The following is a 55,888-nucleotide window of genomic DNA, read 5'->3' on the forward strand; positions in this document are numbered from 1 at the left end:
TTCAGAACAAGTCGGCGTAAATGCGCCTGGTACGGCAAATAAAACCACTTTCTTATCTGCAAATAGTTCGGTTACTTGGTGGTTTACCATGCCCTCAGCCGTCAGTTCGCTTAACGTTGCAGCAGGCAATGTTTGACCTTGTTGAATCATGACTTCTTTCCTTTTAGGTATATATCGTTCACTCAGTCTAGCGCCAAAACTACGGGCTAACCACAGACGAAATGTAAGGGTTTAATCTGATTAAGAAGAAGTGCATTCAGTGAGCGCTTCCCTGCGCTCACAGTGACGATTAAAACTGATAGTTGAATAAGACGCCAAAGAAGTGAATATCGGCATCGTAATCACCGCGCAGTGTACTTTCTGCTGGTGAACCTTCAAACAGAGTATATTCAATGCTCGGGGTTCCACCGTAGTAGTATTCATAGTACATCTGCATGCGCCATTGTTTATTAATGTCATAGCTTGCACCAGTGCCGAACTTCCATATCTCACCAGTAGGCACATCTGGATACTGATAGCGAGGGTCATCTTGTGGTGATGTTTCATAATAAACGCCACCTTCTAGACGCCATTGCTCCGTTAGTTGATAGTGCATACCTACGCTCGCAGAGAAAGTATCCTCCCAGTTTCGAGCGATATCAGCTTCGCGGTTTGTTAATGAGATCGAGGTATCAGAGATCTTACTGAAGTCTGTCCAACCTAAACTCCACATCGCAGCGACTTTCTCATTTAGGCTGTGATAGCCACTTAATAGAGCGGTAGCTGGCATAATGATGTTGACTGAAGAATCCACTTTGTTTGAACGAGTTTTTAGCTCCCCATCCATGTCGTGTTCGATTTGGGAGCGATAAGCAAAGCCAAACTGGTTACGTTCGTCCAATTTGTAAAACGCACTTAAGGTGTAGCCGAACTCAAGGCTAGAGCCTGATGCATCAATTTGTGGAACTAAACCGCCGCCTGAACCTGCAAGCGTTTGGTTGAGCATGCCGTATTCAGTGACTAAACCTACACCAACAGAGAAGTTATCTTGCACTTGATAGGCAATACTAGGATTGAACTGAACCGTAAGAAGTTGAGCATCTTGTAGTAATAAAGCGCCAGAAAATTGGGGGCCATAATCAATCACAGAGCCGCCTGAAGAAGCGATTGCTAAACCCGCTGTCCATTTATCATTAATGGGCTGAACAAGGTAAAACGAGCTCACCGGCATCGCTGTTCCTGCTTGGGTTGAGTTTTCACCTCCACGGAATAAGCCAGTTGAACCTGCATCAGTGTACTCAATATCAGACACCATGCCTTGTAGATTAAAGGCGATGGCAGTGGACTCGAACTCGGACATGGCGGCTGGGTTAGCAAACGCTGTTTCAGCGCCTTCTGCGATAGCTTGTGCTCCTGCGCCCGCAGTGCTGATGTTCATCATGCCTAGTTCAGGGAACATGTAACCTGCGGCAGATGCATTTGCCGCAAATAACGAAAGAGCGATAAGAGAGAGTTGTGTTTTTTTCATTGTAAAACCTGTGAGCCATTCGAGTTAGTGAATGGCTTGTTGGTGTTTGAAGTAAGAAATAGACAGTTTTGATAGGGGGCAAAACCGCCTATTAAAAAGTTAAATTGCGTTTAAGTAGGATTTGTACGAATGCAGGCGAACGGTTGCTGCGCCAATCACATCAATGAAACCAAACAGGCTGTGTGGCTTATTCGCCGCAATCCAAGCAGAGCCTGTCGCGCCAATTGGGATGGTTTTGCCTTCGGGCTCAAAGATTTCTAGAATCACGGTGCGGCCGTGACTACTAGTGTTTGCACCTACATGTTGACGCACGCTTTGCGGCCCCTGTAATGGTGAAACGGATGATTCTCCGGTACCCGCAGTGATACTGTGTACGCGAGCACGGAAAACTTCACCTGGGTACGCATCAACGTAGAATTCAGCAAACTGACCTTTCTCGATGTAACGGTAGCTTTGATCTGGAATACGCATTTCTAGGAATTTACGTGATGTGTCGTAGATGTGCATGTTACCTACGCGGCTGCCGTCTGCTACGTTCACGACAGCTACTTGGCCGTCATAAGGAGCACGAACGGTTTTACGTTCTTGCTCAAATTCGGTCTTTTCTAGATCTGCGTGTAACGACTTTAGTGACGCTTCTGCTACGCGGAGTTGAGACTCGTAGTACTCAATATCTCGACCTTTGAAGATCTCTGGTGACGTTTTCCCACGAACGATGTCGCGTTTTAATTGCGCAACGTTCTCTTCTTGTTGAACGATGCTTGCTTTGATTTTTTCGACGTCCGCCAAGGAAGTGGTATCGACTAGGGTGTAAATCACATCCCCTTTCTTTACGACTTGGTTGTGGTCTACATAGATATGGTCAATCTGCTCGCGAAACAGTGGAGACAGAACTGAGTGGGGCGCTTTCACTGTGGATGAATAAGTCAAATCAACCGGAGCCCAAAGGCGCGAGAGGATCCCTAACACCACAAGAATGAAAGCACCGCCAGAGATGATCCAAAAAGCGCTTTTAAACGTCCACTTAATTGCCCCTGTTGAGACCAAAATCCACATGATCAGAATGTATGGAATCATTACCTCTTTCATGGTTTATTCCTCCGTCACTTTGGTTGGTGTTTGGGGCTTTGAAGCCAGGCGACTATTACGAATGATGTTGCTTAACGAGCTGCCAATGTGCTCCCAGTTAGCGAAGGCGATGATCAGCGCGAGAACCCACCACGCTTTATGGATGAATAAACCACAAAGGGAAAGGGCAAATACCAGTTGGATGTGAGAGCTTTTCTTCTCTTGAGCTCGATGTAGGGCTACTTCATGGATCTGCCATAGCAAATAGATAACAAAAAGGGCAAGCGCTATGGTGACAGAGAAGAGGTAACCGCTGAAGTATTCGGAGTTGAAGATCACCATCATGGTGTCGTTTGGGGTATTGGTAAACATGCTCATATCAATGTCTTTCGAATTGATTGTGCCCATGGGAGCAAGTAAATACGCACCACCAAGCATCAGAGCCATAAAGATTGAGAACTTTAGTAACACCATAAAAATCGCAAAAATAACGCGACCTATGGCTTTTATGACGTTCATAGTTATACCTTTTGTCTATGTTATGAGGGTAAAACGTTGAGCGCGTGATTGTTATTATTCTGAGTGTTATCACGTGCTCATGATTGTACGAAAAAGCGTCATAAGTAGGGTGATAAACGATATAAGTTAAGCTAATATCACTTGGAAATATTTAGATATGGCATAAAATATGAAACACTCTGACTACAGCCTCATCCCCACGTTTGTCGCTATCGTGGAAGAGAAAAGTTATACCAAAGCTGCGCAGCGACTTGGGGTCAGCCAGTCAGCCGTTAGCCAAGCGGTGGTGAGACTTCGTGAGGTGTTTAAGGATGCGTTATTTGTTCGAGGTAGCCATGGGGTATCTCCGACAGCGTTTGCCATTGATATATATCCTACGCTGGCAAATGCGGTTGAGAATATTGCTTATATGCTACCTGAGCACTCCCGGTTTAATCCTGCGGAATGCGATAAGCGTTTTGTGATTTCGTCCCTCAGTGTGTTTGGTTTCACGCTTCTGCCTGAACTCTCTGCGTTAATCAGTGAAAAAGCCCCCAAGGCAACGACACGTATTGAGCCACTTTACACCATGGATTTAACTAACTTGCTTAGAACGCAGCAGTGCGATTTGGTGATTGAGGCACAAACTAATTTACATCCCCATCTTAGATCTCAGGTCTTGATGTCAGATAAGCTTACGGTTATGTGCCGAGCTGATCACCCCCGACTCACCGGGGAGACAATCAGTATTGAAGAGTACCTAGCTGAAAAGCATGTAACTTTGTCTCAATTAGACCAGCAAAGTGGTTACTTGATCGGGAGGGGTATCAAGGATGAAGAGATATTGGGGCAACGAAAGGTCGCGTGGCAAACAAGCAGCATTATGGAAATGTTACCTGTGGTTCAACATTGCGATTATTTGGCGTTGATGCCCCAGATTCTGTTAGATCAATATAAGGGTATGCATAACTTAAAAGCGCTAGAAGCGAGTTTCTTAAAAGAGCCTATTGAAGTTGCAATGTATTGGCACTCTTCACGTACCAATGACCCTAGTCATCAGTGGTTAAGGGAGCAATGTTTCTTAGCTGCTGAGAAGTTTACGGTCAATTATTAGATAAACGAGAAATTATCTCTATATCAAATGGAATCTTGATTACTCGCGAACTAGACTATCTCTATAGCCCTATTATTAGTGAGGGTAAATGGGTGTATATCGATTCTCTTTTAAAAGTGTTAGGTCGAAGTTTGTTGTTACTTATTCATTAATGACAATATTTTTCGTCTTGATACTCTTTATCGTTCTGTATTTTAAAGAGCGAGGGAGGGTCTTTGATGTTGCGCTGGAAAACTCCACCCAAATCTCAAATCTTCATTCTGATGTAATCAGCCAAGAACTTCAGCGCCATGTAGCCTCACTTCAGGCTATTGTTGGGCACGAAAGAGTCCAAAAAGTCGATATTCCCTTTATTATTAAAGAGCTTCAGTGGTTACATAACATTTCAAACCACTCTGTTATCAATACTTTGTTTGCAGATCAAAATTGGAATCTCGTTGACTATAAAGGTCGTATGTCGAGAGAAAACCGAAGTTCGATTGTTGATGATGAGTTATGGCAGCTAGCTAGCTACCACATTACTGCACCACACATAGGGCGAATAATGGGAGAGCCGTTAGTAGCGTTAGGTGTTCCAGTATTCGATGAATATGATGATTGGAAAGGGGTTGTTGCTGTCTCTATTTCAGTTAAATATTTAACTGAACGATTATCTAAAGTTAAGCTTGGTAATAGTAGCTATGCTTGGATATCAGACCGAAACGGCCTTGTTGTCTCTCACCCCGACTCAAGCTTGGTTATGAAAGCAAATATATTTGATGCGGACACGATAGGCTTTAGAGGTTTTAATGCTATTGCTGAACAAACAAAATTGCGTGCGGTTGGGTATGGTTACTATTTTGATCAGCGTGCTAAACAGTCTAAGATCGTTACATTTGCCAAGATTGATAGCCTTCCAGGATGGACTTTATTTGTAACAACAAGAGAGTCCGATATCTTCCTCGATATTAATGAGCTATTAGAAGATGTAGTGATTACTTCTTCAGTGGTCATTGCAGTATTTATGCCAGTTATTTTCTACTTCACCAACTCTATAACTAAGCCGATCATCGAGTTGACTAAAGAAGTAGAGGATTCGGCGAGTTCTCATTATGCTTCTTTTGTCAGCCAAAGCTCTCAAGATGAAATTGGTCAATTGTCGGATGCATTTCAAACTACAATCCATCAGATTCAACAACATAATCGCAATTTAGAAGAGCTTGTTTCAGTAAGGACGGCAGAGCTAAATAGTGTAAACAAAGAGCTCGAAGAGTCCGTTAGTTTACTCAATGAGAAAAACAGAGAACTTACATGGCTAGCAATGTTTGATCCACTGACAAACTTGTTTAATCGCCGTGCTGCTATCAGTCACGCAGAAAGAGAGATTGCTCGTGTGCTAAGACACAAGCTGACGTTGTCACTGATAATCTTAGATATTGACCAGTTTAAAACCGTTAACGATACATATGGCCATGACATTGGCGATCTCGTTTTAGTGCGATTGGCGAGCTTCCTTAAATCAAAATCGAGGAAGGAGAACATCATTGCCCGTTGGGGAGGTGAAGAGTTCGTTATTGTCGTTGTCGAAGCACAGTTGGAAGAAGCTAAATTTGCCGCTTCTAACCTTCTTAAGCAATTGAAGGATGTTGACTTTTCGCCTGTTTCTAAGGTGACAGTGAGTGCTGGCGTAGCCACATACCGCAAAGAAGAGTCATTCAGTGACTTAGTTATGCGAGCTGACAAAGCGTTATATCATGCAAAAAGGTCGGGTAGGAATTGCGTTAAAACCGAGCGAGATACATCATGAGGTGCGTAGCGAATTACGTATACTAAACAACAAAATAAGGGCTAGATCGCTAGCCCTTATTGGTTTGTACTTATAATCAGTGATTCGCTAAGTAATCAGCGACTTGAGCACGGTATTTGGCTTTAAGTGCCTCGCTGATGAAGCTCGCATTAATGGCATTGATCGTAAACTGAGCCAATTCTGGCTTCGTCATCGGGTGTGCATTACTGACCGCCATAAAGTTATCTGTCATGTAACCACCAAAGTACGCCGGATCATCCGAGTTAATGGTTACCGCGACACCTTTACGTAGCAAATCGACAATGTTGTGCTGCTCCATTTCATCAAACACGCAAAGCTTAATGTTCGACAGCGGGCACACCGTGAGTGGCATTTTACTTTCGATAAGCGCTTCGACCAACGATGCATCTTCAACGCAGCGAACACCATGGTCAACGCGGCTAACGCCTAGCATCTCGACAGAATCGATGATGTTTTGTGCTGGACCTTCCTCTCCTGCGTGTGCCACGGTGAGTAAACCTGCTTCTTTTGCTTGTTGGAAAGCACGTTTGAACTTCTCTGGCGGATGTCCAAGCTCTGAAGAATCCAAACCAACACCGACGATTTTGTCTTTGTGTTTAACAATGGATTGCAGTGTTTCAATCGCGCTCTCTTCCGATAGGTGACGCAAGAAGCACGCAATGATTTGAGAGGTGATACCTAACTTCCCGTTACCATCTTGCATTGCTCGGTGAATACCATTGATAACAGTCTCAAACTCAATGCCACGGTCGGTGTGGGTTTGTGGGTCAAAGAAGATTTCAGTATGGATAACGTTGTCGGCTTTGCAGCGCTCTAGGTATGCCCAAGTCAAATCATAGAAGTCTTGTTCCGTGCGAAGTGCGTTAGCACCTTGATAATAGATATCTAGGAAAGACTGCAAATCTTCGAACTCGTACGCCTTACGCAGTGCTTGTGGTGATTCGTATGGGATGTCGATGTTGTTGCGCTGTGCAAGCTCAAACAACAGTTCTGGCTCTAGCGAACCTTCGATATGTAAGTGTAACTCTACCTTTGGAAGACCTTGAATAAATGCGTTCATATTCCACCTCTTCTTATGCTTTTACGTGGATGCAATTACTCTAAGAATAGGTATAGATTGAGAAAAATCGAACGCCATTACAAAGAGTAAGATCCACAGTGATCTCGACTCTTCGTAATCAGCACTTTGCGGGAGCTGGTAGAGACCCCCAAACCATATCATTGGGGTTATACGAAGCAAACGGTTGCGATTATACGCAAAATTTGGGGCTTGGCTAGAGCTAGTGAGTAAATTGTAATTCTTTGGGATAAGGGATAAGGGATAAGGGATAAGGGATAAGGGAGCGATTTCATCGCATGATGGCTTCGTTGTCAGCACACACCTGGCTGAGTCGAATATTCAGTGGCTAATACTGAATCACATCATGCGAGAAACATTGGGAGTCATATCGAGTTTATTGTGCGTTGCTCATTGTGAGCTCTCATTGTGAACTGAGAGAAGGGGTGGCGATACCTTGCACATCGATACTTTAAATTGAGAAGAGTAGAGAAAAGGAAATGAAAGGGAATGTATTTATAGCTCGAACATTTTATCAAATTCTCTTTGCTCCATGATGTCCTCAATTCGGCGGCGAGTTTGTTGTTTTATCGCAGCAGCGTTTTGTTCGGACTCTTTCTTTTCTTGCTCAATTTGCTTCTTACTTTTATTTGCCATGTTTTTCACCTTGGGAATTTCTTCCTAAATTTCCACATTAATTATTAATGCACGAAACTGATTTATTTAATAATAAAACTTCCTAGCTTTGAACCTGAGTCACACAGAATGTCTCCGGAGTAGGTTTTCTCACAGTATTTAAAATCAATGAGATAGCAAGCGGATTGGAGTTTTGGCAATATATGGCGCCTTAAAATATCACTGTTAAGTTGATGAATTTTGGCGTTCCAAGAGATATCGGGTTGTTTTAAACGGAATTCAATCTCTATCATTTATTCTCCTGTTTCTTTGTGATCTTTTCTTTATTCGATAATTGATACCAGTGTCTTTGACGACCTGTTCTTCTAGACATAATTTTTCCTAATTTTAGTAATTTACATACCAACGATGGTAACAGTGATCTGACGACAGATACCTTGTTCCAACGATGGATACAGTGGTGCAGCCCATTTATTTTAGGCAGCAGAAAACCGAGCAATATTTGATTGCTGAGTATTAAGTTTGAGGAATTTTTTGAAGGGGGAGAGAGTTTGGTGCAGCGAGGAAATGCTGCACCAAGAAAAGCTATCTTATAGAGGAGTAACTTCAGTCGCTTGAGGACCTTTTTTACCATCTTCTACGTTGAAGCTTACTTTCTGACCTTCAGCCAAAGTTTTGAAACCGTCAGCAACGATAGCGTTGAAGTGTACGAATACATCTTGGCCGCCGTTGTCTTGAGTTAGGAAACCAAAACCTTTAGTTTCGTTGAACCATTTTACTGAACCAGTTACTTTACCAGACATAAAAACCTCTGAAATTAAACAATAATATACGAATTGTGATGGATCTTTTTTAAGCTATTGAATGTGCAATCAAGAGGAAGTTTTACGCAGGAGTCTGAACCGAAGATTCAGGATGTTACTGAGAGGGAACTTAAACTAAATGTAGCATTAACAGCTCTTTTCTAGAGCCAGCCGCCACTATACAGGGTGTTTAAAAAATAGCTACATTTATTTTTCATTTTTTTTCGTTCGAAAAAGTTGATGAAGTAGAACAATTTTTCCCCCTCATAAACTCAGTACTTGCTCTCTAGAATCAACTCATATCCTAAAGGGAGGCAAGATTATGAGTACAGTGAGAGAGATTCGTCAGATTATCCCATCACATGCAACTGCTGATGGTGACGGCGTGAAAATCCGCCGTGTCGCAGGCTTTAACAATGCGAGCTTTTCACCATTCTTGATGGTAGATGAACTGAAATCAGACCAAAGAGCCGATTACGTAGGCGGGTTCCCTCCGCATCCACACCGAGGCATTGAAACGCTGACTTACATGTTAACGGGACACTTCCAACACCGTGACCACATGGATAATGTTGGTGAACTTCGTTCCGGTGGTGCGCAATGGATGGCAGCTGGTCGAGGCGTCATTCATAGTGAAATGCCAATAATGGAAGACGGTGAGCTGCACGGTTTCCAAATTTGGATTAATCAACCAGCGCGAGACAAGATGGCTCCGGCGCAATATCACGACTTCCAACCGGAAACCATTACCGAACATCGCGCAGAGGCGCATGGCTTAGTTCGCGTTATTTCTGGTGAGCTGAACATTGGTGATGAACTAATTCGAGGGCCATTGAGCAAAACTGGTGTACCCGTGACGATCGCCGATTGGCAAGCGCACCAAGGCGCGTCGTTAAACCTGATGACACCTAACGATCACAATATGATGGTCTATGCTTATAAAGGCAGCACTACTATTGGAGAGCGCGTTGTCATGCAGGGAGAAATGGCACTGCTTTCTAAAGGTGAGTTAGTGACGCTTCAATCCGATGACACTAGTGGCGTACTGCTCTTTATCGGCGAGCCAATTGATGAACCTGTCGTGCATTACGGCCCATTTGTCATGAATAGCATCGAAGAGATTGAACAAGCGATTCAAGATTACAACTCTGGATTGTTTGAAACGTATTAGTTTGACCGACAATCGTGCGCACTGAAGTAGCGCGATTGGTGACCCTAAGTGATTTGGAGTCCGTGCATTGGGCTCATACGCAAGCAAAGACGATATCCACTGTCATCGAATTTGCATCAGCCACACTAACATGGTGTGGCTTTTTTTATTCTGCTGCGTTTTGAAAGTGGTGTTTAGCTCTGTTCCCAACGCGTCATGGCATGCTTGCCAAACTCCAACCCTAATTCATAAGCTTTGCGCAATTGTTCTGGCGAGCGGCTCAAGCGTTTTAATTTAAAGCCTTCTGGCGGACAGATTTGAATGATCTCAACACCAGCGGGTGGATTCTCTATCAATTCCAAGCTCTGGTTATAGCGAATATGACGCGTTAGCATTGGCTCGACCAAAGCTGGGTGATCGTTCAACAGGCGTGCAGTGAGCTTTTCAAGTTTAGGTTTGGATTTGCGATAACTGGCTGGCCGACTTCTAAGCACCATGATTCTGGTCGCGCCACGTTTAATGGCTTCGGCGACGGGAATCGCATCCGCTACGCCTCCATCGACATATCTTACGCCATCTAAAGCGACACCGTTTCGGTACATGATGGGCAGGGCGCTACTGGCTTTCATGGTTTCTGCCAGCATTTGAATGGATGGCGTGAGGTATTCTGGTTGCCCGTTGTCTTGTCGAGTGACCCCCAAAAAGAAAGGGCGGGGATCAGCAGAGAGCACATCTCTATCTATATCAAGCTCTTTAAGCGTGATATCCCACATCCAATCCAAGTCCATTATGTCACCGCCACGCAGCAGTTGAGTGGGAGAAATGAACTCTTTACGCAAGCTGTAATCAAGATAGATTTTGAGGTTCCTTCCCGGCATTTTTGCAAGGTATGCGGCTAAGTTGCTCGCGCCTGCCGAAACGCCCCAAAAACTGTCAAACGGGGAGAAGTCTTGCTTAATAAAATGATCGAGTATGCCGCAGGAAAATACCCCGCGCATGGCACCGCCTTCAACAACCAGTGCCCGAGAGCCAACGTGTTCCATTCTAGCCATCCGTTTTGATTATTCTGATTTGGGATACGAGCTAATTAGAGTAACGGATCTAATGCGCATTCCCAAGTTGCGTTCACTTTGGTCTCACCTTGATGAATCTATTTTTTATGTTATAACATAACAATAATCAAAATTATTAAAAGGTAGCGTGTGCTTGTGTGAGGTGAGAGTGAGCAATATTGACGCCATTATTGAGCATGTTGAGAAGAGTTTTAAGGCTCAGGGAAAGCAATTAACTTCTAAGAGAAAACTGGTGTTGAAAGCCTTAGTCCATGCCGATAAAGCGTTATCAGCTTATGAGCTAGTGGATTATTGCAAAGCCCATTTTGATCAGAATATTCAGGCTATGTCTGTGTATCGAATCTTGGATTTTCTTGAAGGTGAGCATCTGGCTCACAAGCTTAAAGTTTCCAATAAATACATCGTATGCTCCCATATTCTCTGCGAACACGAGCACGGTATCCCTCAATTTCTTATCTGTTCCAAGTGCAACAAGATCAGCGAACAAGCCATCGATCCCAAATTGATTAACGGTCTTAAATTTCATGCAAAACAAGAGGGGTTTACCGTCGTTAGCCCGCAATTAGAAATCAATTGTGTGTGTGATGACTGCGCCGACACCAAATAGCTGTGCTTTTTATTGAGCTTGGCTCACACCATGACGACGTCGTCGCCTTTTCCTCAAATACATCCCAACCATTAGCATCATCAGCAAGGAGATTCTGAACCGCTATGTCTGCAACGCTCATTAAAAACGCCCGTGTAGTAAATGAAGGAACCATCACCGAAACCGATTTGCGAATTGTCGATCAACGAATCGAAACCATCGCAACTGACATAGCAGCAAGGGAAGGTGATGTCGTTATCGATGCGAAAGGTTGCTATTTGATCCCTGGAATGATCGATGACCAAGTACATTTCCGTGAACCAGGACTGAGTCACAAAGGTTCTATTGCAACCGAATCACGTGCAGCCGTCGCTGGTGGCATCACGAGCTTCATGGAAATGCCAAACGTAAGCCCAGCAACCACAACGATTGAAGCGTTGGAGCGCAAATTTGCTATCGCGGAACAAAGCTCTCTGGCTAACTACTCTTTCTACCTTGGCGCAACAGAAGACAACCTTGAGCAAATCAAGTCGCTCGATCCAAAGAAACACTGTGGTGTGAAAGTCTTTATGGGCGCATCTACCGGAGATCTATTGGTCGAAGACGAGCAAGCATTGGATGAGATTTTCCGTGATTCTCCAGTATTGATTGTAACGCACTGTGAAAGTGGCCCTGTCATTGCTCAGAACAAAGAACGATTGCTGAAAGAGAGGTCGGAATTCACCATTGAAGACCACCCTGTACTTCGTGACGATGAAGCTTGCTATGCCTCTTCTTCTTACGCTGTTGAGTTAGCGAAGAAGCACAAGAGCCAACTGCACGTACTGCATATCACAACAGCAAAAGAATTGGCTTTGTTTGAAGCGGGCCCGATTCAAGGTAAGAGCATCACCGCAGAAGCGTGTGTTCACCATCTTTGGTTTAGCAATGAGGACTATGCACAGCGTGGTAACCAAATTAAATGCAACCCAGCCGTGAAATACCCAAGCGATCGTGAAGCGCTACTAAAGGCATTAAGCACAGGCCAGATTGATATTATTGCGACGGACCATGCCCCGCACACTTGGGAAGAAAAGCAAGTGCCTTACGACCAAGCCCCTGCTGGCTTACCTTTGGTGCAGCACGCACTACTGACTTTGTTTGATCAAGTGATTCGCGGGCACATGACGATGGAGCAAGTGGTAGAGAAAACCGCTCACAACCCAGCGATTCGTTATGGTGTTCAGGATCGCGGTTTTATTCGTGAAGGCTACTTTGCGGATTTGGTTCTTGTTGATGCCGCAGCACCAACGCCAGTGACGAACGAGAACAGCTTGTACCATTGTGGTTGGTCGCCATTTGCTGGTCACCAGTTCTCGGCTCAAATTAAGAATACATGGGTCAATGGCGGTTTAGTGTATGCCAACCAGCAAGTGAATGAGCAGGCTGCACACGCCATGCGATTGGTATTTGAGCGTTAGGATTCACTTTTTTCAGAAACTTAGATTATTTGAAAGCTCAGTTTATTTTCGAAAGCTTACATTTATCCGCTTTCTTTGAGCTTTATTTGTAGAAGTATAGTTGTCGTAGCTTGAGTGTCTTTAAGGCACCGAATAAAGAGAAATCAATATGTTAAGAAGAAATCCTACTGGTCACATGCCGGAAGTATCGGAAACGGCGTTCATTGATCCAACGGCGATCATCTGTGGCAAAGTAATCATTGAAGATAACGTTTTTATTGGTCCTTACGCGGTGATTCGTGCCGATGAAGTGAACGAGCAAGGCGACATGGAAGCCATCGTGATCAAGCGCGATACCAACATTCAAGATGGCGTCGTTATCCACTCAAAAGCAGGTGCAGCCGTGACCATTGGAGAGCGTTCTTCGATTGCGCACCGTTCTATCATTCATGGCCCATGTGAAGTCAGTGATGACGTGTTTATCGGTTTTAACTCCGTGGTGTTTAATGCTGTGATTGGTACAGGTTGTGTGATTCGTCATAACTGTGTGGTGGATGGACTAGACTTGCCAGAGAACTTCCATGTTCCGCCGATGACCAATATCGGCGCCGACTTTGATTTGAACAGCATCTCGAAAGTGCCGCCAGAATACTCGGCGTTTTCGGAGTCTGTGGTTTCGGCAAACCACGAACTGGTTCAAGGCTACAGGAGAATTGCCAATGAGCTCTGATAATCAGCCCATACTTGGGGTTCCAACTAACATTATTACTGGGTTTTTAGGCGTCGGTAAAACCTCTGCGATTTTGAACCTGATGGCGAGTAAGCCAGAGAACGAACGCTGGGCTGTTTTGGTGAATGAGTTTGGCGAAATCGGTGTGGATGGCAGCTTGGTTCAAGGGCAGCAAAGCGAAGAGCAGCAAGTCTTTATTCGTGAAGTACCCGGCGGGTGTATGTGCTGTGCGGCGGGATTGCCAATGCAAATCGCACTGAATCAACTGCTGAATGAAGCGAAGCCCGACCGCTTGTTGATTGAGCCGACTGGCCTTGGGCATCCAAAAGAGGTGTTACAGGTTTTATCGACCGATCATTATCGACAAGTGTTGTCACTGCAAAAGAACATCACTTTAGTTGATGCTCGTAAACTGACAGACCTTCGTTACACCGAGCACGACACATTCAATCAGCAAATCGCCATTGCCGATACGGTGGTGGGTAACAAGCTCGATCTCTATCAAGAGGGCGACACCCAGAAGCTAGAAGCTTACGTGGCGGAAGTTGGTCGTCCAAACACAAAAGTGATTTTTGCGGAGCACGGTGTGATTCCTTTTCATGAATTCGAAGGCGAAACCACCATTCATGAGCATCCGCCGCACCATCACCACCATCATGCGAGTGACAAGCCGTTGGCTTCAGACATGCCAATGCCTGAAAGTGGCATTATTAAAGCGATCAATGAAGGCGAAGGCTTCCAAAGTGTTGGTTGGCGCTTCTCACCGGAGAAAGTGTTTGACCGTCGGAAACTGATTCCTTTGTTGGTGGAGCTAGAAGTCGAGCGCATGAAAGCCGTGTTTATTACGAGCGATGGCATTTATGGCTACAACTTAACGCCCGATGGACTAACCGAAGTGGAGTTGGATGATTGTGCCGAAAGCCGCATCGAATTGATTGCAGACAGCATTGACGATCAATTTGAAACCAAACTGCTTTCGTGTGAATCAGCATAAACTTCGAACTTGGGCATCTCATTTCGTGAGGTGCCTTTTCTTTCGTTTGATTATTAGGTATTCGCTAATAGTTCTTAAGTCTTTGTTCCTCTAATCCCCAGTAATTCAAATCGTTATCATACAATTTGATCAGCATATCCTTGGGGGAGGAAAATCCATGCGCGTAAAACAATTTCTTGCTTCACTATTAGTTTTAGTGAGTGCTTTCTCTTTGGCGAGTGAGCCAAACAAACAGGCGCAAAACGAAGCCACCATCAATGCGTTTTTTGCTCAGTATCAGCTACTTGGAGAGCAAGGATTCGATGCATTTGCGAAAGCACGTGAAACCTTGTTTTCTGACGACAGCAAAACGCTTGTCAACGACGTAACAGCAACAGAATACAAAGGGAAAGCAGGGCACCTTGAGTCTATTAAAGACTGGTTTGAGATTTACCAAACTCAAGATGATTTTAGCTACCGTATTGCTCCTGCTTCGGAAGACGGACGAGTGAAGGTTGAGCTGTTCGGCACACTGATTCAAACCCAAGACGGTCAAAGCGATACCATCAACCCAGATGGACATCGCTGGACGGAATATTTCACTTTCAATGACGCGGGTAAGATTGAGCTGCTACAAATTGATATGAATGTTTTGAGTCAGACGTACGATGCAGAGGCTCGTTCACAGTTGAGCCAAAACGACATCGCAAGTTTTGTTTACCAGTGGTTCGCAGGTTTTGACCATCAACGCGAATCAGGCTACTTCCTTGCTCGTATCGCAGAGCCCGTTGATATGGCGTACCCAGATTTTCCTATTCAGTCATACCAAGATTTTCTTCGTTGGTACAAAGGCGTGACGGACAACATCGTCTGGAACTCGCACGATATTCAAGGCTTGACCATCAAGGGCGATCAAAACTCTGGCTGGGCTGTGAGTTACGATGTGGTTTGGAAAGCCAAAGCGAAGAACGGCGATAACTACGATATGCGCGTACATCAGGATCTAAAAATCATTTTGGATTCAGGCAGTTTGAAAATTGCCCAGTTGCGAGCAAAGGTGCTTTAGCCAAGTGTTCGATATAGATGTTTAACCCTCTATTTGGAACAAAGGTTCGAGCGATTTGCTTCCTTCATGAAAGGCAATCCGCTAGTCTTTGGCAAAACAGACAGAGATGAGTGTAAACATGATCGACAAGCTACCCGGCATTCTTACTTTTCTGCGTGAGGCGGAGCAGCTCAAAAGCACCTTACGTACCGCTTGGACATCATCTGGTCGCCATGAGAGTACGGCTGAGCACACATGGCGATTGTGTTTGCTTGCCATGCTGGTGGGAGAACATTACCCGCATTTAGACATGCTAAAAGTGCTCAAGCTTTGCATTGTGCATGACTTAGCAGAAGCCGTGAGTGGCGACATTTCGGCATTGGAGCAACACGATGGGCTGGATAAAAGAGCGCTAGAACTGGCGGATTTGAAACAGCTTATCGCTCCACTAGACGCGTCTATGCAACAGGAGTTGTTGGACCTTTGGTTGGAATATGACAGTGCCACTACCGAAGAAGCTCGCCTCACCAAAGCGTTGGATAAGTTAGAGACCATTCTGCAGCACACGCAAGGTGATAACCCTGCTGATTTCAATTACGCGTTTAATCTGGAATACGGCAAAAAGCACACCGACTTTGATGATCTGACCAAAGCGCTTCGAGCAATCATCGATGAAGATACCCGCCGATTAGCTGAGCGTTAGTCCCGACTCTCAACTCAAGAACATCACTTTCTTCAAAAGCACTTAGGCTTCTTTAGCGAGCTTAAGTGCTTTATTACATTTGCGTTTTCTGCGCTCAGCAAGATCCTTTTTATCTCTCTTCTTTGATCAAATTGCTTTCCTAGGTTGACATTGTTTGATGGTCAAACTAAATTAAAATCAAATAATTTGATAATCAAACTAAAATTGGAAGGTAAGTGTCGCAATGGCTGTATCGCAACATTCACATGATTTCGTTTCTCACAACCAAAAGGGTGAAAAACGCACGCTCTACGTATTGATTCTAACCGTGACCACTATGGTGGTGGAGATTGCTGCCGGAACCATGTTTGGCTCAATGGCATTGCTCGCAGATGGTTGGCACATGGGCACACACGCAGCGGCATTTTGTATTACTCTTTTTGCTTACCGCTACGCGAAACAAAATGCGCACAATGATCGCTTCTCATTTGGTACGGGCAAGGTGAGTGTACTTGGCGGTTTTACCAGTGCGATTGCGTTGGGGATTGTGGCACTGATGATGATGGTTGAGTCGATTCATCGTCTCTTCAATCCAGAGAGTATCCAATTCAACGAGGCGATCATGGTCGCGGTGATTGGTCTCGTGGTTAACCTCGCAAGCATGCTACTTCTGCAAGATCACCATCATCATGGGCATGACCATCACGATCACCACTCCCACGATCATGAGCATGAACATCATCACGACCACAACTTAACCGCTGCGTATTTTCACGTGTTGGCGGATACGTTGACGTCTTTGCTGGCGATCGTGGCGCTGATTGTCGGTAAGTTTTACGGTTGGGTTTGGTTAGATGCCATGATGGGTATTGTTGGTGCTATTGTGATTGGTAAATGGACCTTGGGCTTAATGAAGCAAACAGCGCCTGTGTTGTTGGACGAGAGCATCAACAAGTCTTACCGAGATGAGATTACAGAAACACTCACGCCTTACGCCGAGATCGTTGATTTACACATCTGGAAAGTGAGTGGTCACCATTACTCTGCGGCAATCGCACTGAAAAATCATAGCGACAAAACGCTGGATGAATTTAAGCAATTATTGAGTAAATTTGATAAGATTCACCACCTGACTTTGGAAGTTCAAACGACTGACTGATGCGCGAATTAGAAAAGCTGAATCAAACGCTTACCGAGTTCTATGACAAAATGTCTTCTTGGGAGCAATCTGTAGTAAAAGAAACGGGTTATTCACTGGCTCAAACTCACACCATCGAAGTGTTGGGTGGGCACGGTGCAATGCGTATGAAAGAGTTGGCCGAGAAACTCGGTATCACCACGGGTACGCTGACGGTTCAAATTGAGAAGCTGGTGAAAGCAGAGCTTATTGAGCGTTGCCCGCACCCAGAAGATCGTCGCGCAATTGTTGTGAAGCTCACACCAGCGGGTGAAGAGATTCACCGTCATCACAATCAACTGCATTTAGATTTGGTTCAAGACTTAACGCGCAATATCGACCCTGAGCATCAAGCGATTTTGTTCGCCTGTTTAGAGAAGATGAATCGAGAATTTTGATTGGTTTTTTAAACCCTAAATAGCAAAAAAGTAGAGCACCGAAATGCTCTACTTTTTTATTATAAGCTCGATAGAATTTGCTCTATTGGCAATTGTGTAAACGCGTAAGTGACGCCAACACAGAATGCAGCGCCGGTAATGCCCATGGCGACGGTCGTTGCGAGTAGCAGAAGGGTAATCTTAGGCATTAGAGATTAAACTCCTTCTTAAAGGTTGGGTAAATGACACCATTAGCCTCTTGGTACGCTTTAAAGCCATACCCAAACGTTAGTGCTGCCATCACAATGGCAAATGCCGCAATGTTTCTTCCTTTCATCCTTAAACTCTCAACTGTTTGTATTGAACAAAGGTAATAAACACCCTGCCAATAGTTTATCTATTGCTTATTAAATTCGGTTATTCAATTACTGGGTAAAACACACGAACAGTACCCATGCTGTTGTTAGCACAAGTAGTGGTGTGAACACCTTCTGAATTGAAGCACCATCGGTTAGGTCATAAATCACGATCGATTCTTTATAGAACGCGCGTTTGAATGAACCAAAGCTGATTTCATTTTTAACGTCAGATTGCTCGTAGTGCTTGCGAGCTGAGTCTGTCATTTGAGACTCTAGATCTTGCATCTCGTATTCTTTGTTAAAAAACGCATCCCACGCCGAAATACGTGCAATAGCTTTTGGCGAACGATTGCCTTTCAGTTTTTCTAGACGCTTAGCGTATGCAGCTTGATATTTATCCACGATGAATTCCTACATGAATAGACTGTAATGCAGAACACAGCTTTAAATGCTCTGCGCAGTGGTTGTAAAAATTAGAAAATGGGAATCAAAAGGAAATTTTTACATCAGTAGGAAAGTTGCAGATGAGGAAGTACGGCATTTGATTGTTAAAGAGCGTAAGGAATGTCATCCCTTGTGCTGCGGATAATATGGGCTGCTTTTGGATGCGACAAACAAAAATAATTAGTGAAAACAACAAGCAATCTTTGTTGCGAGATTGTCCATTCTGGGCATGGTAGGCTGCTTAAATTGGAGAAATGCTAAGTACAGCAAGGGCTTAAGCGGTGTTTCTCGGTGAGAGATTTTTAAGCACTTATGATAAATAAACTTCACAACTGCTAATTATAAATACATCAGAAAGCGATATTCTTTTTCTCGTTGGAGTGCTTAATAAAGATTGAGAGTTTGATTTTCTCATGCAATCCGCCGCAGTCTTTACTCCTTCTTTTCACTCAATCCGAATATATTTCCCCCCTCCATGGTGATATTTGGATTGAGTGTCTTTTTTTCTCAATGAGGGATGAAATAAGGGATAAGTGGCATAAAAATATGGAACAGCAGCAATTTAGTGCAATAAAGCAAAAACTGAATTCTTTGACGTTATCGCAATTGAATGAGGTTTATCAGTTGGTTCAGAATGCAGCCAAACAGGAAGTGACAGTGCGTTTGAGTGAAGAAGAACGCCAATTCATCCATCGACTGTTCGCCGAAGAGAGAACCGCGTCCTCCTATTCTTAGGGTATCCATTTACCTGAGTATCTAACCCTTTCGAAGGCTGCATTTTTACTAAACAGCCTTGTCAAAAGCCGTTACTGACTTTTAGCTTTGACGATTAGGTTAGCCAATTGAGCAAACCCAAAACCGCCATTTTCGTGAGTCAAAAAGCTAGGTTGGTGATTAAGCTTCGCCAATAAAGGGCGAATGTTGTTTACGCCAAAGGTCGTTGGCAGCCACTCAAACATGCCTTCATCATTCAATGAATCTCCCACATAAGTGATGCGCTCCAAACTCGGTAGCTCACCATTATTGAACTGCCTAATGTACGCTTCACCGCTAGTACGCTTACTGTGATTACCTACCCAAGCATTGATGTGAATCGAACTCAATGTGGCGTTAACGGGGTGAGACTCCACATTCAAATTCACGATGCGATTAAGAATTTCCATTGTAGTGGAAGGGGAAACTGGCACTCTATCTTGCGCTATGTTCACCGCAACGTCACAGTAGCGAAAACTCTGATCTTGGCTGAACTCGACATCAGGATACTCTGCCAAAATGCCCGCAATGCTTTCTTGTAATGCGCGTTGTTCTTTGCGCATCGCTTCGGCTGGGCGAGCGAAGGTGGTGTTGAATCCTGTCGCGTCTTTTCTCATCCAAAACGCGCCATTTTCACCAATCACACCATGCAGTGACCACATCTTTGCCATTTGGTCACACCAACCAGCACATGCGCCTGTTACTGCGACCACTTTTACGCCCACACGCTCTAACTCTGCTAGCGCAATTAATGTCTCTGGTGGCAGTTTGCCTTGCCAAGTCAACGTGTCGTCCACGTCGGTCAGCAGCCATTCGATCTGTTTCAGGCTCTCTACCTTGAGCTCTGATAACGGGTTAGGCATTCACCACTCCTTGCTTGTTTACTTTAGGATTGATTGCTTGGGCACTGCCACTGACGTCTTGCAGTGACACCGCTGGAGCCAGTGTACACTCGATACGCTTTTCTGTGTTGGCATCAAATAGATGAACATGCTTTGGTTTGATATCCAGACCAAGCTTGTCGCCAATTTGAATCGGCGTATGCCCCTCAACGCGAACAACCAGCTTTTGCGAGTCATCGCCTTCTGTGTGGCAGTAGAGCAACAAGTCAGCACCGAGCGATTCAATCAATTCGACCTCTACCTGCAACCATGGGTTATCTTGGCTGATTTGTAAATGCTCCGGACGAAGGCCCAGTTTAACTTCACCCAAATCCAAGTTTGATGTGGATGCAGGGAGCAGTGCGTTACCGATAGTAATGCCGTCGACACTAACATTGCCATCCAAGATGTTCATGGATGGTGAGCCAATGAAGGTCGCGACGAACAGAGAAGCAGGGTTATCGTATATCTCTAGCGGTGTGCCGACTTGTTCGACATTACCTTTGTTCAGCACGACAAGTTTGTCTGCCAGCGTCATTGCTTCCACTTGGTCGTGGGTAACGTAAACTGACGTGGTACCAAGGCGACGTTGCAGCTTCTTTATTTCCAAACGCATTTGTACACGCAGTTTGGCGTCTAGGTTAGACAGAGGCTCATCAAACAAGAACACCTTTGGTTCACGCACAATTGCACGTCCCATCGCGACACGCTGACGTTGTCCGCCAGAAAGCTGTCCCGGTTTACGATCAAGAAGGTGATCCAACTCCAGCATCTTTGCTGCTTCGTGAACCAATCGCTCGATTTCCGCTTTCGGTGTTTTACGGTTGCGCAGACCATAAGCCATGTTGTTGTACACCGTCATGTGTGGGTACAAGGCGTAGTTCTGAAAAACCATGGCAATGTCGCGCTCGCCCGGTTCGAGATCGTTGACGATTGTGGTGTCGATCTTGAGCTCACCCGAGCTGATTTCTTCTAGGCCCGCAATCATGCGAAGTAGGGTGGATTTACCACAGCCACTTGGGCCAACCAATACGACCATTTCACCGTCGCAGATATCAAGATTGAGTTTTTGGATCGCCTGATAGCCGTTCGGATAACATTTAGCGATATTAGAAAGAGTTAACGTGGACATTTATTTCTCCGAATCTACCAGACCTTTTACAAAGGCTTTTTGCATTGCAATAACCACAATCACGGGTGGCAACATAGCGATAATGGTGGTGGCCATAATTTTGTTCCATTCCACAACACCATCAACCACTCCAAGCATCTGTTTAATGCCCATTACGATGGTGTAGTACTGCACGTCAGTGGTGATCAGCAGTGGCCATAGATATTGGTTCCAGCCGTAAATGAAAGTGATGACGAACAGTGCAGCGATATTGGTACGCGACAGAGGCAACAAGATATCGAAGAAGAACTTGATTGGTCCTGCACCATCAATTCGTGCGGCTTCCACCAACTCATTCGGTACCGTTAAGAAAAACTGACGGAACAAGAAAGTAGCGGTCGCACTGGCAATCAGCGGAATGGTTAAGCCGTAAAATGAGTTGAGCATGTTGAGGTTCGTAATCACCTCAAAGGTCGGCATGATGCGCACTTCAACGGGTAACATCAGCGTGAAGAAGATCATCCAGAACGCCAGCATTCGTCCCGGAAAACGGAAGAACACCACTGCATACGCTGACATGATGGAAATGCTCAACTTACCGATGGTAATGCACATCGCCATAATGAAAGAGTTCAGCAGCATGCTGCCAATCGGCAAAGTATTGTTGTTGTACTGAGTGTCGTTACTCAACAAGTCAGTAAACACGCTAAAACCCAAGTCCCCAAACCAAAGTGGAGTGCCAGTAGCGAATGCGCTGTTCTCATGGGTAGTTGCTACGATTGCAATCCAAACCGGAAGCGCAATCGAAATGATGCCAAGAATCAAAATGACATGGCAAAACAGATTGAAAAACGGTCTTCTTTCTACCATCAGTACGCCACCTTCTTCTCAACATACTTAAATTGAATCACAGTCAGGGAAGCAACCAAGATCATCAGGATCACGGACTGCGCGGCCGATGAACCTAAATCCAGCCCGATAAAGCCATCGTTGTAGACTTTGTAAACCAAGGTCGAGGTGCTGTTACTCGGACCGCCTTGTGTCATCGCGTGGATGATGGCGAACGTATCAAAGAACGCATAAACAAAGTTCACGACCAACAAGAAAAAGCTGGTTGGTGAAATCAGCGGGAAGCTAATGGTGATAAAGCGTTTGATCGGACCGCTACCATCAATGGCTGCGGCTTCGTGCAAAGACTTCGGCACGGACTGCAGCGCCGCTAAGAAGAACAGGAAGTTGTAGCTGATTTGCTTCCACGTCGAGGTGATGATCACCATCCACATTGCATGAGTGCCATTGAGTGTTGGGTTCCAGTCTACGCCATACAAGTTCAACAATTCGGTCATCACACCGATGGTTGGATCAAATAGAAACAGCCACAACGAGCCTGCGACAACCGGAGCGACCGCATAAGGCCAAATCAAGAAGGTACGATACATGGTCGCGCCACGGATGATTTGTTCGGCGAAAGCGGAAAGAACAAGTGCGCTGACCAACGCGAGCACCGCAACGCTGATGCTAAATTGCAGCGTGGTCATTAAGGAATCTAGGTAGAGGGGATCATGGATGAGCTTTTCAAAGTTCTCCAAACCCACAAACTCACGGCTCATGCCGAAAGCATCTTCAAGTTGAGAAGATTGGAAAATGGCTTGTCCTGCCGGCCAGATGAAGAACACCAAGGTGATCACCAATTGAGGTGCGATCAGCGCAACCGGAAGCCATTTGTGCTTAAAAACAACAGGTGAGGACATACAAATACCAAAGTAAAACAGGCAAGGTGTGTGAACGAATTCCCCACCCAAGATAGGTGGGGAGAGTGCGTATCTGAGCGGCTATTTGAATAAGACTCAGCGCATCATTGTTCGTTATAAATGTTCGTTACTTCTGTGTGCGTTCAAAGCGACGTAGCTGCTCGTCACCGCGACGAACCGCATTGTTTAGCGCAGCTTGTGCCGTTGCTTTGCCTGCCCACACTGCTTCTAGTTCTTCATTAATGATGTCGCGTGTTTGCAGGAAGTTACCAAAGCGAATGCCTTTCGAGTTTTCTGTAGGCTCGGTCGACGTCATTTGTAGAACCGCTGTATCTGTACCTGGGTTCTTAGCGTAGAAGCCTTGCTCTTTCGTTAGCTCATAAGCCGCTTTAGTGATTGGTAGGTAACCCGTGAACTGGTGCCAATCTGCTTGGACTTCTGCACTAGAAAGGTAAGAGAAAAACTTCGCCACGCCTTTGTATTCCTCGCTTGAATGACCACGAAGTACCCAAAGTGATGCACCGCCGATGATGGTGTTTTGTGGCTTCGCGACGATCTCTGAATCATAAGGCAGTTGCGCTACGCCGATATCAACGTCTTTCATGTTCTCTTTAATGCCAGCCAGACCTGCCGAGGAACCCATAGTCATTGCACACTCTTGGGTGTAGAACAGTGGCATACCATCAGATTGGCGACCGCCGTACTTAAAGATGCCTTCTTTCGACCATTTGCCCATTTGGTCAATGTGACGAACAAATGCTGAATCATTGAACTTAAATTCAGTGTCTAAGCCAGCAAAGCCGTTGTTGTTATTGGCAACAGGAACATTGTTACGTGCGCCGAAGTTTTCGATTTGCGTCCATGATTGCCACGTAGTGCTGAAACCACACTTCGCACCGGATGCCAGCAGCTTACGGGAAACTTCTTCCATCTCTTTCCATGTCTTTGGTGGGTTTGCTACGCCAGCTTTTGCGAACATGTCTTTGTTGTAGTAAAGCACCGGCGTAGAGCTATTAAATGGCAGGGAAAGCATGTTGCCTTCATTGGTGGTGTAGTAACCCGTTACGGCTGCAAGGTAATCATCAGGGTTGAACGACTCTTTGGTGTCTTCCATCAATTGGTAAACAGGATAAATCGCTTTGTCTGCGCCCATCATGGTCGCCGTACCCACTTCGAATACTTGTACAATCGCTGGCTGCTCTTTTGCTCGGAATGCCGCGATAGCACTAGTCATCGTTTCTGCGTAGCTGCCTTTGTAAACCGGTTTGATCTCGTATTCTGATTGGCTTGCGTTAAAGTCTGCCGCAATTTCATTAACCTTGTTACCTAGTGCGCCGCCCATCGCGTGCCACCACTCAACCTCTGTTTTTGCTTGTGCTTGCGTGCTGATGAATGCCGCTGCAATTGCAAGTCCGGCGAGGTGTTTAATAGCCATAATGATTCCTTTTCATTGGATGATTTGAACAGGTGTTTCCTTGCGAATGTTCATTTTGATTATGAATCCGCTCCAAAAAATTCAAATGAACATTAAATGAGCCAAATGACGTTCTAGTTACAAAAAAATGAACTTATTTGAACATTGTTTTCGTCACCATTTTGTAATCAAAGCGTCATTGAGGGTTGAGATAGTTCATTTGAAAACAAATGAAAAAGACGGAATAAAAAATGAGAATAACAGCACACCGCGGCTTATCCAGTTTGGCTCCAGAAAACACTTTATTGGCAATACAACGCGCCATTGAATTTGGTTGTGAATGGATTGAAATCGACGTTCAGCTTAGTGCGGACAACATTCCTGTCGTCATCCATGACAAAACGGTCAACCGCTGCACGAATGGTCGAGGTAAAGTCAAAGCTCTGACTTGGCAGGAGCTGAGAGCACTCGACGCAGGCTTGTGGTTCGGTGATGACTTCGCAGGCGAACCTATCCCAAGTTTAGAAGAGACGCTTGAGCTGACTTCAAGAGCGGGTGTGAAGCTCAATATTGAGTTGAAGGTTTACACTGGTGACGAAATCGATCTGTTGTGCGAAAAGGTTGCGCAGGTGATTGAACATTTAGGTGTAGAAGCGGACGCGATTCTGTTTTCTAGCTTTAACACAGAAGCCTTAATGATGATGAAAAACTACCTGCCAGAAGTGAGAAGAGGGCAGCTATGGCAGGAGATTCCAGATGATTCCGCTGTCGTGCTACAACATATCGATGCATACAGTGTGCATTGTGATTACCGCTTCCTGACTGAATTGCAAGCTCAGAAAATCAAGCAATATGGTTATCAACTCTTCTGCTATACACCAAACTTTCCTCAATTAGTTGAAGCACATTGGCATTGGGGCGTGGATATGATGATTACAGATACGCCTCAACGTTATAAAGTTAAAGTGCCTTCAGCCATACGAGAACCCGCACTGAATGAATAATTTAAACGTCCGTCAACAAAACATCATTGAACTGGTTCATCAGCAAGAATATTGCTCGATAGAAGAACTTGCCCAACGTTTCGAAGTCACGACGCAAACCATTCGTCGCGATATCAATGAACTTTGTCGACTCGGACTTACCCGACGCCATCATGGTGGTGTCGGGCTGCCTGCGACTCTGAGCAATCGCAGCTATGCCTCTCGCCAAGTCACCAATCAGCAGGAAAAGCAAATCATCGCCGATGAAGTAGTCAAAGCTATCCCAAACGGCACGACTTTGTTTCTAGGTATTGGTACTACGATTGCTTTGGTTGCTGAGCGTCTAGCTAATCACAGTGAGTTACGTGTGGTGACCAATAACTTCGAAGCGGCGCATATTCTTTCTCACTTTGAGAACATCGAAACTTGGATTCCGGGTGGTCGTATTCGTACTAACGATCGCGACGTGGTGGATGGTTCGGCAGAGCACTTTTACGGCCAGTTTTCTGCAGACATCGGAATTATTGGCTGTGCAGGTATCACCGAAATCGCGCAGCCTCATTCAGAGATGGTCAATTTTGGTCGCACTGAAGTTGATACTCAGTTGTTTGCGATGGAACATGAATTGAGAGAAGCCAAGGTGAGCCAAGCAATTTTAGCCAACTCCGAACAAAAGTGGTTGGTGGCGAACAAGAGTAAATGGCAGCGAAGAGCCAACACTAAGGTGGCGCCACTCAATTATTTCGACCGTGTTTTCAGTAACTGATCTTTTGCTATCCATACTTGTCTAACTCGTAGGAAAATCCGTTATTGATTCGACCTGCGTGATGCTTTTTCATCGCGATTCGCTATGCTTAGATGATTGAAAATAAAGAGGTCATGCCATGTTTGAATCGGATAAAACCAAAGTAAGAAACTTGCTTATTGCAACACGTTTTGGTGTCTCTGCCTCTGAAATGCCAACCATTATTGGGGTGAAGCAAGATAAAGCGCTCAAGCTGATTAATGAGCTGAAGCAAGAAGGGGAAGACATTCACTCGTTAGGGGAAGGGAACAACCCAGAAGAGTTGGTGCTGTATTCGATTGGTGAAATAGAGCCTTAATTGAGCCAACAAGAACAACAAAAAAGCCGCCCATCGTTGGCGGCTTTTTAGATCCTTCATTCAAACTAGTCGTGAATCGGCACAACCAGAATATCGACCGGAGACTTGTTGATCAGATGTCTTGAGTAAGAAATGATCTTGCTCCAGAAGTCTTGATGGTGGCCACAAATAAGCAGATCAACTTCTTGCTCTTTGATGGTCACTTCCAGTTTGTCCGCCAAGTCACCCGTGCCAACGAAGAAGTGCTTCAATGGCTGCTCCATGTAATCGCTAAAGGACTTCAAGCACTCCATTGAATGTTCATTCAACGGTCTTTGGTCTGGGTTTGCTTTGATATCGACAAGCTCACGATAAATTTCGCCATGAGTACCATCGATATGAATAAAAGAAATCTCGGCACCGAGATAACTCGCCATAGATACCGCTCGGTCAATCAACACAGTACTCTCATCAGACAGTTCCAGTGCGACTAGGATATGTTTGTATTTCATAACCACGCCCTCTTGTGGAATACACTACCAATAGCATAGTACGCCTTTAACAAAAAATGTGTTGATAAGATCCCGAAATCGCTCAAAGTTTTGGCAAATTATCACCAGCCTAAGAGCGAGAGGATATAGGGGGAGGGCGAAAAAAGAGCCGGTACTAATACCAGCTCAATTCAATCTCTAATGGCACGTCACAGCGTATTCTTTCTCCACACATCTCATCGGATGCGTTGAGGTGAACCAGTTTTGCAGAGGAGTATCCTTCTCCTCGAAAGTGGTCTCTTGCCTCGCAGAGGCTGGCAAATTTGAGCGGGCTTTTGTGCTCGTTCAATATCAGTGACTTCGTATGGTTTTCCACATTGTAAGCGAGGTAGATACCACCCTCGACCGATTCAATCAAAAGATTCATAGCCGTTTCCCATTGGTGTTTTCACTCTTTGGCTATTACGGCGAGCGATGGATTTTAGTTCACTTCTGATGCTCGATTGCTGCCAACAAAAACTCAGTCACCTCTTGCACGTGTTCCGTTATCTCAGCTTGCGTTGGCTTCTCCATTCCCATTAAAACGCCAGAGCGAATCGACAGCAGCATGCCTGTCCAGAGGCGAATCTGTGTTTCCGGTTCCTTAATATTGAAACGATCTTGGAAGAACTGAGTGAGCTTAGTATCGGTATCGTCCGGACCGACTTCGCGGAAGATCGTCGTGATCTCAGGCGCTTTGGCGCTTTCTGCAATCAATAAGCGGAAGGTCGCCAAGTGTTCATCAGAAAGGTGGAAAGAAACAAAGTGTTCACCAAATGAGTTCAACGCTTCTCGCAGATCATCCTTTTGTAGGTGAGTAATGAAACCACCATCCATGTTTTCACCTATCTGGCGCAATGTTGCTTCAAATAGCACTGCTTTAGATGGGAAGTAGCGATACACGGTTTGCTTTGTCATGCCTGCTTGGGCGGAAATTTTATCCATGTTTGCTAACACATATCCCTCGGACAAAAAGTTCTCTTTCGCGGCTTCCAAAATAGCTCGGCGTTTCTTCTCTCGGTTTTGCTCGATCTTGCTCATGCTCAGATTCTCTTGATTTGATAATCATACTATACGGTATGATTTTTGTTGACACAACTCCGAAATTATAAAATCATACTTACGAGTATGATTTATTTTTTGAGGACAAAGACGATGACGACGGCATTAATGAATAATCTAAACGCCAAAAGCGCACGCTTTGCCGGGGTGATGATCACCTTGGTTGGTGCACTGCTGATGAGCCTAGACCCAATTTTTATTCGCTTTTCGGGCGTGAGTGGTGTGGATACCGCATTTCTGTTTGGCTTATTTACCGCCATTTCGATGCCAATATTTATCCAGCTTCGCGATGAGCGCGGTCTGGTTCGAGCGGTGAGAGAGAGCGGCTGGCATGTCTTGTTGTCCGGCTTATTGATGCTCGGCAGTGCTGCTGGTTTAGTGATGAGCATTAAGCTAACCACGGTTGCGAATACCTTTGTGATTCTGAGCGCAGCACCAGCTTTGGCTGCATTGTTTAGCTGGTGGTTTTTGGGTGAAGTGACCCAGCGTTCGACGTGGATTGCGATTGTTGCTGTGATGGTAGGTATTGCGATTGTGGTCTCTGGTTCTTTTAAATCGGGTAACTGGATTGGCGATGGTTTAGCAGTGTTTGCCGTGGTGTGTTTGTCGCTCAATCAGGTGCAACTGCGTAAGCATCAGCACGTAAGCCGCATGGCAAGTGTTGGTTTTGGTGGACTGTTTTTAGCGATAGCAATGCTGTTTTGGGCTACGCCTTCAACTTACAGCGCGAATACTTGGCTGATTATGGGCTTGATGGGGCTATTTACTGCGCCGTTTGGGCGTGTGCTTTCACAAGTCGCGACCCGTTACATCACGGCACCAGAAGTTGGCATGATTCTGATGATTGAAACCGTGCTAGCACCACTTTGGGCATTACTCTTCTTTGACGAAATTCCTGCAATGGCAAGCATTCTTGGCGGTTCAATCATCTTGGTCACCATTTCCATTTACGCTTTTTCAGCGATGAAGTCAGAACAAAAATAGAGGTTGATATGAACACAATTCAAACCCCACAACTTGAGTTCATTGGGCAAGTTCGCACGCCATATATAGAGGTTTCTCAGTGCCCAAATAACATTCAGCCACAAGATGGACCTGTGTGTGAAATTCAACTTAAATCTCAGTATCACCAAGGGCTTGTAGGACTTGAAGTTGGGCAGAAAATACTGGTTCTGTATTGGCTTTCTGGTGCGAACCGCCAACCTGAAATGATGCAAGGGAAGAACGGCACATTTGCTTTACGTTCGCCGCACAGACCAAACCCTCTTGGAGCGGCGGTATTACCGATTGAGTCTATCGACGAGGGAGTAATTAAAGTGCGTGGTTTGGACTGCTTAGATGGCACGCCTTTGGTTGATATCAAACCTGCAATTTACTTTGAAGCATAGTTCTAGGTTTGTGCCCTTGTAAACGAGGGTACCCAAACGAGCTCTCGGTCTGAAAGCGGCTTGTGACAGAAGTCGCTTGCTTTTTATACAAGAAAACCTTTAGACTTTGCGCATCACTTCTTTAGGAGATTACGCCAACATGAACAACTAAACCTGTCATCCAACTCTCATTTTATTTTTTGGATTTACAGGGTTAGTAGGCGTAGCTCACTTTCCGATATTTCTTTGCAGTTACCATTTTTCTATTTGAAGCGCTTCTATGGGCGCGTGTATTTGCATCGATCTCATCTCTAGATTTATCTCAAGCTACGGCTGTTGTCTCTGTCATACAGGAGGCAAATTATGCCAGTCTTACAGGCTTACAATATCAGTCATCAATTTGGTAATGGCGAAACGCTGTTTCAGCAAATCTCATGTTCTATGACCAAACGCCGTGTTGGGTTAGTCGGACGTAACGGTGTCGGAAAATCGGTGTTTGCATCGATACTCAGCGGTGAGCAAACCCCAACCAGCGGTACAGTAACCTTACCGAGGTCCTTTGCGGTATATCGCCAGCAACCATCGCACTTGTTAGGTGGCGATCTTTCGATTGCTCAGTTTTTAGCAAAGGACAAAGTGCTAAGCGCACTCAAGCAGATCGAGATGGGCGATTGCTCTGAGCAATTGTTTGAGGTGGTGGGTGAGCAATGGGATTTGCCCTTCCAACTTGCCAAGCAGTTAGAAACCGTGGGTTTACCGCCACAGCCAGACTTTCCTTGTTCGCAATTGAGTGGCGGGCAGTTAGCGCGTTTGCAACTGTGGCAGCTGTTCGAAAGTGAAGTGGAATTGCTGATCCTTGATGAACCGTCGAACCATCTTGATACACATGCCAAGCAGTGGTTGATTGATTCGATGCGCAGTTTCTCAGGCGCGATTCTGCTCATCAGTCATGACAGAGAGTTACTGCGCGAAATGGAGGAAATCTGGGAGCTATCCGGTTTAGGCTTGCAAGTGTTTGGCGGTAATTACGACGTGTATGCCGAGCAAAAGCGCACTGAACTACAAGCGGTGGAACGCCAATTAGCTGCTGTCGATAAACAAAAAAAGCAATTGGAAGAGCAAGCGCAGCGCAATCGAGAGAAAGCAGAACAAAGAGCGGCTCAAGGTAACAAGCTGAGAAAGGATGGCAGCCAGCCGAAGATCTTATTGGATGGTATGAAAGACAAAGCCACAGCCCGAGCCGCCAGTCGTAATAAGAACGAGCAACTTCGCCAAGCGCACCTGCAGGAGAAAGAGCAAAGCTTGCGAGTGCGCAAAGAGCAAATCAAAGGGCAAAAACTGTATTTGGCAGACAGTCAAAGTCGCTCGCGAAAAGTCGTGTCGCTCTTAGAAGGCGTGTTGCCATTTGGATCGGCTCAGCCCATCACTGCACAAGTTCATGCGGATGATAAATTGCATTTGTTGGGCAAAAACGGATGCGGTAAATCGACCTTACTGAAAACCCTCTTGGGGGAGTTCTCACTGCAAAGTGGTGAGCTGCAAATCAATGCGCCGCTTTATTATCTCGACCAGCACTTTGGTGCGATACAGCCTGAACTCTCCATGTTGGAAAACCTAATGCAACATTGTGAGGGGATGAAAGAAAGCGATGCCAGAACATTACTAGCAGGCATTGGCTTTCGCCGAGACAGTGTGTTTCGTTTGGGCTGTGTATTGAGTGGCGGCGAGAAAATGAAGCTCGCTATGCTGATTGTCAGTCATCAACCAACGCAGCCTTTGTTGCTCTTGGATGAGCCAGATAATCACCTCGACTTGGATTCGAAAATCATGCTTGCTCAGGCACTAAGCGCGTATCGAGGCGGCTTTATTCTTATCAGCCATGACCAAGATTTTGCCGCGGAGTCGGGTGTGTCTCGAAGCATTGAACTGAGCTAGCAAGCTCTTGTTTATAACTCCACATTGCGGGGGATCACCGAAGCCAAGCAGCTAGTTTGGCTTTGGTGACTTTAAAACCTTTACCAAGCAATTTTTTCAAAGCAATTAGAATCCTTACTTCGATATAGGTAAGATGCTTGATGCATTACACAAAACAAAAACAGAAAAGGAAGTCTATGAAAAAGAAAACCTTAGCACTGGTGACCGCGTTTGCGATGACGGGCATATTGCCGAGTGCTTATGCCGAGGACTCAACAAAGGAATTGGTTGAACACGTACACAAAATGGCTGTGAAGTACCCAACGACAAAGAAAGTCGATGTGGTGGATGAGTACTTTGGTACCAAAGTTAGTGACCCATACCGCTGGTTAGAAGACGACCGCAGTAAAGAAACCGCTGACTGGGTCAAAGCGCAGAACCAAGTGACGTTCGATTACTTGGCGCAAATTCCTTATCGTCACCAGATTGAAGAACGCTTAACTCAGTTGATGGATTACGAGAAGTTAGGGCGTCCATTCAAAGAAGGTAAATACACCTATTTCTACAAGAACGACGGTTTGCAAAATCAAGATGTACTTTATCGCCAACTTGATGATGGCAAGCCAGAAGTCTTCCTCGACCCAAATACCTTTAGCGAAGATGGCACGACCTCGCTGGCGAATGTGAGCTTCACTAAAGATGGTTCTTTAGTCGCTTACAGCATTTCAGAGGGCGGTAGCGACTGGCGCAAAGTGATTGTGCTTGATGCTGAAACCAAAAAGCCTGTCGGTGAGACGCTAATGGATATTAAGTTCAGCGGCGTAAACTGGCTGGGGAACAAAGGTTTCTACTACTCAAGTTACGACAAGCCAGAAGGCAGCGAGCTTTCGGCAAAAACCGACCAACACAAGCTTTACTATCACGAGCTAGGCACTAAGCAGAGTGAAGACAAGCTTATCTTCGGCGGTACAGAGGAAGAGAAGCACCGATACGTTCGTGGTTACACTTCCGACGACCAACGTTACCTATTTATTTCGGCAAGCACTTCAACGTCTGGCAATAAGCTGTTCTTCAAAGATTTGACCAAGCCAGACAGTCCGCTGCAAACTATTTTGGATGACACTAATTCTGATACTTGGGTGATTGATAGCAAAGGCACCAAGCTGTATTTGGTCACCAACTTAGATGCACCAAACAAACGCGTGGTGACGGTGGATGCGAGCAACCCTGAGCCGAAGAATTGGAAAGATTTAATTCCTGAAACTGACAACGTGCTTAGTCCATCAACCGCGGGCGGTTACCTGTTCGCAAGCTACATTGTTGATGCCCTTTCTATGGTCAAACAATACGACATGGACGGTAAGTTCATTCGTGAAATCAAGCTGCCAGACATCGGCAGTGCTTACGGCTTTTGGGGTAAGAAAGAAGACGCTGAAGTCTACTATTCTTTCACCAACTACAAGACGCCAAGCACGACCTATCGCCTAGACATCAAAGACGGTGACAGCGAGGTTTACCACAAATCGAACGCACCATTCGATCCGGCACAATTTGAATCTCGTCAGGTGTTCTACAAGTCGAAAGACGGTACTAAGATTCCAATGATCATCACCTACAAAAAAGGCACGCCGATGGACGGCAGTGCGCCAACGATCTTGTATGGTTATGGTGGTTTCAATATCAGCCTAACACCTTACTTCAGCCCAAGCCGAGCGGCATGGTTGGAAATGGGTGGTATCTACGCTGTCGCGAACATTCGTGGCGGTGGCGAGTACGGCAAAGAGTGGCACAACGCCGGCACCAAATTAGAGAAGCAAAACTCGTTTGATGACTTTATTGCCGGAGCTGAGTTCCTTATCGAAAAAGACTACACTTCGTCAGACAAGCTCGCGATTAACGGTGGCTCGAACGGCGGCTTGCTTGTTGGTGCAGTGATGACGCAGCGCCCAGAGCTGTTCAAAGTGGCACTGCCAGCAGTGGGTGTATTGGATATGCTTCGCTACCATACCTTTACGGCAGGTGCGGGCTGGGCTTATGACTACGGTACAGCAGAACAAAGTAAAGAGATGTTCAATTACCTCAAAGGATACTCGCCAGTACACAACGTCAAAGCCGGCGTTAAGTACCCTGCAACTATGGTGACAACGGGTGACCACGATGACCGTGTGGTGCCAGCGCACTCTTACAAATTTGCAGCTGAGCTACAGTCTAAACAAGCGGGTACAAACCCAACTTTGATTCGAATCGAAACCAACGCAGGTCACGGTGCAGGCACACCGACCAGTAAGGTTATCGAGAAAACCGCTGATGTTTACAGCTTTACTTTGTTCAATATGGGCGTTGAAAAGCTGTAAGTTAGGCTTAAACTGAAATAAAAACGCAGCCTGTAGGCTGCGTTTTTTCATTCGTTGCTTACCAGTTTGGCTCGATACTGTTCTTGCAGGATATACATGCGTTTTACATCGCGGTAGCTTCCGTTGATAAAGAACTCTTGTACCAAATGCCCTTCCTCAATAAAGCCACATTTCTGGTATAGGTGAATCGCTTTCTCATTGTCCAACGCGACCAGCAAATAGATTTTATGAAGATTGAGAATGGAGAATGAATAGTCTAAAGCACGATGGATTACTTCTTCGGCATATCCTCGCCCCTGATGATCTGGTGCGATTATAATTTGGAATTCCGCACTGCGGTGAATGTAGTTAATCTCGATTAACTCTACTAAACCAATTAATACGCCGTGTTCATCTTCCACGACAAAGCGACGCTCAGCGTCATCATGAATATGCTTTTGGTACAACTCTTCCAATTCATCATGCGATTCGTATGGCTCTTCAAACCAATACGTCATGATATTACGGTTGTTATTAAGATCGTGAATAAAGCGCAGATCTGAACGTTCTAATGCACGAATAGTAAGACCATTTTTCATCGTTTATCTCCAGAGAGCAAAAGCATAATCAAAGGCAATTATGACTCCTCCATCTTAGCTCATTAGGGGGAAATCTCCCCTTTACTTATGTAAGTCGAAATGCGTAAAAGCGATCTCCATCAAGCTCTGATAAAACCAATAAAAACAAGGTTTAGAGCGATAATAAAAGTTAATCATAACGACAAAAAACCTGATTAGGTTAAGGGGGTAATTTCAGATTAAATACCGCCAACGACTTAAGGTCATAATCTACATAAACAAGGTATTAAATATGTTTTCAATCGGTGACGTAGTAGTAGCTACTAAAGGTATCGATCTAGGTGAAATGGTTGTTACAGGTCTGAGCAGCGGCGGTTTCTACGTACGCGTTCAAGCTGGTGAAGCAACTCTGACTTACCCAGCTAAAGATGTTAAGAAAGCATAATTTAATTTGCTGACTTTCAAAAAAGGTGGCTCATGAGCTGCCTTTTTTTGTGTCTATAATTCCTTATCTAATCCGCTCTGATTTATTTTTGATCAATTTCAATTAATCCCAGTTATATATTTTCTCTCGCACCATTTTTGACTCATATCAACAAAAGAGCCACTTTTAACTTGTTGTTTTTATGTTGTATTTTTTACTTTTATCTACAAGTAACTGATTTAGAAAATGTTAGATGTTAAATTCGTTGCTCATCTAAATATTCGATTAATATCTATTCCTTTTTCCCATTTTTAAAAATATTGGCATTTCAATAACTTTCGCCCCAACTGATTTAGGGGAACAGTGATGAATAAAAAGAAAATAACACTAGGGATCGTGGGAGCAGGCTTGGTGGCTTACTTGGGTGCCATTTACATGGTGAACCAAGACGATAAAAAAGTGGCTCAACAAAATCTGACGCAATTTAGTTCGTTAGATCAATCGACACTGGATTATCAAGCGATGAAGGTATTGGCGGATAAAGGTTGTGGCTACTGCCATACGCCGAACAGTGAAATGCCTTTCTATTCTGAAATGCCAGTGGCGAAACAAATTATGGAAGCAGATGTGAAGGTGGCGATGCGTCACTTTGACATGACCAACTTGCTGGATGACGTGAAGCAGAATGATCCTGTTTCTGAAGTGGCTTTGGCTCGTCTTGAGAAGGTGCTTTACGACGACTCAATGCCGCCAGCGATCTACCTGACTATGCACTGGTCAGCGAGCATGTCGAAAGACGAAAAACACACCTTATTGAAGTGGATTCGTGAGAAGCGTGCAGAGCGTCATGCACAGTCTCCGGTATCTGAAGAACGTAAAACCAAAGTTCTACAACCAATTTACACCACGTTCGAAACCGATGCAGACAAGGCTGAACTGGGTAAGGTGCTTTATCACGACACGCGACTATCAGGAGACAATAGTGTCTCATGTGCGTCATGCCATAGCCTTGATACAGGCGGCGTGGACCGACTCGTAACATCTGTTGGTATTCATGGCCAAGTGGGTGGCATCAATGCGCCAACCGTGTTTAATGCTGTGTACAACAAGCTGCAATTCTGGGATGGTCGTGCCGCGGATCTGCAAGACCAAGCAGGTGGTCCTCCGTTTAACCCGATTGAAATGGGCTCTATGGATTGGGATGAAATCGTCGACAAGTTAAGCCAAGATCCAGAAATGGTTGCGATGTTCAAAAAGGTTTACTCAGGTGAGATTAATGGCAACAACATTACGGATGCGATTGCCGAGTTTGAGAAAACCCTAACCACACCAAACAGCCGCTTCGACCAATACATGATGGGTGACACTCAAGCGCTGGACTCGCACGAGAAATACGGTTTGATGTTGTTTAAGAAGTACGATTGTCAAACCTGTCACGCAGGTGAAGCGATGGGTGGTGAAACGTTTGAAACCATGGGCATGAAAGCGGACTACTTTGCTGAGCGTGGTACTGATATGACGGACGCAGACCTTGGTCGTTACAACTTCACTGGTAACAAAGAAGACAAGCACAAGTTCAAAGTGCCAACCTTGCGTAACATTGAACTGACACCGCCATACTTCCACGATGGACATGCTGATACGCTAGAAAAAGCCATCTACGACATGGGTAAATACCAAGTCGGAGTGGAAATGTCGGATGAAGAAGTGGAAGCCATCAAAGCGTTCTTGAAAACACTGACGGGTGATTATGAAGGCCGTCCTTTAAGTTAAGCTGAGGCATTACCGACAAGTTTGTCACCGATAAAATGATAGACTTCGCAATCGAGACCACCTTTGATTAAGGTGGTCTTTTTTATGGAACAAATTCAATCAAGTAGGGATAGATATGATTGATCATTTTGAAATTAAAGTTGTGGATTTTGATGCCTGTGTCGCTTTTTATTCCAAGGTTCTTATCACTTTGGGCATCGAACTAAAATGGTCGGACGAAGCAGCGGCAGGCTTTGGATTAGTTGGTGAACCCAATACGCGCTTCCTGATAGAAAAGGGTGGTCAAAGTGCCCCTTGCCACATTGCGTTTAAAGCGAATGACAAAGCATCCGTCGAGGCCTTTCATAAAGCAGGTATTGAAGCTGGTGTTACTTGTCATGGTGAGCCAGGCTTGCGTGAACACTATGCTCCGAATTACTACGCAGCATTTTTTTATGATCCCGATGGGAACAACATTGAAGCGGTAGCTTATTTGTAGGGCGTTAACGATACGATTATCCAGTGGATACTTACTGATCGAACGATCGTTAGGTCATTGGTTTTACGATCAAGATAGAAGATAATCGAGCTCCTATTTCATCCCTATAAAAAGAACGAAAAATACTATGAAAGTTGTCGTCACAAAGGCAAAAAAACAGCACGCTCAAGGCATTACCGAAGTTCTCAATCCCATCATAGAAGAGGGCTTATATACCATCCTTGATACCACCTTCACCCCAGAAGAGGAAGAAGGCTTCATTGAAAGCTTTCCTGAAACGGGTGTGTTCAATGTGGCATTGAATGTAAAAGAAGAGGACGAGGAAGACAGTGCTGTGCTGGGTTTCCAAAACGTAGAGCCTTTCGCCAGTTATACCAAGGCATTCGCACATGTGGGTATTATCGGTACGTTCGTCGATGCCAAGTGCCGTCGACAAGGTGTCGCTTCAGCGTTGTTTACTGCCACCTTTGCCGATGCTAAATCCAAAGGCTATGAAAAGCTGTTTGCTTATGTACGAGAGGACAATCCCACCGCGCTTGCAACGTATCTAAAACATGGCTTTGAAGTGGTCGGCACCGCAAAGAAGCATGCCAAAGTTAACGGCCAATACATCAATGAAGTCATGATCGAGAAGTTTCTCTAACGCCTAGAAGGAAAGCAAGATGCACAAGTCAGCAGGTATCATCATTAAAGACGGCTCACTGTTGGTGCTGCGCTCAAAAGGCAAAGACACCTTCTATGCGCCGGGTGGAAAACTGGATAGTGGCGAAACGTCAGAGCAAGCGTTATGTCGCGAACTGCAAGAAGAAGTAAGCATTGTCGTGGCGGATGATGCTTTGACGCTGTTTGGTCGCTTTGAAGCGCCTGCACACGATAAAGACGACATTACTTTGGTCATGGATGTGTTCTTCGTTAATGATTATTCGGGCGAGGTGGTTGCCAGTAACGAAATCGAAGAGTGCCAATGGGTAGATTCTTCAAACGTGGATGACATCGCGATAAGCACGATTTTCCTCAATGAGGTCTTCCCGAGCTTGGTTGAACAAGGATTAGTGAAATAGCGCCTAATCACGAGCAGAATACAAAAACGCCCACAATGCGAACGTATTGTGGGCGTTTTCTTATGACTTGTTACTTAGCCAGTTTTTCTGCGTATTCGGTCAGGATTTGCTTGTAGACTTCAACTGGTTGAGCGCCTGTCACTGCACTTTCCATATTGAACACCACTGTTGGTACTGAGCTCACGCCAAGTTGATGCCATTGGCTTTCTTGATACTCGATAGAGTCAGAATTACTTGCATCGTCTAGGGTGGCGATGCCCATATTTGCATCTAAACCAATGTCAGTCAGAATCGCTGCCAGTGTGCTTCGGTCAGAGACATCTTTGCGTTGACCAAAGAACGCGGCAAACAGGGCTAACTTCAGTTCAGTTTGCTTACCAAATTGCTCTGCCCACTGCAGCAGTACGTGTGCATCTCGCGTGTTAACCATCTTCATGTCATCAAAGTAATCAAAGTCGAATCCCACTTCTTTACCCAGATTAGTCAGGTTATCGCGTGCACGAACGCTGTCTTCCGGCGTTGTCCCGTATTTATTCGCTAGGTGTTGGCGTAGGTTTTCACCTTCTGCTGGCATGTTTGGGTTCAATTCGAACGGTTGCCATTCCAACTCAATTTTATCTTCCAATCCTAGCTCTTGAATTGCTTGTTCTAAGCGTTTGTAGCCGATGATGCACCAAGGGCAAACCACATCCGACACTACGTCGATTTTGATTACTGATTCCATAAAACAGACCTTACTTTTTCGAGTTATAAAATGGATATGGAGACCAAGAGTGTGAATTCAACCAGTTACCTTTTAGTAACCTGATGCTTTCTCACCGCGTTTTATCTTTCAGCGTATCTTTTTCTACAATTCATGTTGACCTGTCTATAACTCTACAGTTTAAGATGCTTTCATCAGCGCTGAGGAAAATTACATGTATCGGATATCGGAACTGGCAGAAATGCTGGGTTTGTCTCGCACCACATTGCTCTATTACGAGAAGATTGAGCTCATCAAAGGGCAACGGTTAAGCAACGGCTACCGCGCGTATAGCGATGCGGATCTACAACGCTTGCGTTTGATCCAGCAATTGCAGAGTGGCGGACTGACGCTCAAGGAGTGTAAAGCCTGTTTGGAAGCCAAAGTAGATCGACAGTTGATGTTGGAAAGACTCAAACAGCTCGATGAAGAGATTGAGCAAAAGCAGAAATCGCGACAGCTGTTGGCAGCGCTGCTGGGTGAAACACCGTTAACCGATTGGCATGAATCGTTGGATGAAGTCGCGCCGGATGCGCACTTTAAATGGCTGATGACGCAAGGTTTTAGCGAGAAAGAAGCCCTTCACTTACGTTGGTTATCAAAAGATATGAATACTCACGACGACTACATGGCGGACTTCTTTCGCGTATATGAAGCCTTGGAGTTTTGGGGGCCTGGTTCAGAGCAAGATACGTTGAAAGCATTGAGCCTATTACCAACTCAACCTGATGAAATATTGGAAATCGGGTGCGGGCAGGGCATTGCGACTCGTACTTTGGCAAAACATGCACACATCACTGCGGTCGATAACGACGAGCCGTCTTTGCAACGCCTACAAGACAAAGCGGAGGCTCTTGGCTTAAATGACAATATCACCACGGTGTGTGCGAGCATGACAGAACTGCCATTTGCAGAGGGCTCGGCTGATGTCATTTGGGCAGAAGGCAGTGCTTACATCATGGGTGTGGAGAACGCATTCAAAGCATGGCGCCCATTGCTTAAAGACGGCGGTATCTTAGTGGTGAGCGATTTGGTTTGGAACACGGATACACCAAGCGAAGATACGGTGGCGTTCTGGCAAAAAGAATACCCAGATGTGGGCAGTGTCGAGAAGCGTATTGCGCAGGCGAAAGCAGCAGGCTACCGAGTGTTAGATACATTCCCAATTAGCCAACAGGCATGGGATAACTACTACGCTCCTTTAGATGAGCGTGTGCAAAGTTTGAAAGCTGAGATGCCAGCATCACAAGCATTAAAAGACATACAAGTTGAATTAGATATCGTTAAACGCCGTGGTAATGAAGTGGCGTATCAGATGTATATCTTACAAAAAGATTGATAGAAAAATGAACGAAACAACAAATCAGAATACTCAAAAATCTAACTACACACTTTCTCAATATGAGAGAGCTATGAGCAGCGAGATGATCGCTTTGTTTACTCAAACCTTTTCTGATTCTGAAGGTGAAGCAGAAGGCAAAACCATTGGCTTACTCGTCGGCGATTTGTTAACTACAACGCCAGAGCAAGAATTGAAAGGCTTTGTTGCGAAACAAGATGAGCGCTTGATTGCAGGCGTGTTGTTTACACCGCTACGTTTTGAGAATGGTGAAGTGGGTTACTTATTGTCGCCAATGGCAACACTAACAGAGTGCCAAGGGAAAGGCGTAGGACAAGCCCTGATCAACTTTGGCCTTGAACACTTGAAACAGCAAGGTTTCGAGTTGGTGTTTACCTACGGCGACCCTAACTTCTACTCGCGCGTTGGTTTCCAACAAGTGACGGAAGCGCAATTCAAAGCGCCTCATACTTTGAGCTTCCCACATGGTTGGTTGGCACAATCACTTGTAGGTGAATTGACGCCAATCCAAGGCACATCCTCTTGTGTGCAAGGTTTGGATACTCCTGCTTACTGGTAACCCATTAAGCTCCGGCAATTGTTGATCTAACCTGAACGAAAAAGCCCCTCTGCGAAGAACTTGCAGAGGGGCTTATTAATATGCTCTATCAGTGTAGAGGTAGCTAATTACTTCACGGTAAGAACCATCTTGCCTACGTGGCCCTTCTCTTGGAATGCCGCTTGCGCTTGGTTGATGTCTTCCAGTGGGAATGTCTGTGCGACTAATGGTTTGATGTTGCCTTGTTCAATATGATGAACCAAGTTTCCAAACACTTCTGGCTCAAGGACAGTACAACCAAAGAAGCTGAGATCTTTGAGATACAAAGTGCGAACGTCTAGCTCAACCATCGCACCGCCAATGGCACCTGATACCGCGTAACGACCTTTCGGGCGCAACACTTCAAGGAACTGTGGCCACTGGTCGCCAGCAACCAAATCAATCACCACATCGACGCTGTTACTGCCAAGCGCTTCAACAAGATTTGCATTACGTGGCACGACTTCATCTGCGCCCAACTCCAGAACTTGTTCATTTTTGCTTGGACTTGTAATGGCAATAACGCTGGCACCGCGCGCTTTGGCGAGTTGAATCGCTGCAGAGCCCACACCACCGGAAGCACCAGAAATCAGGACACGATCTCCTTTGGCAACACGAGATCGCGTGAGCATGTTTTCTGCCGTTGAGTACGAACATGGGAAAGAAGCAAGTTCAACGTCAGTTAAATCCGTCTTTAGTTGGTAGGCGTGCTTAGCTGAGACCACGGTGTATTCTGCAAAACCACCGTCGCATTCTGAGCCAAAGTACCAAGGTGGATTAATGGTTTCGCCATTTACATCGCTCAAGCAAGGTTCAATCAGCACGCGTTCACCTATGCGGCTTTCACGCACCATACTACCCACGGCAACGATCTCGCCACAGACGTCAGCGCCTTGAATGCGTGGAAGAACCAGTGCATTGCCACTCCAACTTGCGTCCTCGCTATCGTTGTCGCCTTTTGAATACCAGCCGATACGCGTGTTGATATCGGTATTGTTCACGCCTGCTGCGGATACACGAATCAGCACTTCGTTCTCTTTTGGCGTTGGGACAGGAATATCTTGGCGGTATTCCAACATTTCTGGTCCGCCGTGACCGGTCAATAGAACACCTTTCATTGTGGTTGGTAGTGTTGTCATGATTAATCTTCCTTTAGCAATCTTAAAACAGCTTGTTGCGCAGAGTTCAGAGCCTCGTTACCCAGTACTGGCCAAGCGCTGGAGACACCTTCGTGCAATAAGAAAAGCTGCGTGGCGAGGTCTTGGCGAAGGCTCTGTTTACCCAAAAATTGTCGAACGTCTTCTTTGTGCGCTTTCACGGTTTGGTTGATGATGTCGTGCTCGGGAAATGCCGCAATCGCGTTCATCGACATGCAACCATGCGGTGCGTAGTCTTCCATCCATTGTTTGAGCTTGTTGAATACGTGCTGAGTCGCTTCTAGCCCGGCTTGTGGCGAGTTATCCAGCAGGAAGTTTAAGTAGCGCTGGTGGCGGTGTTCTAACGCAGCCACGATCATGTCTTCCTTAGAAGGGTAGTGCTTGTACAAGGTACGTAGGCTAACGCCACAGGCCGTCTTGAGCTGTGCCACACTCGGCTCGGCAAATCCAAGCTCGCTAAAAGCTTGCTCTAAACTGGCGGCGATCTGTTCTTTCAACATAGCGTCTTCTCATGGGTAGAATGAATGTTCTACCTTTAGGGTAAAGCGATCGTTCTACCTGTGTCAACCAAGATCGCAGACATAAAAAAACGGAGCCCGAAAGCTCCGTTTTAAATCATCAAGTTAGCGCTAAATATTTTTGTATTCGTCCAACACCAACTGGCTAATTTGAGCGATGACTTGGTCGCGCGCCTGCAACGATAAATCGGTCTCAGTAATGTAAATGCTGATGTAAACCGGTTTATGGTTTTCTTTCCAGATCATCGCCGTGATACCACGCGAGCCAAACCCGCCAGCACCTGAACGATCGGCAATCGACCAGCCTTTTGGCAACACAGATCGCATCAAAGAATCGGAGACTTTGTTGTCTTGCATCCAAATCTTTAACTGAATACGTGATTCGTAAGAGAGTGCATCACCTTCTAGCAGGGTGTGTAGAGTGTTTACCATGGCGTTAGGCGTTGTTGTATCTTGCTTGTCGCCAGGTTTTGCTTCATTCAATCTTGGTTCAAAACGGTCAAGGCGAGTGGCCTTGTCACCAATAGAACGCAAGAATCTGGTTACACTATGCGGGCCACCAATGCTGCGTAAAACAATGTTGGCGGCGGTGTTATCGCTCATCAGCATTGCGGCTTCACAGGCATGTTCAATACGGGTAGTTTGGCCTGCCATTCGATCCATGACAGGTGACCACACCACCATGTTGCGCTCTTCGACTTTCGCGGTGGCGTTTTTATCAAGCTTTTCGCTGTCCATGTCTTTCAGCATGGTCGCGCACGCCAGCGTTTTAAAGGTACTCATCATTGGGAAGCGCTCGTCGCCACGGTAATCCCACTTTTCGTCTGTTTGTGTATCCCAAACAGAAACGCCAATGCGACCCGTTATGTGGTCTTCAATTGCGGAGAGGTCTTCATTCAGTTTGGCGGCGTACGTTGCACTCGAACAGACTAACAATCCGAGTAGCAGAAATAGCTTTTTCATTATTGATTTTCTTAGTGTTATTTATTCCAGTTCGCACCTTGGCGAATTTAGCCGGAACTATAACGAGTGAATACTCTAATGACTGTTAGATTCTTGTCTTTTTTCTGTAGGAATCCTTGCATATGTCGAGCTTTACCCGCTTTTACTCTTATTGACGTTGCTTTACATGTGAAGCGCTAAAGTAAAATTGTCGATTAACCGAGTAACCAATCATGAAAACATTCCGCAATATCATCTGGGCAATGATCGCCGCGATGTCCGTATTATGGTTTGCGATGGAACCGCAGCTTTTGTCTTCTACCAATGTCTTTGAATGGCGATCTGCCATGATCCAATATTCAGGCATTCTGTCTTTGATGCTGATGTCGATAACCATGGTGTTGGCAATGCGCCTTCCTGTGGTTGAAAACTGGCTACATGGCATGGACAAAGCGTATCGAGTGCACAAATGGCTCGGCATTGGTGGCGTTGCATTAGGTTTGGCGCACTGGCTTTGGTATCAAGTGCCGAAATGGCTAGTCATGTCTGGTGTATTAGCAAGACCAGAGAAACACACAGGTGCAGGGCCTGAGGGTAACCTCTTTGGAATCGAGGCTTGGATTCATGGTCTGCGCGATCTTGCTCAAGGCATGGGTGAGTGGGGCTTCTACATGCTGTTGGTTTTGCTGGTGGTTTCTCTATGGGGCGCAGTGAAGTACAAACCCTTTAAACTATCGCACCGCTTTATGTCGGTGGCGTATTTGCTGATCGCGATTCACTCCGTACTGCTGCTCAAACGCGCGTATTGGGGCGAGCCTGTTTACTATCTTACTGTTGGGTTTGCCGTCGTCGGTTCGATTGCCGCGCTCTACAGCTTGTTTGGCTTCGTTGGTCGTCGTAATAAACATTCTGCGGTTGTGGCGTCGACACGTTACTTCCCTCAAGCTGAAGTGATGGAATTGGTCGTTAAACCAAATGCGTCTTGGCAAGGGCACAAGGCGGGGCAATTTGCTTACTTACGTTTTGGTGATGAAGATGCCCATCCGTTCACTATCGTCTCTGGCAGTGAAAGCAATGAATTACGTTTCCTAATCAAAGAGCTAGGCGATTTTACTACCGGCTTGTATGAGCGCGTAAAAGCGGGCGATGCGGTAATGGTAGAGGGGCCTTACGGACGTTTGGAATTTGATTTAGAGAAACCTCAAATCTGGATTGCTGGTGGGGTAGGGATTGCTTCTTTCTTTGCCGCTTTGGAAGCATTGAAAGTGCAAGCGCAAACTAGCGATGTTCATCTGTTTTACTGCAGTCGTGGTATCGACGGCCAGTTGGTCGATGAACTTTGGCACTTAGCGCACCAAGCAAGCGTCAAACTGCATGTGATAGATACCATGAAATCGCCACGTTTGAATGCTGAACGTATTGCGGCTCAGTGTGGTGATTTGAACCAGTATGAAATGTACTTCTGTGGACCAGAAGCTTTCTCAAAAACACTGAAAAAAGAGCTAGATGCGTATCAATTTAATATTGAGCAGAGTTATCACGAAGAGCTGTTTATTATGCGCTAAGTGTCAAGATTGTTAGTCATAAGTTAGCTCAGAGGTGAGCTTTTTAAGCCTCAATTTCGATATTCAGAAATGGGTAGGGTAATAAGCAAATCCAAACCGAGAGAGTAAAGATGACTATCACATCAAAACGCATTCTAGCGCTAACAACATTGGCAACAGTGACCGCTTCTGGCCACGCATTGGCAGAAGGCCGTAACAACTCAATTGAAGCGGGTGCGACCTTCGTTGGCGACCACGAAATGTACACCTTGGGTTACAGCCGCGATGTGGGCAACAACATTGTCACCGGTGGTGGTATTTTTGTTGGCTCTGACGCAATTGATATGCCCGTAAAGAACGATCAAGACGCTTGGGGTATGTACGCGAACATTGGTTACCGCTTTGAAATTGCTGAGTTCGATATCATTCCTAAGCTTGGTATCAACTACTTTAATGCGGACGTTGATATCAATGGTGGCACTCACTCTGGCCAGAGCATGAACATTGATAGCGTTTACGCTTCTGTTGGCGGTACGGTTAACTGGCGTATGGTCGGCCTAACGGTTGATTACGGTAAGATCAACGACTCAGCGGTTAACCCGCTCAATGGTAAAGAATTTGAAGAAGATGTGGTTCGCGCTACGTTGAGCTTCAACTTCTAACGTTTTTCATCGACCTTTATATTTTTATCGTTTTATTGCACATACTGCTTGTTTGCCGCCTGTACCGGGCGGCTTTTTTGTATGTCCAGTATCTCGATGGCCATTGACGTTATAAATCGTTGAGAATATCGGACAGGTGCTTTTCTAATTTCACTATCGTTGGGTGTTGATAATAGCCACGGTGAAACTGCAAGCCGATATCAAAGAACATCTGAGCGTTATCCTGAATCAGCGGAATCTTCTTGATGCCTTGCGGCAAAGCCGAATTGGGCAGGGCAAAGCAAATCAGAACATAATCGGTTTTGATTAACCAATCCAAAGCGGCATGAACTGATGGCACGGTTAAGCGTCTTTCCAAAGCAAACCCAAGTTGTCGCTTCACCCTCTCATAGTAAATGGCATCATCCAGTGCGCCCATCGACACTCGCACCAATTTTTCATTTTGCAGGCGTTGAATATCAATATGATCTCGTTGCCAAAGCGGGTTGTTCTGCGAGGTATAGAGATACAAACCAAGCTCACCGATTTTCCGCTCAACCACGCGTTCATTCATAACAGAAGGGTAGCCAGAAATACCGACGGCAAGTGAGCCTGCTTTTGGAAATTCGATGCCTTCAAGATTCCAATCGACCATCGAGAAATCAGCGATATTGTCGTGTTGGCTGAGCAATTCGAGTAGCGGTGTGGTGAGAATGGCGCTCAGAGGGTTTGGTACAAAAAAGCGAAATTGGGTCGGTTGCGTAGCGGCTTCAAGGACGTTGACTTGAGTTTGAGCAGACTCCAGTTGTTCTAACGGTTCCTCGATAATGTTCATGAGTTGGCTGCAAAACAGGGTCGGGAAATACAGCCCTTTATTGGCAATGAACAGCTCGTTACCAAATAGCTCGCGGCAGTCAGCCAGCTGGCGATTAAACGTTGCTCGGCTGATATCGAGCGTATGGCACACCTTGGGCAACGACTTCTGTTCAAAAATCAGGTTTAAAAAGCGATACAGGTTGAGGTCTATGGAGTGTTTCACAAAGCGCCTTAAGCATAAATTTACGTCGTTGGTTACGACATTGTGTGGTGTTCAAAGGTTCAAATTTGAGCTTCTTAACCGTCAAAAATGCGCACGTAATCCACGTATTCTGAAAGTGGTAAATCGACGTATTCATTGCTCGGAGGTGTCATGCTTAAAGATCTGGTTGGCTTATTCATTTTGGTGCTTTTGCTTAGCGCTCCAGTGCTTGCAGAAGAGAGAGAACCCTTTATAGCCGGTGGCGTGACTTTTTTGGATAAGCATGAGGTCTTGAGTGTAGAGATGGGCGCAGAAGTGTTGCCCAATATCAATTGGTCACTCGGCTTCAATGCACCGATAGACAGCGGTGAGCAAGAGCATTTCGGCACGCATTGGGCAGAGAAGCAAGTTTGGGGATTACATACGGCGTTGGGTTACGAAATTCGCGTAAACGATGTGTTGGCGATAACGCCGCGTATCGGTTTGAATTACAACAATGTCGAGATTGAGTATTTTGAAGAAGAGACGGGTGAGTATGTCGACACAGACAGCCAAAACAACTTCGAACCAACCTTAGGTGTCAAAGTCGATATTGCCAGCGTTGGACTTATTGTTGAAGGCTACAAAATTGACGAGGACATCAGCTTGTCGGAGGAAGATGAGATGGCGGTTCGAGTTATGGCAGCCTATAACTTCTGAGCCGATATCAGTTCGAAAGCATGGATTCAGAGAGAAAAAAGGAGCTGAAATGTCAGCTCCTTTTTGTTGTGTTCAAGTACGATTTACAGCGTAATGTTCTTTGTCATGCCTGCTTCTGCATGGCCCGGAATGTTGCACGCGAACTCAACGTTGTTGTCACCGTGGAAATGCCACAACAACTGCTTCGCTTTACCCGGTTCTACCGTCACAGAGTTGCCCGAGTCGTGCATGTGATCACCACTCATTGTCTTCATCATTTCGCGATGTTCTAGCTGCTCTTTAGCCGAACCAATCGTAAACTCGTGGTTGATCTTACCTGTGTTCATGACTACAAACTGCACCACATCGTTTGGCTCAATCTTAACGTCTTTTTTGAACTTGATGGTCATGTCATCACCCAAGATAACGTGTACCACCTTGTCTGGCTTTGCCCCTTTTGCTGGCATACCTACTGCCGACATGCCCGGCATATCCATCATGTTTGAATGGTCCATTTTACTGTGGTCCATCTTCATGCTGCCGTGGTCCATATTTTCATGCTTCATGTTGCTATGATCCATGTTCGCGTGGTCCATGTTTGAATGATCCATTTGGGCAAACGCAGTCGTTGTTGTTAGGGCTAGAGCAAGAGTGATTAGTGTCTTTTTCATTTTTATATCCTTGTTTTAATTCATTAATAACTTGGTTGCTTCCCCCCAAACGAATTGATTGAGGGGAAGGTAGGGATTAAGCCTTGTTGCCAGTGCGATCTGTGCTGTCGGCGTTTTCGATTTGGTTGCCAGTTTGCGTGCTTGTTTGGCTCGGAGTTGAGTTGTTTGGGCGCAACTCACGTTGTTTCCACAGCTTGAAGATGGCTGGAAGTACCAACAGCGTCAGCAGCAGTGCCGATGCCATACCGCCAATCATTGGTGCGGCGATGCGTTGCATTACTTCTGATCCTGTACCTTCGCCGTACATGATCGGAATCAGACCAATAATGACCGTCAGTACCGTCATCATTACTGGGCGGACACGCAGGCCTGCACCTTCACGAATGGCATCGGTTAGGTCTTTCGCCTCAAGCTTCTGTTGGCTCTCTTCCGTATCCAGCTTTTTGTAGTGCCATGCTTGGTTGAGGTAGACGAGCATGATGACCCCAATTTCAACCGCGACGCCTGCGAGGGCAATAAAGCCGACCCCAACAGCAATCGAGAAGTTGTAGTTGAGGATATGCATGAGCCACAAACCACCGACCATAGCGAGCGGTAGCGTAAGCATGATGATCATCACTTCGCCGACACGACGGAAGCTGAAGTAAAGCAGCAGCATAATGATGGCAATGGTGATTGGTACCACGACGCTCAAGCGGTCTTTCGCACGCTCCATGTATTCGTATTGACCAGACCAAGCCAGCGAGTAACCCGCAGGAAGCTCCAGTTGATCGGCCACGACTTGCTGTGCTTCCACGACGTAAGATCCGAGGTCACGGCCATCGATGTCGACAAATACCCAGCCGTTCGGGCGTGCGTTCTCTGTCTTGATCATTGGAGGGCCGTCTTCGTAACGAATGTCCGCTACATCAGCCAGCGCAATACGAGCACCATTTGGTGTCACTAACGGTAGGTTTTGCAGTTTAACCACTGAGTCGCGGTAGTCTTGTGGGTAACGAACGTTGATTGGGTAACGCTCCAAGCCTTCGATGGTTTCACCCAAATTCATACCGCCCACCGCGGTCGAGATCACCTGCTGAACGTCTTTGATGCTTAAGCCGTAACGCGCTGCAGCACGACGTTTAATGTCGATCGTGACATAACGACCACCTGCTACACGTTCTGCATAAACCGATGCCGTGCCTTGTACGCCGTTAAGAATTGGCTCAAGCTGGGAACCGATCTTCTCAATCACTTTCAGATCAGGTCCGGCGATCTTAATGCCGATAGGGGTTTTGATGCCCGTTGCCAGCATGTCGATACGCGTTTTGATCGGCATTACCCAAGCGTTAGTAAGACCAGGGAACTGAACCAGCTTATCGAACTCTTTGCGCAGTGACTCGGTTGTTACGCCTTCACGCCATTGATCGCGTGGCTTCAACTGAATCACGGTTTCGATCATGGTGAGTGGCGCTGGATCGGTTGCGGTCTCAGCTCGGCCAATTTTGCCCCATACGGTTTTCACTTCTGGAACGGTTTTGATCAGCTTGTTGGTTTGTTGTAGAAGCTCACGCGCCTTACCAATCGAGATACCCGGATAGGTCGTTGGCATGTACATCAAGTCGCCTTCATCCAGCGGCGGGATGAACTCGCTACCCAGTTTACTGGTTGGGTAGTAAGCCGATGCCATTAGACCTAATGCGATAACAATCATGGTCTTAGGGTATTTTAAGCTGGTGTTCAACAGCGGACGGTACAACGCGACCAAGCCACGGTTAACCGGGTTTTTGTGTTCCGGTAACACCTTACCGCGAATGAAGTAGCCCATAAGAACAGGGACGAGTGTGATCGCCAAACCTGCAGCCGCTGCCATGGCGTAAGTCTTAGTGAATGCAAGCGGCGAGAACATCTTGCCTTCTTGGCCTTCTAAGGCGAACACTGGTACGAAGCTAAGAGTAATGATCAACAACGAGAAGAACAGCGGTGCGCCAACCTCTTCTGCGGCTTTGCCAATTACTTGCCAGCGGTTTTTATCGGTCAGTGGCGTTCGTTCAATGTGCTTATGAACGTTTTCAATCATCACGATTGCACCATCCACCATGGCACCGATGGCAATCGCGATACCACCAAGGGACATGATGTTGGCATTGATGCCTTGCCAATGCATTACGATAAACGCAGTGAGAATGCCAACCGGTAGACTCAGAGCGATAACCAATGAAGAACGAATGTGGAATAAGAACAACGCACACACAATCGCAACGACGATGAACTCTTCTGCAAGCTTCTTCCATAGGTTTTCTACCGCTGAATCGATAAGGGTAGAGCGGTCGTAGGTTGCAACAATTTCCACGCCTTCTGGCAGGCTGCGTTGTAGGTCGGCGAGTTTGTCTTTGACTTTTGCAATCACTTCACTGGCGTTTTCACCAAAGCGCATCACGATAACGCCGCCGACCGCTTCACCTTCGCCATTCAGCTCTGAGATACCACGGCGCATTTGTGGACCAAGGTTAATGTCTGCGATGTCTCCTAAGAGCAACGGCGTGCCTGTCTCGGTGACTTTTAGCGGCAGTGATTTAATGTCTTCAATGCTGGTTAAGTAACCCGTGGTACGAACCATGTGTTCGGCTTCAGCCACTTCGATAACGGACGCGCCGGTTTCTTGGTTACCGTTTTGGATTGCCATGTTCACTTGTTGCAAAGTGAGGTTGTACGCACGCAGCTTGGCAGGATCAATCTGCACTTGATACTGCTTCACCATGCCGCCCACGGTCGCGACTTCAGAAACGCCATCCACGGTTTGCAATTCGTACTTCAAGAACCAGTCTTGTAGGCTGCGAAGATCCGCCAAATCATGCTTGCCGGTTTTGTCTTGTAATACGTAGCTGTAAACCCAGCCCACGCCCGTTGCATCAGGACCTAGGGTTGGTTTTGCGTTCGGTGGCAGCTTTGGTGCTACTTGGCTTAAGTACTCCAACACGCGTGAACGTGCCCAGTACATGTCGGTATCATCGTTGAAAATGATATAAACGTAAGAGTCACCAAAGAATGAGTAGCCACGAACCGTCTCAGCACCCGGCACGGCAAGCATGGCGGTGGTGAGTGGGTAAGTAACTTGATCCTCGACGACTTGAGGAGCTTGACCCGGATAGCTTGTCTTGATGATCACTTGCACATCAGAAAGATCCGGAATCGCATCAACAGGCGTATTCTTTACACTGTAAAGTCCGCCTAATACAAGGGCTAAGGTCGCGACCAACACTAGGAATCGGTTGCTCAGTGACCAACGAATAATAGCATTGATCATAATTAACCCTCGACGGCTGTTGTTGCAGGAACTAGCTGTTTAAGAACGTAGTCAGATCCTTGTTTTTCAACTAGAAACCGAACTTTCTGTCCTTCTTCAAAATCCGATAAATCAACGTCTTCGCCCACTGAAAAGTTCATCTCGCCCGCATCCCAGTTCCATTCTGCAACCGGTAGGTGGTTTAAGGTAATCATGCCAAAATCAGCCATCAGCATTGTGATGTCACCAGTCAGCCAAACTTCAGCTGCACTGACGCTGTTGTCTGCCTTATAGTCGATGATTTGGTACTGACCGGACTCTGTCTTTTGCATTTCAAATTTGATAGCCTGACCTTTTTTCAAGTCACCCATTTCAACGCCATCTGCGAAAGTGAAGTTCATTACCATGCCCGGCCAATCCCATTCTGGTACAGGCTGGTGGTTGATGGTCAGCATACGGTGATCTTTCATCACATCCGTGATCTCACCTTTGGCCCATGCCGTTTCTGCTGCCGCTTCTACACCATTGATGCGAGATAGATCCGCCGACTGGCTTGATTCAGAGTCGAGCATAAAGTGAGATGAAGTAACGATCTTGTCGCCCTGTTTAAGTCCTTGTAATACTTCGATTTGTTCGCCAGCTTCGCGGCCAACTTCAATTCGAGCAGAACGGTATTTGCCATCACCTTCCGCCAGGACAACGCGAGTCATACCGCCAGAGCGGATAACAGATGATTTAGGAATCGTTAATACTGCGTCGTCAGTGACAGGCTGCAGGGCAATATTGGCGAACATATTTGGCTTCAATGCGCCATCTGGATTAGGGAATTTAAGACGCACACGTAACGTACGTGTTTTCGGATCGAGGATTGGGTACACGTAATCTACGACACCTTGCCATTCATTGCCCGGAATCGCGTCAAGGGTCATCGTGGCTTGAGAACCCGCTTTCATCCAGTGTGCTTGACGCTCAAAGACTTCTGCATCAACCCAAACATTGTCCAAAGGACCTGCACTGATCACCGCTTGAGCAGGGGACAAATAGCCACCTTCACGCACGTTTAAGCTCGCGATAACGCCATCAGCAGGCGCTTTGATTTCAATGGTTTGCGATGCTTTACCACTACGAGTAATGGATTTGATTTGAGCACGGTCAACCCCAAGCGTTACCAAGCGTTCGGTCGCGCCTTTTACAAGACCTTTGCGGCCAGTGCGGTACGCATTCAGCAATTCTTCTTGTGCTTTAACCAGCTCAGGAGAGTAGAGCGTGAAAAGCACATCGCCTTTCTTCACTTTCTCACCCACGGCATTGATGTAGAGTTTTTCTACCCAACCCGCCACACGAACGTTGGTTTGCCATAACAGACTTTCATCAAAGGCAATATAACCAACGGTTTCGATGCGTGGTGACAACTGCTGTAGTGTCGCGTTTGCGGTTTTAACCCCGAGGTTATTTTCTACTGAAGGGTCAATAGTCACTGTACCTGGTGCATCTTGTTCACCGGATAGGTCTTCTGCGTAAACCGGAATCAAATCCATGCCCATTGGGGACTTACCCGGTTTGTCGCGTTTGTAATTCGGATCCATTGGGGCAACCCAGTAAAGCGGATCATTAGAGCTTGCAGCAGATTCGCCACCCATCGCACTCATGTTGTGAGCCGAGCCCGTAAGAAAATGATTAGCACCAAACCCTAAAGCACCACCAACAATCAGCGCGATGGTTGCAATCTTAAATGTTTTCATTGTTTTACCTTATTTTCCCCTTCACATTTGACGCTACAGCGTTGTTGCCAGCTCTCGTTCACCCAAATCACATAGCAGATCTATGCTCATGGGATTCTCTCGTTTGCCGCCTAGCTGTAGCCCCAACTGTCTTGGGGAATCACAAATTAATATGTCGAAATAGAGCGAGCTTCCGGTGAAGCCACTTGGTAGTCGAAACCACCGAGTAGGGTGGCTAAATTGCTGTTTGCGATGTTGAGATCGGTCAGCAGACGTTGTTGCTCTAATTGCAGAGCCAACTCGTCAGTCGTGGCAGAAATCACATCGTTAAACTGCGCTGTGTTGTTTTGATAACCCCGCTCAACGGCTTGAATGCGCGCTTTCGCTTGAGGCAATAAGGTGGATTGATAACGTTCTAAACGTTGGGTTAAGTTGCCGCGATCAACCAGCAAAGTGTTCACCTTGGCATTCATCTGCGTTAGTAAGGTGTCTTTTTGCGATTGTGCCGCACCAACTTGGTATTGAGCGGCAGCAAGATTGCGATCTTGGCGGTCACCAGTGAACAGTGGAATGTCCATGGTTAAGTAAGCGCTGACCAAGTCAGAAGCGGGTTCGCCCATCATGTTGTCGGCTTGGCGGTAGGCGTACATTACTTCGACGCCAAATTGTGGGTTGTAGGCTTGCTCAGCAATCTCCACCTGAGTTTTATTGGCAGAAATGCTAACGTCTGCCATCTTAACCATCGGGTGTTGGCTGAGTTGCTGATAATGCTTGGTGGAATTCTGACTGGCAGCAAGTTTGCTGTTCAGTGTGTCCCAGTTCAATTGATTGCTCGCGTGCAGAGCCTCTTCGTTTGCCAACCAGTCTGACCCCAACCATTCGGAGAGTTGAGAGATAAGACGACGTTGCATTTGTGCGTTGGCTTGCAGTTTCTCATCCAACTTGCTGACTTGTAATTGAGCGTTGAGTAGGTCTTGCGCTTCACTCTTACCAATCGAATAGTTGGTTTGAATAAAGCTTTCCATCTCCTTCATCAACTTGAGGTTCTCAAGCATGATTTGCTCCGCGTGTTGCTGGTAACCAAGCTCTAACCAAAGTTGAGTCATGCTGTTGGCTACCTCAAGCTCACGAGCATGAACTTGAAGCCCAAGGCCGTCGGCTTGTTGATTGGCTTTCTTCTGTTGTAAATCAAGCGTAGAGCCACGCTCAAACTGTTGCATTAAACCAACGGAGATATTGGTCATTGGGTCTTCATCGAATTTGAAGCTGTCGACAGGCAAGCCACCAAAACCCACTTTTAGTTTTGGGTCCATCAAGGTCGCACTCGCGACGCCCGTTTCACGCATGGCAGCAGATTGCGCTGAGTATTGCTTACGATTGCCATCGTTACTCAAAGCGACGTTGATCAGTTGGGCAAGCTTGGTCGTTGAAGCTCGCTCACTTGATGTGGAATTTTGCGCTGCGTGCGTCTCTTTACCTGCGGCGTTAACCAAGGTTGGCGCAGCGACCAGAGCCACCATAAAAATAGGTGCAGCTAAGCGGTATGGTTTGATATCCATAATCTAAATCCAGTGTTCGCCGGATCGATGGAGGTGCAGATTTTATTGCGGGAACAGTAAAGCCTTGTTACCTCATCGTTCAGGCGCATTAAAACAACCTGCGATACACGCGCAGGGTCGAATGCTAGGATGGATTTAGGCTATTGGAGGTCGGTACAGGTCGCGGCTGACGTGTACGACTGGGGAAGCAACTTCAGGAGTAATAGTTGCGCGATAGACGACGGGCATCGGGCTATTGACAGGATTCGGTAGGGGGACGAAAACTATCGTACACGCAGCAGTACAGCAGGTATGAACCATGCCAGAGCCTCCACCACAGTTCATGCTGGTTTCTCTTGCATCGCCATCTTCGGACATAGAAGCGTCAGTCATGGAGACGTCCATCATGCCAGGCATACCGCAGTGTTCGCTGTCACTCATCATAGAAGGATGGTGAGCCATGCCAGTAGACATCATTTGAATATTCATCAACGGCTCACTGTTCGCCACACTAGATACCAATAGCACTAGCGTCGTGAAGAGAGTTAACCAAATTGTATGCAGCGATTTTAAGTGCATACCCTTTCCCATGTGTTTGATGAAAATGATGAAAACCCTTCGATTCTAAAGGTTAACCTAAGGGTAAGGTCAATCATTTATTACTCTTATTATCAAAATAGTCCAACCCTTCAGTTTTCGCACTTTCGAGGGAGTAAAACGTTTGTTAAACACCGAGTGTTGAAAGTTAGCGAAAGAAGCCCTCGCTTTTTATGACACGTGAAAAATGTGGTTTATAAGTTTTACATCACACTAACTTGTCTTACAAATGATTATCCTTATAGAATGCATGGTTTTACTTGTGCAGATTTGGATTTGCTTTGCTGCGGGGGTTGCATGATAGAAATTGTCATCGATGGAAAATATAGAATTGTAGAAGAGGGTCTAACCCTTTTAGAAGCAGCAAAAGTGTGTGGGGTCGAGATCCCATCGCTGTGCGGAATGAACAAAAGTAATGAAAAAGTACCGTGTGACTTGTGTGTAGTTGAAGTCGAAAGTGGCGGTACTAAGCGTGCGTGTGAGCTCGAAGTTTACCGCGGCCTTAATGTGGTCACGCAATCAGAACAATTAAGCGAGCACCGCAGAAAAGCACTCAACCGCATCATGACGGACCATTACGCCGATTGTGAAGCGCCATGTAAAACCGCGTGTCCTGCGGGCGTGGATATCCAGTCGTACCTTTATCACATCGCACAGAACGATCATCAAAAAGCGATTGAAGTGATTAAGCGTACGCTTCCTATGCCGTTATCGATTGGCCGCGTATGCCCTGCATTTTGTGAGAGCGAATGTCGCCGCTCGTTAGTCGATGAACCAATCGCAATTCGTCAGCTAAAACGTCATGCCGCGGATGCGGATTTGTCTGCGCATGAAGCCTACGTACCAGAAAAGAAACCAAGCAAAGGTTTGAACATTGCCGTCGTCGGAAGTGGCCCTGG

Annotated in this window: 61 protein-coding genes and 1 riboswitch (2 of these 62 only partly in view); of the genes, 30 read left to right on the plus strand and 31 right to left on the minus strand. The window is 46.0% G+C overall.

Annotation, left to right across the window (positions count from 1 at the left end; all coding sequences use genetic code 11):
* The 4 genes from J4N37_RS22710 to J4N37_RS22725 form a co-directional block, all read right to left on the minus strand.
* Positions 1-150 carry the 5' end (the start) of a peroxiredoxin gene (locus tag J4N37_RS22710; RefSeq protein WP_252042453.1) on the minus strand. 324 nt of this gene lie to the left of the window's left edge, so 150 of the gene's 474 nt are visible here — the first part of the coding sequence; the start codon lies at positions 148-150; its stop codon lies beyond the left edge, outside the window.
* A gap of 139 nt (positions 151-289) precedes the next feature.
* Positions 290-1,507, minus strand: coding sequence for an OmpP1/FadL family transporter (locus J4N37_RS22715; RefSeq protein WP_045393743.1), 1,218 nt, complete (start codon positions 1,505-1,507; stop codon positions 290-292).
* 99 nt (positions 1,508-1,606) lie between these two features.
* Positions 1,607-2,596, minus strand: coding sequence for an efflux RND transporter periplasmic adaptor subunit (locus tag J4N37_RS22720; RefSeq protein ID WP_071235093.1), 990 nt, complete (start codon positions 2,594-2,596; stop codon positions 1,607-1,609).
* 3 nt (positions 2,597-2,599) lie between these two features.
* Positions 2,600-3,094: a hypothetical protein gene (locus J4N37_RS22725; RefSeq protein WP_010452866.1), complete on the minus strand. Its 495-nt coding sequence runs from the start codon at positions 3,092-3,094 to the stop codon at positions 2,600-2,602.
* A 169-nt stretch (positions 3,095-3,263) separates the two neighbouring features.
* On the opposite strand from J4N37_RS22725, the gene J4N37_RS22730 reads away from it, so the two are divergent.
* The gene (locus J4N37_RS22730) at positions 3,264-4,187 is read left to right on the plus strand and encodes a LysR family transcriptional regulator (RefSeq protein WP_010452864.1); all 924 of its coding nucleotides are present in this window, start codon (positions 3,264-3,266) and stop codon (positions 4,185-4,187) included.
* An 88-nt stretch (positions 4,188-4,275) separates the two neighbouring features.
* Positions 4,276-5,973, plus strand: coding sequence for a diguanylate cyclase (locus J4N37_RS22735; protein ID WP_306309782.1), 1,698 nt, complete (start codon positions 4,276-4,278; stop codon positions 5,971-5,973).
* 76 nt (positions 5,974-6,049) lie between these two features.
* Here the strand turns inward: J4N37_RS22735 and J4N37_RS22740 are convergent, their stop codons facing one another.
* The 4 genes from J4N37_RS22740 to cspE form a co-directional block, all read right to left on the minus strand.
* Positions 6,050-7,054: an adenosine deaminase gene (locus J4N37_RS22740; RefSeq protein WP_252042454.1), complete on the minus strand. Its 1,005-nt coding sequence runs from the start codon at positions 7,052-7,054 to the stop codon at positions 6,050-6,052.
* Between the two features lie 95 nt (positions 7,055-7,149).
* A riboswitch (purine riboswitch) is annotated at positions 7,150-7,249 on the minus strand.
* A 318-nt stretch (positions 7,250-7,567) separates the two neighbouring features.
* Positions 7,568-7,708, minus strand: coding sequence for a hypothetical protein (locus J4N37_RS22745; RefSeq protein WP_009706263.1), 141 nt, complete (start codon positions 7,706-7,708; stop codon positions 7,568-7,570).
* 62 nt (positions 7,709-7,770) lie between these two features.
* Positions 7,771-7,980 (minus strand): hypothetical protein, encoded by a 210-nt coding sequence (locus J4N37_RS22750; RefSeq protein ID WP_005452681.1) that lies wholly within the window; start codon positions 7,978-7,980, stop codon positions 7,771-7,773.
* Positions 7,981-8,277: 297 nt separating this feature from the next.
* Positions 8,278-8,490, minus strand: coding sequence for a transcription antiterminator/RNA stability regulator CspE (cspE, locus tag J4N37_RS22755; RefSeq protein ID WP_005439099.1), 213 nt, complete (start codon positions 8,488-8,490; stop codon positions 8,278-8,280).
* A gap of 322 nt (positions 8,491-8,812) precedes the next feature.
* On the opposite strand from cspE, the gene J4N37_RS22760 reads away from it, so the two are divergent.
* Positions 8,813-9,661 (plus strand): pirin family protein, encoded by an 849-nt coding sequence (locus tag J4N37_RS22760; protein ID WP_252042455.1) that lies wholly within the window; start codon positions 8,813-8,815, stop codon positions 9,659-9,661.
* A gap of 173 nt (positions 9,662-9,834) precedes the next feature.
* On the opposite strand, the gene J4N37_RS22765 is transcribed toward J4N37_RS22760, so the two are convergent.
* A complete protein-coding gene (locus J4N37_RS22765) occupies positions 9,835-10,683 on the minus strand; it encodes a patatin-like phospholipase family protein (RefSeq protein ID WP_252042456.1) in 849 nt (282 codons plus the stop codon).
* 178 nt (positions 10,684-10,861) lie between these two features.
* Between J4N37_RS22765 and J4N37_RS22770 the strand changes: the two genes are divergently transcribed.
* From J4N37_RS22770 to J4N37_RS22805, 8 genes are all read left to right on the plus strand, one after another.
* Positions 10,862-11,320 (plus strand): Fur family transcriptional regulator, encoded by a 459-nt coding sequence (locus tag J4N37_RS22770; protein ID WP_252042457.1) that lies wholly within the window; start codon positions 10,862-10,864, stop codon positions 11,318-11,320.
* 104 nt (positions 11,321-11,424) lie between these two features.
* Positions 11,425-12,759, plus strand: a complete 1,335-nt coding sequence (locus J4N37_RS22775; protein WP_252042458.1) for a dihydroorotase — start codon at positions 11,425-11,427, stop codon at positions 12,757-12,759.
* Between the two features lie 148 nt (positions 12,760-12,907).
* Positions 12,908-13,468 carry an LbetaH domain-containing protein gene (locus tag J4N37_RS22780; protein WP_005531901.1) on the plus strand — a complete coding sequence of 187 codons (561 nt, stop codon included), beginning with the start codon at positions 12,908-12,910 and terminating at the stop codon, positions 13,466-13,468.
* On the plus strand, positions 13,458-14,462 hold the full coding sequence (locus J4N37_RS22785) for a CobW family GTP-binding protein (RefSeq protein WP_045393730.1): 1,005 nt from the start codon (positions 13,458-13,460) through the stop codon (positions 14,460-14,462). Before J4N37_RS22780 ends, J4N37_RS22785 begins: the two co-directional genes overlap by 11 nt.
* Positions 14,463-14,619: 157 nt before the next feature.
* On the plus strand, positions 14,620-15,507 hold the full coding sequence (locus J4N37_RS22790) for a hypothetical protein (RefSeq protein ID WP_045393726.1): 888 nt from the start codon (positions 14,620-14,622) through the stop codon (positions 15,505-15,507).
* Between the two features lie 118 nt (positions 15,508-15,625).
* On the plus strand, positions 15,626-16,189 hold the full coding sequence (locus J4N37_RS22795; protein ID WP_252042459.1) for an HD domain-containing protein: 564 nt from the start codon (positions 15,626-15,628) through the stop codon (positions 16,187-16,189).
* A gap of 223 nt (positions 16,190-16,412) precedes the next feature.
* Positions 16,413-17,327 (plus strand): CDF family Co(II)/Ni(II) efflux transporter DmeF, encoded by a 915-nt coding sequence (gene dmeF / locus J4N37_RS22800; RefSeq protein ID WP_122071098.1) that lies wholly within the window; start codon positions 16,413-16,415, stop codon positions 17,325-17,327.
* Entirely contained in the window at positions 17,327-17,743 is a 417-nt protein-coding gene (locus J4N37_RS22805; RefSeq protein WP_005439069.1) for a MarR family winged helix-turn-helix transcriptional regulator, read from the plus strand. Before dmeF ends, J4N37_RS22805 begins: the two co-directional genes overlap by 1 nt.
* Positions 17,744-17,802: 59 nt before the next feature.
* On the opposite strand, the gene J4N37_RS25160 is transcribed toward J4N37_RS22805, so the two are convergent.
* From J4N37_RS25160 to J4N37_RS22810, 3 genes are all read right to left on the minus strand, one after another.
* Positions 17,803-17,931, minus strand: coding sequence for a hypothetical protein (locus J4N37_RS25160; protein WP_009706253.1), 129 nt, complete (start codon positions 17,929-17,931; stop codon positions 17,803-17,805).
* Positions 17,931-18,059: a hypothetical protein gene (locus J4N37_RS25165; protein WP_009706252.1), complete on the minus strand. Its 129-nt coding sequence runs from the start codon at positions 18,057-18,059 to the stop codon at positions 17,931-17,933. Before J4N37_RS25165 ends, J4N37_RS25160 begins: the two co-directional genes overlap by 1 nt.
* Before the next feature lie 88 nt (positions 18,060-18,147).
* Positions 18,148-18,483: a hypothetical protein gene (locus tag J4N37_RS22810; RefSeq protein WP_005439068.1), complete on the minus strand. Its 336-nt coding sequence runs from the start codon at positions 18,481-18,483 to the stop codon at positions 18,148-18,150.
* Between the two features lie 588 nt (positions 18,484-19,071).
* Here J4N37_RS22810 and J4N37_RS22815 point away from each other — a divergent pair.
* A complete protein-coding gene (locus tag J4N37_RS22815; RefSeq protein WP_252042460.1) occupies positions 19,072-19,260 on the plus strand; it encodes a hypothetical protein in 189 nt (62 codons plus the stop codon).
* A 71-nt stretch (positions 19,261-19,331) separates the two neighbouring features.
* On the opposite strand, the gene J4N37_RS22820 is transcribed toward J4N37_RS22815, so the two are convergent.
* The 5 genes from J4N37_RS22820 to ugpB all read right to left on the minus strand — a co-directional run bounded on the left by J4N37_RS22820 (position 19,332) and on the right by ugpB (position 24,456).
* On the minus strand, positions 19,332-20,141 hold the full coding sequence (locus J4N37_RS22820; RefSeq protein WP_252042461.1) for an HAD-IIB family hydrolase: 810 nt from the start codon (positions 20,139-20,141) through the stop codon (positions 19,332-19,334).
* A complete protein-coding gene (locus tag J4N37_RS22825; protein WP_252042462.1) occupies positions 20,134-21,291 on the minus strand; it encodes a sn-glycerol-3-phosphate import ATP-binding protein UgpC in 1,158 nt (385 codons plus the stop codon). The genes J4N37_RS22820 and J4N37_RS22825 overlap by 8 nt, the downstream gene beginning before the upstream one ends.
* Positions 21,292-22,140 carry a sn-glycerol-3-phosphate ABC transporter permease UgpE gene (gene ugpE / locus J4N37_RS22830; RefSeq protein WP_005439065.1) on the minus strand — a complete coding sequence of 283 codons (849 nt, stop codon included), beginning with the start codon at positions 22,138-22,140 and terminating at the stop codon, positions 21,292-21,294.
* Entirely contained in the window at positions 22,140-23,021 is an 882-nt protein-coding gene (gene ugpA, locus J4N37_RS22835) for a sn-glycerol-3-phosphate ABC transporter permease UgpA (RefSeq protein WP_252042463.1), read from the minus strand. Before ugpA ends, ugpE begins: the two co-directional genes overlap by 1 nt.
* Before the next feature lie 127 nt (positions 23,022-23,148).
* Complete coding sequence (ugpB, locus tag J4N37_RS22840) at positions 23,149-24,456, minus strand: sn-glycerol-3-phosphate ABC transporter substrate-binding protein UgpB (protein WP_252042464.1); 1,308 nt, start codon at positions 24,454-24,456, stop codon at positions 23,149-23,151.
* A gap of 230 nt (positions 24,457-24,686) precedes the next feature.
* Between ugpB and J4N37_RS22845 the strand changes: the two genes are divergently transcribed.
* The 3 genes from J4N37_RS22845 (at position 24,687) to J4N37_RS22855 (ending at position 26,521) form a co-directional block, all read left to right on the plus strand.
* Positions 24,687-25,439, plus strand: a complete 753-nt coding sequence (locus J4N37_RS22845) for a glycerophosphoryl diester phosphodiesterase (RefSeq protein ID WP_252042465.1) — start codon at positions 24,687-24,689, stop codon at positions 25,437-25,439.
* Positions 25,432-26,184, plus strand: a complete 753-nt coding sequence (locus J4N37_RS22850; RefSeq protein WP_252042466.1) for a DeoR/GlpR family DNA-binding transcription regulator — start codon at positions 25,432-25,434, stop codon at positions 26,182-26,184. The genes J4N37_RS22845 and J4N37_RS22850 overlap by 8 nt, the downstream gene beginning before the upstream one ends.
* 118 nt (positions 26,185-26,302) lie before the next feature.
* Entirely contained in the window at positions 26,303-26,521 is a 219-nt protein-coding gene (locus J4N37_RS22855) for a hypothetical protein (protein WP_045421989.1), read from the plus strand.
* A 65-nt stretch (positions 26,522-26,586) separates the two neighbouring features.
* Here the strand turns inward: J4N37_RS22855 and J4N37_RS22860 are convergent, their stop codons facing one another.
* The 3 genes from J4N37_RS22860 to J4N37_RS22870 all read right to left on the minus strand — a co-directional run bounded on the left by J4N37_RS22860 (position 26,587) and on the right by J4N37_RS22870 (position 28,071).
* Positions 26,587-27,012: a universal stress protein gene (locus J4N37_RS22860; protein ID WP_009706243.1), complete on the minus strand. Its 426-nt coding sequence runs from the start codon at positions 27,010-27,012 to the stop codon at positions 26,587-26,589.
* A gap of 154 nt (positions 27,013-27,166) precedes the next feature.
* A complete protein-coding gene (locus J4N37_RS22865) occupies positions 27,167-27,418 on the minus strand; it encodes a DUF6482 family protein (protein ID WP_032802781.1) in 252 nt (83 codons plus the stop codon).
* A 59-nt stretch (positions 27,419-27,477) separates the two neighbouring features.
* A complete protein-coding gene (locus J4N37_RS22870) occupies positions 27,478-28,071 on the minus strand; it encodes a TetR/AcrR family transcriptional regulator (protein WP_252042468.1) in 594 nt (197 codons plus the stop codon).
* Positions 28,072-28,185: 114 nt separating this feature from the next.
* Between J4N37_RS22870 and J4N37_RS22875 the strand changes: the two genes are divergently transcribed.
* From J4N37_RS22875 to J4N37_RS22890, 4 genes are all read left to right on the plus strand, one after another.
* A complete protein-coding gene (locus J4N37_RS22875) occupies positions 28,186-29,076 on the plus strand; it encodes a DMT family transporter (protein ID WP_252042469.1) in 891 nt (296 codons plus the stop codon).
* An 8-nt stretch (positions 29,077-29,084) separates the two neighbouring features.
* On the plus strand, positions 29,085-29,480 hold the full coding sequence (locus J4N37_RS22880; RefSeq protein ID WP_252042470.1) for an SAM-dependent methyltransferase: 396 nt from the start codon (positions 29,085-29,087) through the stop codon (positions 29,478-29,480).
* A 342-nt stretch (positions 29,481-29,822) separates the two neighbouring features.
* Entirely contained in the window at positions 29,823-31,394 is a 1,572-nt protein-coding gene (locus J4N37_RS22885; protein ID WP_252042471.1) for an ABC-F family ATP-binding cassette domain-containing protein, read from the plus strand.
* 176 nt (positions 31,395-31,570) lie between these two features.
* The gene (locus J4N37_RS22890; RefSeq protein ID WP_252042472.1) at positions 31,571-33,727 is read left to right on the plus strand and encodes a prolyl oligopeptidase family serine peptidase; all 2,157 of its coding nucleotides are present in this window, start codon (positions 31,571-31,573) and stop codon (positions 33,725-33,727) included.
* A gap of 47 nt (positions 33,728-33,774) precedes the next feature.
* Here J4N37_RS22890 and speG read toward each other — a convergent pair whose 3' ends face one another.
* Complete coding sequence (speG, locus tag J4N37_RS22895) at positions 33,775-34,305, minus strand: spermidine N1-acetyltransferase (protein WP_010452814.1); 531 nt, start codon at positions 34,303-34,305, stop codon at positions 33,775-33,777.
* A 271-nt stretch (positions 34,306-34,576) separates the two neighbouring features.
* Between speG and J4N37_RS22900 the strand changes: the two genes are divergently transcribed.
* From J4N37_RS22900 to J4N37_RS22920, 5 genes are all read left to right on the plus strand, one after another.
* Positions 34,577-34,729: a hypothetical protein gene (locus J4N37_RS22900; protein WP_005426336.1), complete on the plus strand. Its 153-nt coding sequence runs from the start codon at positions 34,577-34,579 to the stop codon at positions 34,727-34,729.
* Between the two features lie 345 nt (positions 34,730-35,074).
* Positions 35,075-36,481: a cytochrome-c peroxidase gene (locus tag J4N37_RS22905; RefSeq protein WP_252042474.1), complete on the plus strand. Its 1,407-nt coding sequence runs from the start codon at positions 35,075-35,077 to the stop codon at positions 36,479-36,481.
* A 115-nt stretch (positions 36,482-36,596) separates the two neighbouring features.
* Positions 36,597-36,959: a VOC family protein gene (locus J4N37_RS22910; protein ID WP_252042475.1), complete on the plus strand. Its 363-nt coding sequence runs from the start codon at positions 36,597-36,599 to the stop codon at positions 36,957-36,959.
* Positions 36,960-37,086: 127 nt separating this feature from the next.
* Positions 37,087-37,602 (plus strand): GNAT family N-acetyltransferase, encoded by a 516-nt coding sequence (locus J4N37_RS22915; RefSeq protein ID WP_252042476.1) that lies wholly within the window; start codon positions 37,087-37,089, stop codon positions 37,600-37,602.
* A gap of 19 nt (positions 37,603-37,621) precedes the next feature.
* On the plus strand, positions 37,622-38,020 hold the full coding sequence (locus tag J4N37_RS22920; RefSeq protein WP_252042478.1) for an NUDIX hydrolase: 399 nt from the start codon (positions 37,622-37,624) through the stop codon (positions 38,018-38,020).
* Positions 38,021-38,090: 70 nt separating this feature from the next.
* On the opposite strand, the gene J4N37_RS22925 is transcribed toward J4N37_RS22920, so the two are convergent.
* Positions 38,091-38,744: a DsbA family oxidoreductase gene (locus J4N37_RS22925; protein WP_252042479.1), complete on the minus strand. Its 654-nt coding sequence runs from the start codon at positions 38,742-38,744 to the stop codon at positions 38,091-38,093.
* A 193-nt stretch (positions 38,745-38,937) separates the two neighbouring features.
* On the opposite strand from J4N37_RS22925, the gene J4N37_RS22930 reads away from it, so the two are divergent.
* Complete coding sequence (locus J4N37_RS22930; protein ID WP_252042480.1) at positions 38,938-40,101, plus strand: MerR family transcriptional regulator; 1,164 nt, start codon at positions 38,938-38,940, stop codon at positions 40,099-40,101.
* 7 nt (positions 40,102-40,108) lie between these two features.
* A complete protein-coding gene (locus tag J4N37_RS22935; protein ID WP_252042481.1) occupies positions 40,109-40,681 on the plus strand; it encodes a GNAT family N-acetyltransferase in 573 nt (190 codons plus the stop codon).
* 107 nt (positions 40,682-40,788) lie between these two features.
* On the opposite strand, the gene J4N37_RS22940 is transcribed toward J4N37_RS22935, so the two are convergent.
* From J4N37_RS22940 to blaCARB, 3 genes are all read right to left on the minus strand, one after another.
* Positions 40,789-41,838, minus strand: a complete 1,050-nt coding sequence (locus J4N37_RS22940; RefSeq protein WP_306309781.1) for an alcohol dehydrogenase family protein — start codon at positions 41,836-41,838, stop codon at positions 40,789-40,791.
* Between the two features lie 2 nt (positions 41,839-41,840).
* Complete coding sequence (locus J4N37_RS22945) at positions 41,841-42,356, minus strand: TetR/AcrR family transcriptional regulator (RefSeq protein ID WP_005435424.1); 516 nt, start codon at positions 42,354-42,356, stop codon at positions 41,841-41,843.
* Between the two features lie 129 nt (positions 42,357-42,485).
* A complete protein-coding gene (gene blaCARB / locus J4N37_RS22950; RefSeq protein ID WP_252042482.1) occupies positions 42,486-43,337 on the minus strand; it encodes a CARB/PSE/RTG family carbenicillin-hydrolyzing class A beta-lactamase in 852 nt (283 codons plus the stop codon).
* Between the two features lie 212 nt (positions 43,338-43,549).
* On the opposite strand from blaCARB, the gene J4N37_RS22955 reads away from it, so the two are divergent.
* Both J4N37_RS22955 and J4N37_RS22960 read left to right on the plus strand, forming a co-directional pair.
* The gene (locus J4N37_RS22955) at positions 43,550-44,881 is read left to right on the plus strand and encodes a ferredoxin reductase family protein (RefSeq protein WP_252042484.1); all 1,332 of its coding nucleotides are present in this window, start codon (positions 43,550-43,552) and stop codon (positions 44,879-44,881) included.
* A gap of 110 nt (positions 44,882-44,991) precedes the next feature.
* Entirely contained in the window at positions 44,992-45,522 is a 531-nt protein-coding gene (locus J4N37_RS22960) for a hypothetical protein (protein WP_252042485.1), read from the plus strand.
* A gap of 109 nt (positions 45,523-45,631) precedes the next feature.
* Here J4N37_RS22960 and J4N37_RS22965 read toward each other — a convergent pair whose 3' ends face one another.
* Positions 45,632-46,540 carry a LysR family transcriptional regulator gene (locus J4N37_RS22965; RefSeq protein ID WP_252042486.1) on the minus strand — a complete coding sequence of 303 codons (909 nt, stop codon included), beginning with the start codon at positions 46,538-46,540 and terminating at the stop codon, positions 45,632-45,634.
* Between the two features lie 150 nt (positions 46,541-46,690).
* Between J4N37_RS22965 and J4N37_RS22970 the strand changes: the two genes are divergently transcribed.
* Positions 46,691-47,218 (plus strand): autotransporter domain-containing protein, encoded by a 528-nt coding sequence (locus J4N37_RS22970; protein ID WP_039840349.1) that lies wholly within the window; start codon positions 46,691-46,693, stop codon positions 47,216-47,218.
* Positions 47,219-47,301: 83 nt separating this feature from the next.
* On the opposite strand, the gene copI is transcribed toward J4N37_RS22970, so the two are convergent.
* The 5 genes from copI to J4N37_RS22995 all read right to left on the minus strand — a co-directional run bounded on the left by copI (position 47,302) and on the right by J4N37_RS22995 (position 54,971).
* A complete protein-coding gene (gene copI, locus J4N37_RS22975; RefSeq protein WP_045497313.1) occupies positions 47,302-47,868 on the minus strand; it encodes a copper-resistant cuproprotein CopI in 567 nt (188 codons plus the stop codon).
* A gap of 76 nt (positions 47,869-47,944) precedes the next feature.
* On the minus strand, positions 47,945-51,154 hold the full coding sequence (locus J4N37_RS22980) for an efflux RND transporter permease subunit (protein WP_252042487.1): 3,210 nt from the start codon (positions 51,152-51,154) through the stop codon (positions 47,945-47,947).
* A 2-nt stretch (positions 51,155-51,156) separates the two neighbouring features.
* Positions 51,157-52,875: an efflux RND transporter periplasmic adaptor subunit gene (locus J4N37_RS22985; RefSeq protein WP_252042488.1), complete on the minus strand. Its 1,719-nt coding sequence runs from the start codon at positions 52,873-52,875 to the stop codon at positions 51,157-51,159.
* A gap of 146 nt (positions 52,876-53,021) precedes the next feature.
* Positions 53,022-54,413 carry a TolC family protein gene (locus tag J4N37_RS22990; protein ID WP_252042490.1) on the minus strand — a complete coding sequence of 464 codons (1,392 nt, stop codon included), beginning with the start codon at positions 54,411-54,413 and terminating at the stop codon, positions 53,022-53,024.
* Between the two features lie 135 nt (positions 54,414-54,548).
* Positions 54,549-54,971 (minus strand): hypothetical protein, encoded by a 423-nt coding sequence (locus J4N37_RS22995; RefSeq protein WP_039840344.1) that lies wholly within the window; start codon positions 54,969-54,971, stop codon positions 54,549-54,551.
* A 315-nt stretch (positions 54,972-55,286) separates the two neighbouring features.
* Here J4N37_RS22995 and fdhF point away from each other — a divergent pair, with 315 nt between their 5' ends.
* Positions 55,287-55,888: the beginning of a formate dehydrogenase subunit alpha gene (gene fdhF, locus J4N37_RS23000; protein ID WP_252042491.1), read on the plus strand. 3,637 nt of this gene lie beyond the right edge of the window; only the first 602 of its 4,239 coding nucleotides appear in the window; its start codon is at positions 55,287-55,289; the stop codon falls past the right edge of the window.

This window comes from Vibrio sp. SCSIO 43153 (genome assembly GCF_023716625.1).
GTDB lineage: Bacteria > Pseudomonadota > Gammaproteobacteria > Enterobacterales > Vibrionaceae > Vibrio > Vibrio rotiferianus.

Bases quoted from the DNA above. Each gene is read 5' to 3' on its own strand.
- J4N37_RS22730 (WP_010452864.1), top strand. From the start codon at position 3,264: ATGAAACACTCTGACTACAGCCTCATCCCCACGTTTGTCGCTATCGTG.
- J4N37_RS22740 (WP_252042454.1), bottom strand. From the start codon at position 7,054: ATGAACGCATTTATTCAAGGTCTTCCAAAGGTAGAGTTACACTTACAT.
- J4N37_RS22875 (WP_252042469.1), top strand. From the start codon at position 28,186: ATGACGACGGCATTAATGAATAATCTAAACGCCAAAAGCGCACGCTTT.
- J4N37_RS22890 (WP_252042472.1), top strand. From the start codon at position 31,571: ATGAAAAAGAAAACCTTAGCACTGGTGACCGCGTTTGCGATGACGGGC.
- J4N37_RS22865 (WP_032802781.1), bottom strand. From the start codon at position 27,418: ATGAATCTTTTGATTGAATCGGTCGAGGGTGGTATCTACCTCGCTTAC.
- J4N37_RS22780 (WP_005531901.1), top strand. From the start codon at position 12,908: ATGTTAAGAAGAAATCCTACTGGTCACATGCCGGAAGTATCGGAAACG.
- J4N37_RS22915 (WP_252042476.1), top strand. From the start codon at position 37,087: ATGAAAGTTGTCGTCACAAAGGCAAAAAAACAGCACGCTCAAGGCATT.
- J4N37_RS22870 (WP_252042468.1), bottom strand. From the start codon at position 28,071: ATGAGCAAGATCGAGCAAAACCGAGAGAAGAAACGCCGAGCTATTTTG.
- J4N37_RS22910 (WP_252042475.1), top strand. From the start codon at position 36,597: ATGATTGATCATTTTGAAATTAAAGTTGTGGATTTTGATGCCTGTGTC.
- J4N37_RS22880 (WP_252042470.1), top strand. From the start codon at position 29,085: ATGAACACAATTCAAACCCCACAACTTGAGTTCATTGGGCAAGTTCGC.
- J4N37_RS22920 (WP_252042478.1), top strand. From the start codon at position 37,622: ATGCACAAGTCAGCAGGTATCATCATTAAAGACGGCTCACTGTTGGTG.
- J4N37_RS22715 (WP_045393743.1), bottom strand. From the start codon at position 1,507: ATGAAAAAAACACAACTCTCTCTTATCGCTCTTTCGTTATTTGCGGCA.
- J4N37_RS22985 (WP_252042488.1), bottom strand. From the start codon at position 52,875: ATGAAAACATTTAAGATTGCAACCATCGCGCTGATTGTTGGTGGTGCT.
- J4N37_RS22855 (WP_045421989.1), top strand. From the start codon at position 26,303: ATGTTTGAATCGGATAAAACCAAAGTAAGAAACTTGCTTATTGCAACA.
- J4N37_RS22845 (WP_252042465.1), top strand. From the start codon at position 24,687: ATGAGAATAACAGCACACCGCGGCTTATCCAGTTTGGCTCCAGAAAAC.
- J4N37_RS22805 (WP_005439069.1), top strand. From the start codon at position 17,327: ATGCGCGAATTAGAAAAGCTGAATCAAACGCTTACCGAGTTCTATGAC.
- J4N37_RS22745 (WP_009706263.1), bottom strand. From the start codon at position 7,708: ATGGCAAATAAAAGTAAGAAGCAAATTGAGCAAGAAAAGAAAGAGTCC.
- J4N37_RS22735 (WP_306309782.1), top strand. From the start codon at position 4,276: ATGGGTGTATATCGATTCTCTTTTAAAAGTGTTAGGTCGAAGTTTGTT.
- dmeF (WP_122071098.1), top strand. From the start codon at position 16,413: ATGGCTGTATCGCAACATTCACATGATTTCGTTTCTCACAACCAAAAG.
- J4N37_RS22815 (WP_252042460.1), top strand. From the start codon at position 19,072: ATGGAACAGCAGCAATTTAGTGCAATAAAGCAAAAACTGAATTCTTTG.
- J4N37_RS22860 (WP_009706243.1), bottom strand. From the start codon at position 27,012: ATGAAATACAAACATATCCTAGTCGCACTGGAACTGTCTGATGAGAGT.
- ugpE (WP_005439065.1), bottom strand. From the start codon at position 22,140: ATGGTAGAAAGAAGACCGTTTTTCAATCTGTTTTGCCATGTCATTTTG.
- blaCARB (WP_252042482.1), bottom strand. From the start codon at position 43,337: ATGAAAAAGCTATTTCTGCTACTCGGATTGTTAGTCTGTTCGAGTGCA.
- J4N37_RS22960 (WP_252042485.1), top strand. From the start codon at position 44,992: ATGACTATCACATCAAAACGCATTCTAGCGCTAACAACATTGGCAACA.
- J4N37_RS25160 (WP_009706253.1), bottom strand. From the start codon at position 17,931: ATGCCTAAGATTACCCTTCTGCTACTCGCAACGACCGTCGCCATGGGC.
- J4N37_RS22970 (WP_039840349.1), top strand. From the start codon at position 46,691: ATGCTTAAAGATCTGGTTGGCTTATTCATTTTGGTGCTTTTGCTTAGC.
- J4N37_RS22940 (WP_306309781.1), bottom strand. From the start codon at position 41,838: ATGACAACACTACCAACCACAATGAAAGGTGTTCTATTGACCGGTCAC.
- J4N37_RS22905 (WP_252042474.1), top strand. From the start codon at position 35,075: ATGAATAAAAAGAAAATAACACTAGGGATCGTGGGAGCAGGCTTGGTG.
- J4N37_RS22955 (WP_252042484.1), top strand. From the start codon at position 43,550: ATGAAAACATTCCGCAATATCATCTGGGCAATGATCGCCGCGATGTCC.
- J4N37_RS22990 (WP_252042490.1), bottom strand. From the start codon at position 54,413: ATGGATATCAAACCATACCGCTTAGCTGCACCTATTTTTATGGTGGCT.
- J4N37_RS22765 (WP_252042456.1), bottom strand. From the start codon at position 10,683: ATGGAACACGTTGGCTCTCGGGCACTGGTTGTTGAAGGCGGTGCCATG.
- J4N37_RS22775 (WP_252042458.1), top strand. From the start codon at position 11,425: ATGTCTGCAACGCTCATTAAAAACGCCCGTGTAGTAAATGAAGGAACC.
- J4N37_RS22945 (WP_005435424.1), bottom strand. From the start codon at position 42,356: ATGTTGAAAGAACAGATCGCCGCCAGTTTAGAGCAAGCTTTTAGCGAG.
- J4N37_RS22750 (WP_005452681.1), bottom strand. From the start codon at position 7,980: ATGATAGAGATTGAATTCCGTTTAAAACAACCCGATATCTCTTGGAAC.
- J4N37_RS22885 (WP_252042471.1), top strand. From the start codon at position 29,823: ATGCCAGTCTTACAGGCTTACAATATCAGTCATCAATTTGGTAATGGC.
- J4N37_RS22850 (WP_252042466.1), top strand. From the start codon at position 25,432: ATGAATAATTTAAACGTCCGTCAACAAAACATCATTGAACTGGTTCAT.
- J4N37_RS22790 (WP_045393726.1), top strand. From the start codon at position 14,620: ATGCGCGTAAAACAATTTCTTGCTTCACTATTAGTTTTAGTGAGTGCT.
- J4N37_RS22785 (WP_045393730.1), top strand. From the start codon at position 13,458: ATGAGCTCTGATAATCAGCCCATACTTGGGGTTCCAACTAACATTATT.
- J4N37_RS22925 (WP_252042479.1), bottom strand. From the start codon at position 38,744: ATGGAATCAGTAATCAAAATCGACGTAGTGTCGGATGTGGTTTGCCCT.
- J4N37_RS22980 (WP_252042487.1), bottom strand. From the start codon at position 51,154: ATGATCAATGCTATTATTCGTTGGTCACTGAGCAACCGATTCCTAGTG.
- J4N37_RS22725 (WP_010452866.1), bottom strand. From the start codon at position 3,094: ATGAACGTCATAAAAGCCATAGGTCGCGTTATTTTTGCGATTTTTATG.
- copI (WP_045497313.1), bottom strand. From the start codon at position 47,868: ATGAAAAAGACACTAATCACTCTTGCTCTAGCCCTAACAACAACGACT.
- J4N37_RS22820 (WP_252042461.1), bottom strand. From the start codon at position 20,141: ATGCCTAACCCGTTATCAGAGCTCAAGGTAGAGAGCCTGAAACAGATC.
- J4N37_RS22795 (WP_252042459.1), top strand. From the start codon at position 15,626: ATGATCGACAAGCTACCCGGCATTCTTACTTTTCTGCGTGAGGCGGAG.
- ugpA (WP_252042463.1), bottom strand. From the start codon at position 23,021: ATGTCCTCACCTGTTGTTTTTAAGCACAAATGGCTTCCGGTTGCGCTG.
- J4N37_RS25165 (WP_009706252.1), bottom strand. From the start codon at position 18,059: ATGAAAGGAAGAAACATTGCGGCATTTGCCATTGTGATGGCAGCACTA.
- speG (WP_010452814.1), bottom strand. From the start codon at position 34,305: ATGAAAAATGGTCTTACTATTCGTGCATTAGAACGTTCAGATCTGCGC.
- J4N37_RS22720 (WP_071235093.1), bottom strand. From the start codon at position 2,596: ATGAAAGAGGTAATGATTCCATACATTCTGATCATGTGGATTTTGGTC.
- J4N37_RS22995 (WP_039840344.1), bottom strand. From the start codon at position 54,971: ATGCACTTAAAATCGCTGCATACAATTTGGTTAACTCTCTTCACGACG.
- ugpB (WP_252042464.1), bottom strand. From the start codon at position 24,456: ATGGCTATTAAACACCTCGCCGGACTTGCAATTGCAGCGGCATTCATC.
- J4N37_RS22825 (WP_252042462.1), bottom strand. From the start codon at position 21,291: ATGTCCACGTTAACTCTTTCTAATATCGCTAAATGTTATCCGAACGGC.
- J4N37_RS22935 (WP_252042481.1), top strand. From the start codon at position 40,109: ATGAACGAAACAACAAATCAGAATACTCAAAAATCTAACTACACACTT.
- J4N37_RS22930 (WP_252042480.1), top strand. From the start codon at position 38,938: ATGTATCGGATATCGGAACTGGCAGAAATGCTGGGTTTGTCTCGCACC.
- J4N37_RS22900 (WP_005426336.1), top strand. From the start codon at position 34,577: ATGTTTTCAATCGGTGACGTAGTAGTAGCTACTAAAGGTATCGATCTA.
- cspE (WP_005439099.1), bottom strand. From the start codon at position 8,490: ATGTCTGGTAAAGTAACTGGTTCAGTAAAATGGTTCAACGAAACTAAA.
- J4N37_RS22760 (WP_252042455.1), top strand. From the start codon at position 8,813: ATGAGTACAGTGAGAGAGATTCGTCAGATTATCCCATCACATGCAACT.